Source organism: Pantoea sp. X-Soil-TKNS-1211 (assembly GCF_059730495.1).
The window spans coordinates 576,002-631,667 of the sequence record NZ_AP035954.1 but is presented as its reverse complement, the minus strand read 5'-3'; the positions used below and the strand labels follow the sequence as shown (position 1 = coordinate 631,667).

59 protein-coding genes (2 of these 59 cut by a window edge) are annotated in these 55,666 nt (G+C 54.6%); 30 read left to right on the top strand and 29 right to left on the bottom strand.

The features are described 5' to 3' along the window. The 4 genes from AC6I8W_RS23355 to AC6I8W_RS23340 form a co-directional block, all read right to left on the bottom strand. A protein-coding gene (locus tag AC6I8W_RS23355) for a tautomerase family protein (RefSeq protein ID WP_497838498.1) crosses the window boundary here: on the bottom strand, positions 1 to 123 show its 5' portion. It extends 63 nt beyond the left edge of the window; the window shows 123 of its 186 coding nt (coding positions 1-123); its start codon is at positions 121 to 123; its stop codon lies beyond the left edge, outside the window. An 89-nt stretch (positions 124 to 212) separates the two neighbouring features. Next, complete coding sequence (gene zigA / locus AC6I8W_RS23350) at positions 213 to 1,436, bottom strand: zinc metallochaperone GTPase ZigA (protein ID WP_497838497.1); 1,224 nt, start codon at positions 1,434 to 1,436, stop codon at positions 213 to 215. A 120-nt stretch (positions 1,437 to 1,556) separates the two neighbouring features. Further along, positions 1,557 to 2,192 (bottom strand): GntR family transcriptional regulator, encoded by a 636-nt coding sequence (locus AC6I8W_RS23345; protein ID WP_208726029.1) that lies wholly within the window; start codon positions 2,190 to 2,192, stop codon positions 1,557 to 1,559. Between the two features lie 122 nt (positions 2,193 to 2,314). Continuing rightward, positions 2,315 to 3,082, bottom strand: coding sequence for an SGNH/GDSL hydrolase family protein (locus AC6I8W_RS23340; protein WP_497838496.1), 768 nt, complete (start codon positions 3,080 to 3,082; stop codon positions 2,315 to 2,317). Between the two features lie 568 nt (positions 3,083 to 3,650). Between AC6I8W_RS23340 and AC6I8W_RS23335 the strand changes: the two genes are divergently transcribed. Next, positions 3,651 to 4,778, top strand: coding sequence for an acyltransferase family protein (locus AC6I8W_RS23335; protein WP_497838495.1), 1,128 nt, complete (start codon positions 3,651 to 3,653; stop codon positions 4,776 to 4,778). Positions 4,779 to 4,812: 34 nt separating this feature from the next. Here the strand turns inward: AC6I8W_RS23335 and AC6I8W_RS23330 are convergent, their stop codons facing one another. The 4 genes from AC6I8W_RS23330 to AC6I8W_RS23315 form a co-directional block, all read right to left on the bottom strand. Further along, on the bottom strand, positions 4,813 to 5,745 hold the full coding sequence (locus tag AC6I8W_RS23330) for a sugar kinase (RefSeq protein ID WP_497838494.1): 933 nt from the start codon (positions 5,743 to 5,745) through the stop codon (positions 4,813 to 4,815). Between the two features lie 52 nt (positions 5,746 to 5,797). Further along, a complete protein-coding gene (locus AC6I8W_RS23325) occupies positions 5,798 to 6,454 on the bottom strand; it encodes an RraA family protein (RefSeq protein ID WP_497838493.1) in 657 nt (218 codons plus the stop codon). A gap of 28 nt (positions 6,455 to 6,482) precedes the next feature. Continuing rightward, the gene (locus AC6I8W_RS23320) at positions 6,483 to 7,442 is read right to left on the bottom strand and encodes a C-terminal binding protein (RefSeq protein WP_497838492.1); all 960 of its coding nucleotides are present in this window, start codon (positions 7,440 to 7,442) and stop codon (positions 6,483 to 6,485) included. Between the two features lie 127 nt (positions 7,443 to 7,569). Further along, positions 7,570 to 8,913: an MFS transporter gene (locus AC6I8W_RS23315; RefSeq protein WP_497838491.1), complete on the bottom strand. Its 1,344-nt coding sequence runs from the start codon at positions 8,911 to 8,913 to the stop codon at positions 7,570 to 7,572. A gap of 637 nt (positions 8,914 to 9,550) precedes the next feature. Here AC6I8W_RS23315 and AC6I8W_RS23310 point away from each other — a divergent pair. Beyond that, complete coding sequence (locus tag AC6I8W_RS23310; RefSeq protein ID WP_497838490.1) at positions 9,551 to 10,789, top strand: L-dopachrome tautomerase-related protein; 1,239 nt, start codon at positions 9,551 to 9,553, stop codon at positions 10,787 to 10,789. A gap of 12 nt (positions 10,790 to 10,801) precedes the next feature. On the opposite strand, the gene AC6I8W_RS23305 is transcribed toward AC6I8W_RS23310, so the two are convergent. After that, positions 10,802 to 11,350, bottom strand: coding sequence for a helix-turn-helix domain-containing protein (locus AC6I8W_RS23305; RefSeq protein ID WP_497838489.1), 549 nt, complete (start codon positions 11,348 to 11,350; stop codon positions 10,802 to 10,804). A 102-nt stretch (positions 11,351 to 11,452) separates the two neighbouring features. Between AC6I8W_RS23305 and AC6I8W_RS23300 the strand changes: the two genes are divergently transcribed. Beyond that, a complete protein-coding gene (locus tag AC6I8W_RS23300) occupies positions 11,453 to 12,118 on the top strand; it encodes an AzlC family ABC transporter permease (protein WP_497838488.1) in 666 nt (221 codons plus the stop codon). Next, positions 12,118 to 12,438 carry an AzlD domain-containing protein gene (locus tag AC6I8W_RS23295; RefSeq protein ID WP_497838487.1) on the top strand — a complete coding sequence of 107 codons (321 nt, stop codon included), beginning with the start codon at positions 12,118 to 12,120 and terminating at the stop codon, positions 12,436 to 12,438. Before AC6I8W_RS23300 ends, AC6I8W_RS23295 begins: the two co-directional genes overlap by 1 nt. Here AC6I8W_RS23295 and AC6I8W_RS23290 read toward each other — a convergent pair. Next, positions 12,420 to 12,962 carry a GNAT family N-acetyltransferase gene (locus tag AC6I8W_RS23290; protein ID WP_497838486.1) on the bottom strand — a complete coding sequence of 181 codons (543 nt, stop codon included), beginning with the start codon at positions 12,960 to 12,962 and terminating at the stop codon, positions 12,420 to 12,422. The two genes, AC6I8W_RS23295 and AC6I8W_RS23290, sit on opposite strands and share 19 nt — an antisense overlap. Before the next feature lie 62 nt (positions 12,963 to 13,024). Here AC6I8W_RS23290 and AC6I8W_RS23285 point away from each other — a divergent pair, with 62 nt between their 5' ends. The 9 genes from AC6I8W_RS23285 to AC6I8W_RS23245 all read left to right on the top strand — a co-directional run bounded on the left by AC6I8W_RS23285 (position 13,025) and on the right by AC6I8W_RS23245 (position 22,123). Next, a complete protein-coding gene (locus tag AC6I8W_RS23285; protein WP_497838485.1) occupies positions 13,025 to 13,495 on the top strand; it encodes a GNAT family N-acetyltransferase in 471 nt (156 codons plus the stop codon). A gap of 43 nt (positions 13,496 to 13,538) precedes the next feature. Further along, a complete protein-coding gene (gene corA, locus AC6I8W_RS23280) occupies positions 13,539 to 14,507 on the top strand; it encodes a magnesium/cobalt transporter CorA (protein ID WP_497838774.1) in 969 nt (322 codons plus the stop codon). Positions 14,508 to 14,845: 338 nt separating this feature from the next. Beyond that, complete coding sequence (locus AC6I8W_RS23275; protein WP_497838484.1) at positions 14,846 to 16,240, top strand: amidase; 1,395 nt, start codon at positions 14,846 to 14,848, stop codon at positions 16,238 to 16,240. A 111-nt stretch (positions 16,241 to 16,351) separates the two neighbouring features. Beyond that, positions 16,352 to 17,149 (top strand): DeoR/GlpR family DNA-binding transcription regulator, encoded by a 798-nt coding sequence (locus AC6I8W_RS23270; protein ID WP_480372752.1) that lies wholly within the window; start codon positions 16,352 to 16,354, stop codon positions 17,147 to 17,149. After that, the gene (locus AC6I8W_RS23265; RefSeq protein ID WP_497838483.1) at positions 17,088 to 18,362 is read left to right on the top strand and encodes a Zn-dependent hydrolase; all 1,275 of its coding nucleotides are present in this window, start codon (positions 17,088 to 17,090) and stop codon (positions 18,360 to 18,362) included. Before AC6I8W_RS23270 ends, AC6I8W_RS23265 begins: the two co-directional genes overlap by 62 nt. Next, positions 18,359 to 19,291, top strand: coding sequence for a phosphotransferase (locus AC6I8W_RS23260; protein WP_497838482.1), 933 nt, complete (start codon positions 18,359 to 18,361; stop codon positions 19,289 to 19,291). Before AC6I8W_RS23265 ends, AC6I8W_RS23260 begins: the two co-directional genes overlap by 4 nt. After that, on the top strand, positions 19,291 to 20,229 hold the full coding sequence (locus AC6I8W_RS23255; protein ID WP_497838773.1) for a phosphotransferase: 939 nt from the start codon (positions 19,291 to 19,293) through the stop codon (positions 20,227 to 20,229). Before AC6I8W_RS23260 ends, AC6I8W_RS23255 begins: the two co-directional genes overlap by 1 nt. Before the next feature lie 101 nt (positions 20,230 to 20,330). Further along, a complete protein-coding gene (locus tag AC6I8W_RS23250) occupies positions 20,331 to 20,600 on the top strand; it encodes a hypothetical protein (protein WP_497838481.1) in 270 nt (89 codons plus the stop codon). After that, positions 20,597 to 22,123, top strand: coding sequence for a sodium:solute symporter family protein (locus AC6I8W_RS23245; protein ID WP_497838480.1), 1,527 nt, complete (start codon positions 20,597 to 20,599; stop codon positions 22,121 to 22,123). Before AC6I8W_RS23250 ends, AC6I8W_RS23245 begins: the two co-directional genes overlap by 4 nt. A gap of 80 nt (positions 22,124 to 22,203) precedes the next feature. Here AC6I8W_RS23245 and AC6I8W_RS23240 read toward each other — a convergent pair whose 3' ends face one another. Together AC6I8W_RS23240 and AC6I8W_RS23235 are read right to left on the bottom strand one after the other, a co-directional pair. Beyond that, positions 22,204 to 22,533, bottom strand: coding sequence for a helix-turn-helix domain-containing protein (locus AC6I8W_RS23240; protein WP_497838479.1), 330 nt, complete (start codon positions 22,531 to 22,533; stop codon positions 22,204 to 22,206). 104 nt (positions 22,534 to 22,637) lie between these two features. Further along, the gene (locus AC6I8W_RS23235) at positions 22,638 to 22,883 is read right to left on the bottom strand and encodes a type II toxin-antitoxin system RelE/ParE family toxin (RefSeq protein WP_497838478.1); all 246 of its coding nucleotides are present in this window, start codon (positions 22,881 to 22,883) and stop codon (positions 22,638 to 22,640) included. Between the two features lie 176 nt (positions 22,884 to 23,059). Between AC6I8W_RS23235 and AC6I8W_RS23230 the strand changes: the two genes are divergently transcribed. Continuing rightward, entirely contained in the window at positions 23,060 to 23,749 is a 690-nt protein-coding gene (locus AC6I8W_RS23230) for a DJ-1/PfpI family protein (RefSeq protein WP_497838772.1), read from the top strand. Here AC6I8W_RS23230 and AC6I8W_RS23225 read toward each other — a convergent pair. Genes AC6I8W_RS23225 through AC6I8W_RS23210 form a run of 4 tightly spaced genes read right to left on the bottom strand, consistent with a single transcriptional unit; the run spans position 23,739 to position 30,311 of the window. Next, positions 23,739 to 25,331 (bottom strand): cyclic peptide export ABC transporter, encoded by a 1,593-nt coding sequence (locus tag AC6I8W_RS23225; protein WP_497838477.1) that lies wholly within the window; start codon positions 25,329 to 25,331, stop codon positions 23,739 to 23,741. The genes AC6I8W_RS23230 and AC6I8W_RS23225 overlap by 11 nt on opposite strands. Before the next feature lie 8 nt (positions 25,332 to 25,339). Beyond that, complete coding sequence (gene fhuB, locus AC6I8W_RS23220; RefSeq protein WP_497838476.1) at positions 25,340 to 27,322, bottom strand: Fe(3+)-hydroxamate ABC transporter permease FhuB; 1,983 nt, start codon at positions 27,320 to 27,322, stop codon at positions 25,340 to 25,342. Next, positions 27,319 to 28,188 (bottom strand): ABC transporter substrate-binding protein, encoded by an 870-nt coding sequence (locus AC6I8W_RS23215; protein ID WP_497838475.1) that lies wholly within the window; start codon positions 28,186 to 28,188, stop codon positions 27,319 to 27,321. Before AC6I8W_RS23215 ends, fhuB begins: the two co-directional genes overlap by 4 nt. Beyond that, entirely contained in the window at positions 28,182 to 30,311 is a 2,130-nt protein-coding gene (locus AC6I8W_RS23210) for a TonB-dependent siderophore receptor (RefSeq protein ID WP_497838474.1), read from the bottom strand. Before AC6I8W_RS23210 ends, AC6I8W_RS23215 begins: the two co-directional genes overlap by 7 nt. A gap of 158 nt (positions 30,312 to 30,469) precedes the next feature. On the opposite strand from AC6I8W_RS23210, the gene AC6I8W_RS23205 reads away from it, so the two are divergent. After that, the gene (locus tag AC6I8W_RS23205; RefSeq protein ID WP_497838473.1) at positions 30,470 to 31,255 is read left to right on the top strand and encodes an AraC family transcriptional regulator; all 786 of its coding nucleotides are present in this window, start codon (positions 30,470 to 30,472) and stop codon (positions 31,253 to 31,255) included. Positions 31,256 to 31,347: 92 nt separating this feature from the next. Here AC6I8W_RS23205 and AC6I8W_RS23200 read toward each other — a convergent pair whose 3' ends face one another. Then, positions 31,348 to 32,052 carry an SDR family oxidoreductase gene (locus AC6I8W_RS23200; RefSeq protein WP_497838472.1) on the bottom strand — a complete coding sequence of 235 codons (705 nt, stop codon included), beginning with the start codon at positions 32,050 to 32,052 and terminating at the stop codon, positions 31,348 to 31,350. A 105-nt stretch (positions 32,053 to 32,157) separates the two neighbouring features. Between AC6I8W_RS23200 and AC6I8W_RS23195 the strand changes: the two genes are divergently transcribed. The 7 genes from AC6I8W_RS23195 to AC6I8W_RS23165 all read left to right on the top strand — a co-directional run bounded on the left by AC6I8W_RS23195 (position 32,158) and on the right by AC6I8W_RS23165 (position 38,320). Then, entirely contained in the window at positions 32,158 to 33,039 is an 882-nt protein-coding gene (locus AC6I8W_RS23195) for a LysR substrate-binding domain-containing protein (protein WP_497838471.1), read from the top strand. A gap of 274 nt (positions 33,040 to 33,313) precedes the next feature. After that, entirely contained in the window at positions 33,314 to 34,510 is a 1,197-nt protein-coding gene (locus tag AC6I8W_RS23190; protein ID WP_497838470.1) for a M20 metallopeptidase family protein, read from the top strand. A gap of 16 nt (positions 34,511 to 34,526) precedes the next feature. Next, a complete protein-coding gene (locus AC6I8W_RS23185) occupies positions 34,527 to 35,372 on the top strand; it encodes a transporter substrate-binding domain-containing protein (protein ID WP_497838469.1) in 846 nt (281 codons plus the stop codon). Positions 35,373 to 35,384: 12 nt separating this feature from the next. Continuing rightward, the gene (locus AC6I8W_RS23180) at positions 35,385 to 36,104 is read left to right on the top strand and encodes an ABC transporter permease (RefSeq protein ID WP_497833035.1); all 720 of its coding nucleotides are present in this window, start codon (positions 35,385 to 35,387) and stop codon (positions 36,102 to 36,104) included. A 9-nt stretch (positions 36,105 to 36,113) separates the two neighbouring features. Continuing rightward, positions 36,114 to 36,797 (top strand): ABC transporter permease, encoded by a 684-nt coding sequence (locus AC6I8W_RS23175; RefSeq protein WP_013511215.1) that lies wholly within the window; start codon positions 36,114 to 36,116, stop codon positions 36,795 to 36,797. Beyond that, positions 36,797 to 37,573 (top strand): ABC transporter ATP-binding protein, encoded by a 777-nt coding sequence (locus AC6I8W_RS23170; protein WP_013511216.1) that lies wholly within the window; start codon positions 36,797 to 36,799, stop codon positions 37,571 to 37,573. The genes AC6I8W_RS23175 and AC6I8W_RS23170 overlap by 1 nt, the downstream gene beginning before the upstream one ends. 351 nt (positions 37,574 to 37,924) lie before the next feature. Beyond that, entirely contained in the window at positions 37,925 to 38,320 is a 396-nt protein-coding gene (locus AC6I8W_RS23165) for a response regulator transcription factor (RefSeq protein WP_497838468.1), read from the top strand. Positions 38,321 to 38,322: 2 nt separating this feature from the next. Here the strand turns inward: AC6I8W_RS23165 and AC6I8W_RS23160 are convergent, their stop codons facing one another. The 3 genes from AC6I8W_RS23160 to AC6I8W_RS23150 all read right to left on the bottom strand — a co-directional run bounded on the left by AC6I8W_RS23160 (position 38,323) and on the right by AC6I8W_RS23150 (position 40,699). Next, positions 38,323 to 39,102 carry a molybdate ABC transporter permease subunit gene (locus AC6I8W_RS23160; RefSeq protein ID WP_497838467.1) on the bottom strand — a complete coding sequence of 260 codons (780 nt, stop codon included), beginning with the start codon at positions 39,100 to 39,102 and terminating at the stop codon, positions 38,323 to 38,325. Then, positions 39,099 to 40,025 carry an extracellular solute-binding protein gene (locus AC6I8W_RS23155; RefSeq protein WP_497838466.1) on the bottom strand — a complete coding sequence of 309 codons (927 nt, stop codon included), beginning with the start codon at positions 40,023 to 40,025 and terminating at the stop codon, positions 39,099 to 39,101. The genes AC6I8W_RS23160 and AC6I8W_RS23155 overlap by 4 nt, the downstream gene beginning before the upstream one ends. 113 nt (positions 40,026 to 40,138) lie before the next feature. Continuing rightward, entirely contained in the window at positions 40,139 to 40,699 is a 561-nt protein-coding gene (locus AC6I8W_RS23150) for a DsbA family protein (protein ID WP_497838465.1), read from the bottom strand. Positions 40,700 to 40,986: 287 nt separating this feature from the next. Between AC6I8W_RS23150 and AC6I8W_RS23145 the strand changes: the two genes are divergently transcribed. Beyond that, a complete protein-coding gene (locus AC6I8W_RS23145) occupies positions 40,987 to 41,256 on the top strand; it encodes a hypothetical protein (RefSeq protein ID WP_497838464.1) in 270 nt (89 codons plus the stop codon). Positions 41,257 to 41,377: 121 nt separating this feature from the next. Then, positions 41,378 to 42,394, top strand: a complete 1,017-nt coding sequence (ahr, locus tag AC6I8W_RS23140; protein ID WP_497838463.1) for an NADPH-dependent aldehyde reductase Ahr — start codon at positions 41,378 to 41,380, stop codon at positions 42,392 to 42,394. A 439-nt stretch (positions 42,395 to 42,833) separates the two neighbouring features. On the opposite strand, the gene AC6I8W_RS23135 is transcribed toward ahr, so the two are convergent. From AC6I8W_RS23135 to AC6I8W_RS23115, 5 genes are all read right to left on the bottom strand, one after another. Further along, positions 42,834 to 43,673, bottom strand: coding sequence for an RHS repeat domain-containing protein (locus tag AC6I8W_RS23135; protein WP_497838462.1), 840 nt, complete (start codon positions 43,671 to 43,673; stop codon positions 42,834 to 42,836). Positions 43,674 to 43,823: 150 nt separating this feature from the next. Next, positions 43,824 to 44,057 (bottom strand): DUF2534 family protein, encoded by a 234-nt coding sequence (locus AC6I8W_RS23130; RefSeq protein WP_497838461.1) that lies wholly within the window; start codon positions 44,055 to 44,057, stop codon positions 43,824 to 43,826. Beyond that, the gene (locus tag AC6I8W_RS23125; protein WP_497838460.1) at positions 44,012 to 45,295 is read right to left on the bottom strand and encodes an RHS repeat domain-containing protein; all 1,284 of its coding nucleotides are present in this window, start codon (positions 45,293 to 45,295) and stop codon (positions 44,012 to 44,014) included. The genes AC6I8W_RS23130 and AC6I8W_RS23125 overlap by 46 nt, the downstream gene beginning before the upstream one ends. 151 nt (positions 45,296 to 45,446) lie before the next feature. Continuing rightward, a complete protein-coding gene (locus AC6I8W_RS23120; RefSeq protein ID WP_497838459.1) occupies positions 45,447 to 47,165 on the bottom strand; it encodes a DUF2534 family protein in 1,719 nt (572 codons plus the stop codon). Positions 47,166 to 47,230: 65 nt separating this feature from the next. Then, positions 47,231 to 47,629, bottom strand: a complete 399-nt coding sequence (locus AC6I8W_RS23115) for a DUF2946 domain-containing protein (RefSeq protein WP_497838458.1) — start codon at positions 47,627 to 47,629, stop codon at positions 47,231 to 47,233. A gap of 179 nt (positions 47,630 to 47,808) precedes the next feature. On the opposite strand from AC6I8W_RS23115, the gene AC6I8W_RS23110 reads away from it, so the two are divergent. After that, complete coding sequence (locus AC6I8W_RS23110; RefSeq protein WP_497838457.1) at positions 47,809 to 48,750, top strand: D-2-hydroxyacid dehydrogenase; 942 nt, start codon at positions 47,809 to 47,811, stop codon at positions 48,748 to 48,750. Between the two features lie 9 nt (positions 48,751 to 48,759). Here the strand turns inward: AC6I8W_RS23110 and glsB are convergent, their stop codons facing one another. After that, positions 48,760 to 49,683 (bottom strand): glutaminase B, encoded by a 924-nt coding sequence (gene glsB / locus AC6I8W_RS23105; protein ID WP_497838456.1) that lies wholly within the window; start codon positions 49,681 to 49,683, stop codon positions 48,760 to 48,762. 146 nt (positions 49,684 to 49,829) lie between these two features. Between glsB and AC6I8W_RS23100 the strand changes: the two genes are divergently transcribed. Both AC6I8W_RS23100 and clcA read left to right on the top strand, forming a co-directional pair. Then, on the top strand, positions 49,830 to 50,183 hold the full coding sequence (locus tag AC6I8W_RS23100; RefSeq protein ID WP_497838455.1) for a cupin domain-containing protein: 354 nt from the start codon (positions 49,830 to 49,832) through the stop codon (positions 50,181 to 50,183). 8 nt (positions 50,184 to 50,191) lie between these two features. After that, on the top strand, positions 50,192 to 51,592 hold the full coding sequence (gene clcA, locus AC6I8W_RS23095) for a H(+)/Cl(-) exchange transporter ClcA (RefSeq protein ID WP_497838454.1): 1,401 nt from the start codon (positions 50,192 to 50,194) through the stop codon (positions 51,590 to 51,592). 89 nt (positions 51,593 to 51,681) lie between these two features. Here clcA and AC6I8W_RS23090 read toward each other — a convergent pair whose 3' ends face one another. Beyond that, entirely contained in the window at positions 51,682 to 52,875 is a 1,194-nt protein-coding gene (locus AC6I8W_RS23090) for an L-talarate/galactarate dehydratase (RefSeq protein ID WP_497838453.1), read from the bottom strand. Between the two features lie 191 nt (positions 52,876 to 53,066). Here AC6I8W_RS23090 and AC6I8W_RS23085 point away from each other — a divergent pair, with 191 nt between their 5' ends. The 3 genes from AC6I8W_RS23085 (at position 53,067) to AC6I8W_RS23075 (ending at position 54,961) form a co-directional block, all read left to right on the top strand. Continuing rightward, positions 53,067 to 54,080 carry a LacI family DNA-binding transcriptional regulator gene (locus AC6I8W_RS23085; RefSeq protein ID WP_497838452.1) on the top strand — a complete coding sequence of 338 codons (1,014 nt, stop codon included), beginning with the start codon at positions 53,067 to 53,069 and terminating at the stop codon, positions 54,078 to 54,080. 84 nt (positions 54,081 to 54,164) lie between these two features. Then, positions 54,165 to 54,626 carry a heme-degrading domain-containing protein gene (locus AC6I8W_RS23080; RefSeq protein ID WP_497838451.1) on the top strand — a complete coding sequence of 154 codons (462 nt, stop codon included), beginning with the start codon at positions 54,165 to 54,167 and terminating at the stop codon, positions 54,624 to 54,626. A 65-nt stretch (positions 54,627 to 54,691) separates the two neighbouring features. Further along, entirely contained in the window at positions 54,692 to 54,961 is a 270-nt protein-coding gene (locus AC6I8W_RS23075; protein ID WP_497838450.1) for a hypothetical protein, read from the top strand. On the opposite strand, the gene AC6I8W_RS23070 is transcribed toward AC6I8W_RS23075, so the two are convergent. Both AC6I8W_RS23070 and AC6I8W_RS23065 read right to left on the bottom strand, forming a co-directional pair. Next, positions 54,962 to 55,318: a hypothetical protein gene (locus tag AC6I8W_RS23070; RefSeq protein ID WP_497838449.1), complete on the bottom strand. Its 357-nt coding sequence runs from the start codon at positions 55,316 to 55,318 to the stop codon at positions 54,962 to 54,964. Between the two features lie 15 nt (positions 55,319 to 55,333). Next, a protein-coding gene (locus AC6I8W_RS23065; protein WP_497838448.1) for a substrate-binding domain-containing protein crosses the window boundary here: on the bottom strand, positions 55,334 to 55,666 show its end. It continues 597 nt past the right edge of the window; the window shows 333 of its 930 coding nt (coding positions 598-930); its start codon lies beyond the right edge, outside the window; the stop codon is at positions 55,334 to 55,336.

The window sequence follows — 55,666 nt, the reverse complement described above, 5'->3', positions numbered from 1 at the left end:
GACCACCACGGAGTGCGCATCAATTTCAAACGAATCTGACACGGCCGCAGTGATGGCTTTCAGCAGTTTCTTTTTCTGTTCAGTGGTGCGGCCTTCCGCGGCATAAACAACAACTTCTGGCATAACGTCTTCTCCTGTAAGGGTAAATACTGGGAATCAGCATACTCCTCACTTCCAGGGAAAAACGTAGCCATTTGTTGCTATCTGTGCGATCAGGCGTCCACGGCATCACGCTCGAACCATTCCGGCAGCGGGTCGGGCAGTTGCACCCAGCTTGCCGGACCTGCCGCCATCTCTGCGGGTGTCAGCAGAGCGTGATCCAGCGCATTCCGCACCATGTCTTCATCCATTTCGATGCCGATAAACACCAGTTCCTGACGGGCATCACCGATGCCTTCCTGCCAGTGTCGGGCAATAAACGCCAGTGATTCTTCATCCTGCGGCCAGCGTTCACGCGGGATACTCGCCCACCAATGCCCGGCATACCCCTGGCGCGCCACTGCTCCCGCCTGCGACCACATCGCCGCATACTCCGGGCGGCTCGCCAGCCAGAAATAACCTTTCGAGCGGATTACCCCCTCCAGTTGGTGATTGACTGCATGCCAGAATCGCTGCGGATGGAACGGACGACGCGCGCGATAGACAAAACTGCGGATACCGTATTCCTCCGTTTCCGGCTGATGTTCACCGCGTAGTTCCTGCAACCAACCGGGAGCCTGGGCGGCAGCGTCGAAGTCAAAACGTCCGGTTTCCAGCACCTCATCTAAGTGCACCTCGCCAAAGCGTGAAAAGACAATTCTGGCGCGTGGGTTGAGTGAACGCAGCATGGCGTATAGCGTTTGCTGATCGTCTTCGTTAATCAGGTCGGTTTTATTCACCACCAGCACATCGCAAAACTCGATCTGATCGACCAACAAATCCACCACCGAACGGGCATCGGCTTCGCCCAGCGACTCGCCTCGCGCTTGCAGGGAATCGGTTGAGCGATAGTCGCGCAAGAAGTTATAACCATCTACCACGGTCACCATGGTATCCAGCCGGGCGAAGCGTGACAGACTCTGGCCATCTTCGTCCTCGAAAGTAAAGGTTTCCGCGACCGGCAGCGGTTCGGAAATGCCGGTGGATTCGATAACTAACTGGTCAAAGCGTTCTGCCTCGGCCAGACGGCGCACCTCCAGCAATAAATCCTCGCGCAGGGTGCAGCAAATGCAGCCGTTGCTCATCTCCACCAACTTTTCATCGGTACGTGAAAGTTCTGCGCCACCATTGCGTACCAGCGCGGCGTCTATGTTCACTTCCGACATATCATTGACGATCACCGCGACCCTGCGGCCTTCTCGGTTGTTAAGAATATGATTGAGCAACGTGGTTTTCCCGGCACCAAGAAAACCAGAAAGAACGGTGACGGGAAGACGTGAATCCTGAATGAGCGACATAGCATAACCTCTGAATCATTTATTGTTATGTTATAACATAACAATAATAACCCAGGGATGACAAGGGAGATTATGGGTCAATCTACGCCTGCGCCAGACGCGAGTCCGGCGCAGGCCGAATTAAAGCAGACCCCAGTAGGCACCGAACTCCGGCAGGATATGACCTTGTAACGCCACCAGCGCGCTGTCGTAGTCGTTGTTACGTAGCGCGGTCACGATAGTGACGTGCTGATCCCATGAACGATGCATATGTTCGTCGTTGCTGCCGAGATAATTACGAATGGTCGCCATGCGCGATGAGATCAGGGTGTAGGCTTGTTCGAGATAAGGGTTCTGGCACCAGGTAAACAACGCCTGATGGAACAGGTTATCCAGCCGGATATATTCCACGCTGGAACCGTTGTTGATGCAGAACTCCATATTATCGAGAATTGCCGAAATTTCCTGCACCAACTGTTTCGGGTTCTTCTTCAGCGCCAGTTCCATCGCCTTCGATTCGACATAGAAGCGAAACTCCAGCAGATCTTTAAATTCCAGATCATTGAGACTAAACACAAAGGTGCCGCTTTTCGGTTTGATTTGTACCAAACCTTCGCTTTGCAAACGGCGTAAGGCATCACGCACCGGGGCTTTACTGGCGGCTAAACGGGTAGCGAGGGCAGATTCTGAAAGCTTACCGCCCATCGGCAGCGAGCCATTAACGATCATGTCCTTGATTCGTTTGTACACCACATCTTTCAGAAGATCCTGCGCCATAGTTTTGCTGTCTGCTCCACACTGATTGGAGGAATATGTATACCAGAAATGTAGCCATTCGGACATGGAGGAAATCGCGCTATGTGCAGGCAGATTATGTAGCGGCGCGATTTATCGCGCTATTACGGATGTGTCCCTGCCGCAGCTAACTGCGCGCCGTAATGCGTCACCAACACCGAGAACGTCTCTTCCGCTTTAATACGATAGAGTGCTTCTGAAGGATGTACACAATCCGGTGATAACAATGACTGCCAGTTATTCATCTTCAGGATGCGTTGATATTGCTTTGACAGAGGCACGGATTCGCTGCGCGCCAGCTTATCCAGTTGTATGACATAAGGGGCGATATTCCACTTGGCGGCTCCGCCGCAAATAGGGTGGGGTTCCTGTAAAATCACCTCCTTACCAGCGGCACGGGCAATGTTGACCAGTTGCGCCATGACCTTATTGTATTGCACCGGACTCACGCGATAGTCAGGTTCAATATCCTGATAATGAAAATGTCTGGCATCGTTAGTGGCAAAATTCAACAGGATGATTCGGGCCGGAGATTTTTTCATCTCCTCGCTCCAGCTTTTATTGTTTTTATAAAAGTATTTGCCGTGCAGCAGATCCATCGCTTGTGAAGACGAAGCTCCTTTATTGACAACCTGAATCCCATCACCATATTTCTCTTTGATGAATTGGTTAATCAGACCTATTTCATTATTTTTTATAAAAATGGGATGCACCTTGCCATTTTCTCGCACTGCCATCGCGCCTTGAGTGCTGGAGCCACCGTAAGCTTCAATAATAAACTTATGCTCGGCATTGCTTGCTGCATGAATAGATGGACTTAACGTTATGATTGCTGGTGGTAAAGCACTAAGGAAATAAAAAGTTGCTTTCATCTCTATTCTGCCTTTGCAATTGCAGTGTGAATTTCTTTGGCTAAAAAGAGTATATATGCCATGCTCTGGCCTTATAAACACCATAAGAGCATTCCTAAACTTCATCTTATTGCAAATATATCGTTAATTACGGATGTTGATTTCTTTCAATGTCATTAAATATCATGATGATATGGCTTTTTTTCTTTCGCATCACAATTTTTAGGTTAGCTGGATTAATTTTTACTGTTTTATTTTAACCTGAACAGATTATATATTCTTTACATTGTTATTATATGAAAATCATTGTAAAGATATCCAATTGTGAACGAAAGGATTCTGTCATATCAGATAAATCAATCATTTATTGAGTTTTATCTTAACCTTTCCAATATCTCACCAATTCATCATGTTACGCTTCGCTTTGTAAGCTTATTCTTATCAGGATTAATTTTTCTTGAGAGTCTGTTTGGTTTTGCAATAGCGATTTTCCTAAAAGATGTAAACGAACGGTAAACGACCATTCGAAGTGTTAGCATCAATTTAATCAGTGTCGCTTCTTTAAATAATTCATCTTTGAGGTGCGAGAATGAATACGCCATCGTTTTTATCTGGCCGTAATATCGGCCTGGATTTACTGCGCGCCGGATTAATTCTTGAGGGGGTGCTTTTACATGCGTCGAGAAGTCTTCCGGGTGAAAATGGCTGGTATTATGTCGCGCAGCGCGACCCCTCGGAGTTATTTACTGCCTTTATTAGCATGATTCATACATTCAGAATGGAGGTGTTCTTCTTTCTCTCGGGGATGTTTTCCGCGCTGGTGGTATTACGTAAAGGGCAACAGGTATTTCGAGACAACCGCTTAAAGCGGGTGCTGGCTCCGCTTATTACGGCGTATTTGTTCCTGCCACCGCTGATGTATGTGATTGCCTGGCAAATGAAAGGAACGCCCTTATCGTTGGCGGGTTGGATGCACAGTTATTCAATGATGCATCACCTGTGGTTCCTGGTCTCATTGTCCGTCATGTCGTTAGTTATTCCGCCCGGATTCTATCAATTTGCAGCCAGGCAGCTCGACCGTTTTTCGCTGCCGTGGTTACTGGTAACCCTGATTGCGCTTGCCAACGTCTGTTTCTTTCTTAAGTTTTTGGTCAAAGGGCAGGGGGAGTTTATCGAGTTAATCCCGGTTACCGCCCGTTTTGTGGTTTATTATGCGGCCGGATATGCGTTATATGTTAATCGCGAAAAAATAGCCACTTATGTTGATTCCTGGGCGATTAATAAGTGGTTGATTGCGGCAATGGCGCTGCTTACCTGGCTGGGATTTTACGTGGTCGCCCATCATCACATTGCCAGCGCGTTGAAATATCTGCCGGTGCTGACGGGTAGCGTCCTCTCGTTCCAGTTGGCTTACTGGCTGGTATTTGTCTTTGAACGCCTGCCGGTGAAGGAGAATCCGTTACTTACCGGGGTGATCGATTCTGCGCTGATTATTTATCTGCTGCATTATCCAGTGGTGATCACCTTCTCCTGGCTGATGGATATCTGGCTACCGGCCAATCTGTCGATTATCTATGTCCTGATCAACTGTTTCATTGGTATCGCGTTCAGTACCCTGTGCTATGTGCTGATTAAACGTTCGCGCATCGCATCGGTACTGTTTGGTTTGAAGGTCAAAACGAAAAAAGCGGTGTTACCCGTCGCAGCGAGGCTGTAAATCATGGCCCGCCCTTCAGGGCGGGCAGGTGTGATTAACCAGCATGGTGCAGAAAGGCGTCAACCTGAGTACGGGAAGGGATCGGAGCCACCGCGCCGTAGCCGGTGGTGGTGAGCGCCGCTGCCGCGTTAGCGTAGCGCAACGCATTTTGTGGGGCATCACCCGCCAGTAGACGGGTAAGAAAAGCACCAGAGAAACAGTCTCCTGCACCGGTCGCATCCACAGTCGCGACTTTATGACCTGCGGCAACAACACGTTCCTCCGAGCTGGCATACATCGCGCCTTCGCTGCCCATCTTCAACACCACCTGCTTCACGCCGAGATGCAGATAAAAATCGGCGATCGCATCGGCGTCTTGTAAACCGGTCAGCAAACGTGCCTCATCAAGGCTTGGCATGCAAATATCCACCCAACGAGCAACCTCATGGATCACCGCGCGGGCGCGCGCCAGCGGCCAAAGTTTCAGGCGTAGATTGGTATCGAATGAAGTTAGCGTTTGATGGTTACGCGCCAGTTCCAGCGCGGCAAACACACTGTCACAGGCGCTGTCACTGATTGCCAGAGTAATGGCTGAGGTGTGCAGCAGCCGTGCGGTGGCAATCGCAGCTTCCGGTAAGTCCTTCGGACGCAGGCGGGAAGCGGCGGATCCTTTGCGATAAAAGGTGAAGTGGTGGCCGCTGGCGTCGTGGCTAATAAAGTAGATACCGGTCGGGGCATCTTCATGACGCAACACCCAGTCACAACGGACATTTTCCTGCTGCCATAACGCAACAAATTGATCACCAAACACATCGGTGCCGAGCTGTGTGAACATCGCCACTTTCGCGCCCTGTCGTGCCGCGCTGATGGCAAAGTTCGAAGTGTCGCCGCCATAGCCGCTGAGATAGCTAACCGGTTGTTGTGCCTGTGGTAACTGGCTGAATTCGTACAGCGGTTCACCAAAGGAGAGAATATCCAGATCTTTCATTGTGTTGTCCTGTCAGGCGGCCACGGCAAGGTGCCGGGGCCGCTTATCACGGTTAAATGCGGCCGTATTTGGCCAGACCTTCACGCAGCGATCCTGACTGGATAATCAGTTTGGCCTGTTCCAGCTCGCGCTGGTCGATCGATTTGGACAGTTCCAGTACTGCGTCAACGTGAGCTTTCGGCACACAAACCACGCCATCAACATCGCCCACGATCAGGTCACCCGGGTTAATGGTCACTTCACCCAGCGTCAGCGCGACATTGGCATCAAGGGTTTTAAAACGTCCCAGCGTGGTGCCTGGCGTCACGGTTTTGGCGTAAACCGGGAAATCATAATCACGGCGGATCTCGGTCAGGTCACGCACGCCGCCCATCAGCACCGCACCTTCGTGTTTATTCGCGACCGCGCCTGCGGTCATCAATCCGCCCCAGACGGCAACGTTTTCCAGCGCCGGGCTGCCGCCGATCACAATCACTGAACCTGCTTCTGATTCATCAATTGCATCCAGCGCGTGCTGCGGCGGCAATTTTTCCTCGGTGACATCTTCCAGGATGGTGACGGCCGGGCCGACGATTTTCTTGTCATTGATGCGATTCTTCACTTCGAATGGCAGGAACATGGTTTTGCCCACAATCTGGTCACAGGCATCGGCAATCGATGCGGTAGAAAAAATAGCGCGATAACCGTCAATAATCTCTTTGCTATACATCTTGTTTTCCTCTTGGCAGGGCGGGTGATTAGCGATTCACCCAATTCAGGGGTTTGTTGCCTTCAAACACGCGCAGCACTTCCTGCGCGGCTTTGCGTTGCAGTTCAATCACCGATTCTTCGGTGAACCAGGCGGTATGATCGGTACAGATCACGTTGGATAAGGTCAGCAGCGGGTGGTCGGCACGGATCGGTTCCTGTTCGAATACGTCGAGACCGGCGGCAAATAACTGACGATTTTGCAGCGCATGGAACAGGGCGGTTTCATCGATCAGACCGCCGCGTGAGGTGTTGACCAGCACGCTGGTAGGTTTCATCAGGGCCAGTTGTTCAGCGCCAATCAGATGGCGGGTTTTCTCTGACAGTGGGACATGCAGAGAGATGAAATCAGCTTCGCGGCACAGGGTTTCCAGCGAGACGCGCACCACACCGGCATCTTCTGCGGCCTGCGCATCCAGCAGGGGATCGCACACCAACAGGGAGCGGAAACCGATACCCCGCGCTTTGGCGGCGAGACAACGGGCGATGCGGCCAAAGCCAACAATGCCCAGCACTTTGCCGCTCATGCGAAACATCGGTTCGGCCTGGCCGATATTCCACTGGCCGTGATGGACTTGATGATCGCGTGAGGTAATGCGGCGTGTGGCGGCCAGCAACAGCGCCAGCGCGTGTTCAGCCACATCTTCAGAACCGTAATCTGGCACGTTAGCGACATAGATGCCTTTCTCTTTGGCCGCGACGAGGTCGACGTTATCGACCCCTACGCCGTAACGTACGATCGCCTGACATTTATCGAGCGCGGCAATCAGGCTGCCGTCGAGGCGAGCCTCACGCAGCATCACTGCATCGGCGTCACGTAACTGCTCCAGTTTTGTTTCCTCGGAGGCACTGGCAGGGACGACCACAAATTCAGGATGAAAAGCGGCGAGGATGGCTTCTTCTTCGCGGTAATGCTCGTAACCCGGCTCAAGAACCACAATCTTTTTCATGACGACCTTCTTGAAAACTGACATGTTAGATTTAATTGATGTTGCCGATAGAAATGGCTATCAGCAACGTTTATTCCTGATAATGGTGATTTGAATCACATTTATTTTTTATATCTGAAATGTCAGATTAATGACCTGGCATCGGAGCGGCATTGGCGGGTTCACGCTGGCGTTGCAGCCATTTGATGATCATCATGGTGCTGATGCCGCCTACCAGCATGACGATGCTGAGATAGACCATCGGTGCGGTGGGGCTTTGCATTTGATCGCGCACCAGCGGGATGGTGTTCTGGGCGAAGAAGCCACCGAGGTTAGCCAGTGAGTTGATAATCGCGATCCCCGCCGCCGCCGATGCGCCAGAGAGGAACTTGGTCAGATTCCAGAAGCAGGGCTGGATGGCAAACACCGACAGCACCACTCCGCAGATAAAGGCGAAACTGATCACTGGCTGGCTGGCGAACCACACCGAACCGATCAGACAGGCGGCGGAGGTGAACATCGGCAGGGCCACGTTAACGAACGGGTTATTGGTGCGTTCTGGCTTTTGCGTCAGCCAACGCAGCATGATCATCACCAGCGCCCAAGGGATCATATTGACGAAGCCGTTGGTCATGTCGGAGACCCCGAAGGATTTCACGATGGTTGGCATCCAGTAGCTGATGCCATAGGCACCAAAGCAGATAAAGCCATACACCAGTGCCAGCGCCAGCACGCGTTTGTCGGTCAGCGATTTGAACAGCGTATCGACAGACTTATCGGTTTCCTGGCGGCGTTCTTCCTCCAGGCGCTGCGACAGCCATTGCTTCTGCTCACGTGACAGGAAAGTGGCGTGTTCCGGGCTAATGGGAAACCAGCTCATCACCGGAATGATCAGCACAATCGCCAGCAAACCGGTCATCAGGAACAGCCACTGCCAGCCTTCATAGCCCATAATGCCGTGCATACTAAGCAGCGCGCCGTTCAGCGGTGCGCCAATCATATTGGCGAACATACTGGCGGTGACCAGAAAACCCACCACGCGCGGGCGATATTTGGTCGGGAACCACTGAGTTGAGTAATAAATCAGGCCGGGATAGAAACTGGCTTCAGCCAGACCCAGCACAAAACGCAGGCTGTAAAACATGGTCAGACTTTGCGTAAAGGCGAGGGCGACGGTGATGATGCCCCAGGCGGCGAGGCTGAGTGCAAACCAGCGTTTTGCTCCGACCCTCGACAGGATCAGGTTGCCCGGTACGCTGAAAATCAGGTAGCCGATAAAAAACAGCGACGACCCGAGACCAAAAGCCGATTCACTCCAGCCAAGACTACTGACCATCTGCAATTTGGCGAAACTGATATTTTGCCGATCGATATAAGCCACCACATACATCGCCACCATCAGGGGGACCAGCATAGTGATGATTTTACGGATGGTGCTGTGCTCGAGGTCGCTTGCGACGCCGTGCGTTTTACTCTCTGTCAAAGTACTCATAGCTGCTTTCCTGATTCTTATACGATTGAATGACAGCGTGAGAAGCCGCGAAAAGCGCACGTCTGCTCCCTGGTGGGTTGCGGTGCAAAGTCAGGTTGAGGTAATCCCTTGCTTTGCGCAGACGCTAACTTCGCGCTGAATGTCACTGGGTTAAAACTGACATGTCACAAATCTATCAGGTGGCGGATATAAAGTTAGCTACATGTTAGTCATTTGCTAAATTGATCACAAAAAAGACAGCATCTGGTGCCTTAGTGTGACGATAGTCACGAATGGAATAGTATTGAGCATGATTTTTGCAGCATCAGGAAAATTTCATAAAAAAATTCGTAACATGTTAGTTTAAATTATTAAAAATATATTTTTATTTCAACAAGATGTGAGATTTGTCTTTTCTATGAATGTGCCGGGATGCTGAGGGAAGTCTGCACCTGGACTAAGCCTAAAATCAGCGGATGATCACATATCATCTTCGCTGATACCCGCTATCAGCAGTGCTGATGTCTGAAATGCATTTTGTGATGCTGCATGCAAAATCATCAGATGGCCCCTTTACCTGCTGCAAGGTGATGCTAGATTCTGACATGTCAGAATTTGACGTATAACCACAATAAAACCATCATTCAGGGGTAAAATCATGTTCTATGCATCTCCCTCACATCCGGTAAAAAAACTGTCTGCCTCGATCCTGCTGCTGGCAACGGTCGGCATTGGACTACCCGCGTTGGCGGCGACACAGCCTAAACTGGACGTGGTCGCCGAATGGAATCGCCTGCCGTATGACCTGAAAGACCCGGCGGCTGCGGCAGCCTGGAAAAAAAATGACACCAAAGCGATGCTACACGGCGTAAAAGTTGATGCGCATGGCAACCTGTACGTCAGTACCGCCCGCTGGGGCGGCCCGGAAGTCCCGGCAACACTGTCAAAACTGGTGAAAAAGGACGGGCAATGGATGCTGCAGCCGTTTCCCAGCGAGGCGATGAACGATGTGCATAATCCGCAGGGTTTAAAAGCGGTGCTGGGTTTTGAGATCGATCGCAACAATGTGATGTGGATTCTCGATCAGGGGCATATCGCGGGTGCGCCCAATAAAGCGGGAGATGAAAAACTGGTCGCCTGGGATTTGAATAAAAACAAAGAAGTCGCGCGCTATACCTTTACTAACGATCAAGTCGACTTTACCTGTTCGTTCCTCAACGACGTGGCGGTGGATAACGACGCGGGCGTGGTATACATCACGGACTCCGGCATCATGTGTCACCCGTTGAAAGGCGGTTTGCTGGTGTACAAAATGAAGACCGGTGAGGCAAAACGGGTGCTATCCGCACCTGAATGGGTCAATGACCAACCGGGTTTCACCTTCAGCATTCATGGCGAGAAGGTGCTGAAGGACAAAGACGGCAAAGCCAATCCGATGCTGACGGGTGCTGACGGCATTGCGCTGTCCGGCGATAAGAAAACCCTTTACTGGACTAACCTCACCGGCAACCGGTTGTTGAAAGTGCCGACTTCCGTGCTGCGTAATTTCAGCAACAGCGAGACGCAAATCGAAAAGGCGATCAAGGTGGACACGGTGCTGCCGTCAAATACCGATGGCATTACAGCCGATCGCCAGGGCAATCTTTACCTGACGGCTCTGACGCTGAATGGTCTGATGAAGCGTGATGGCAAAACCGGCAAAGTCACGCCTTTAGTCACCAGCGACGCGATTGCCTGGCCTGACACCATTGGTTGGGGACCGCACGGCGATCTCTATTTTGTCAGCAACCATCTCAACAGCTGGGTAGGTGGCGAGATGAATTTTGATAATCCGCCAGTGCCGAATTTCCGCATCTATAAAGTACACGTGGGCGGCACGCCATACACCGCGAAATAATCGTGTAATCCGTTAATTTTGCTCCGACAGCTGCACTGCCATGGTATTCGGCTCCAGCGCTTCAAACAGGTGCGGTTCATCCGCGGGATAGCAAATATAGTCGCCGGGGCCAAGCACTACCGGCGCATCGCTGGGGCCGACCAGCGCGCGGCCCTGCGCGATAATCACATGCTCCACCGAACCTGGCGGGTGTGGTTTTGACGCACGTGGTGCGCCCGGTTGGCTGGTGACCAGATAGAGATCGCGACGACCACCCGGTGGACAAGTTGCCAGCAGCGCGGCCTGATAATCCGCCAGCTCCGCAGAAACCACCATCCCTTCACCTTTGCGGATCACCTGCAAACGCTTCACTTCCGGCTCCATCAGGCGGGCGAACGGAATATTCAGCGCCACACACAACGACCACAGCGTTTCGATGCTGGGATTGCCATTGCCTGCTTCCAGCTGCGAGAGGGTGGATTTAGCGATACCGGCGCGGCGCGCCACTTCGGTCAGGGAGAGTCCGGCGCGCTGGCGTTCACGCGTTAATCCGGCGGCAATGATGTCAATCGGCGGGGTCACAGCTACTCCTGTTCGTTATAACGAACAAAATGTTCATCTTGTAAAACGGTGTCGGGCCGTTCATTATAACGTCTTTCTTGTTCGATATGAGATGAATTTGTTATGCGTCTGGGTGCAGTGCCTCTGGATAAAGGGGTATTAAAAGCGATTTTCCTCGTCTGTCTGGCCGACGGTATCGTCGGACTTTCTTATGGTTCGCTAGCCGCAGCGGACGGTTTCCCCTTGTGGGTGCCGATTGCGCTGTCCACGCTGGTACTGGCCGGTGCATCCGAATTCTTGTTTATCGGTATTGTCGCCGGTGGCGGCAGTCCGTTGACAGCAGCCGCAGCGGGTTTATTGGTCAATGCGCGCCATCTGCCGTTTGGTATCGCGGTAAAAGATCTGGTCGGGCAGGGTGGTCGCGCGTTGTTTGGTTGTCACATTATGAATGATGAAAGCGTCGTCTTTGGTATCTCCCAGCCCAAACTGGCACAACGTCGGGCAGCTTACTGGATTTGTGGCCTGGGCATTTTTGCCATCTGGCCGCTCAGCGTGATCAGTGGGGCGGTGATTGGGCGTTTTATCCCCGATGTCTCAGCGATTGGTCTGGATGCCGTTTTTCCCGCCATTCTGATTGCGTTGATTTTCCCGGCACTGCGCCAGCGTCGTACCCGTATCCCGGCATCGTTCGGGGCATTGCTGTCGGTCGTTGCCACACCGTTTGTCCCCGCCGGGATGCCGGTACTGTTTTCGTTGTTAGGTCTGTTGAGCTGGCGGGAGCGTAAATAATGGAAAACGGATTAGTCATTGCCGGGATCGCGCTGCTGGCGAGTGGGACTTACCTGATCCGCTTTGCCGGTTTCCGTCTGGGTAGCCGGATGCAGATGTCAGAGCGGGTGCGCAGCATGCTGTCCGATGCCGCCACCGTGTTACTGCTGGCGGTGGCGGTGACCACCGCGTTGTTTGAGGGCACACATTTTGCTGGGGTCGCACGTATCGCCGGGGTGTTGTTTGCGGTGTTCCTCGCCTGGCGCAAAGCCCCGCTGATTGTGGTGATCATTGGGGCAGCCTTGATGACGGCCATCCTGCGCTATCTTGGTGTGCCCTGATCGCGCCAGTTCTGCGCGCGTAATTCATACACCAGACTGGCGGGTGCGCCGGGGATGTCTTCAACCCGGTCATAACAGCGTAAACCCGCCTTCTCCAACACCTGCTGCGAGGCGAGATGATCTTCCCGCACCGCCGCATCAATCACCGGTAGCTGGCAGTGAGCAAAGCCATAGGCAATCACGATGCGGGCAAACTCGGTGGCATAACCTTTACCCCATGCTTTTTTTGCCAGCCGGTAGCCCAGATTGTTTACCGGCCTGCCAGCAAACTCGCGCACCGTTAAGCCACCAAACCCTATCACCTCCTCGGATCGCTCGCGCAGACAAATCGCCCAGTTACCAAACGGATAGGATTGCCAGTGCGCCAGCCAGCGTGTTAACACTTCTTCGGTAAAAGTGAGATCAGGAAATGGCCCGGCAGGATTAAACATTTGCGTGCTGGGATCGCCATAGATGGCGAACAACGTATGCAGATCCCGTGTTTCAACCGGGCGTAAAAAGAGTCGCGATGAAAACAGTTGCATATCAATAGCCTCATTCATCTTCCTGACAGGGTTTTTGGATTATAAACATACCAGGAGACAGCATGACACCGCGTTTAGCTCGCACCGATGAAACCGCCGCGTTATGGCGTATTCGTAATCTTGCCATCCGTCACGGTTGCCAGTCGGTTTATCCCGCAGAGGTGATCACTGCCTGGACGCCCGATACCCTTCCTGAGGGGTACTTCGAGGCGGTGCGTGGCAATCCTTTCTTTGTGGTGGATGATCCTGACCACGGCGTAGCCGCTACTGGTTTTCTCGATTTGAGCTGCGGCAGTGTGGAGGCGATTTTCACCCTGCCGGCGTGCTGCGGGAAAGGCTATGCCAGTGCAATTATGCATACTCTTGTGGCAGAGGCGCGGCAGCGCGGGTTCACGCAATTGACACTGGCGGCCACTCCCAATGCCAGTAGCTTTTATCAGCGCCACGGATTCAGCATTGTGAAGCACAGCCTTTATCATTCGGCGTTGGCGGGGGCGGCATTGCCCTGTGTTGAGATGGTACGGGAGCTTTAAGACTATGATTACAGGACGTCAGCCCAAGAAGGATCTGAATAAGATGGTGATTAACTGCGTGGTCTACCGCCACGGTCAGCGTGAAGAACATGTCGACATCGATGACATCAGTGAAGTGCTGAAAGAAGACAATACCTTCGTCTGGCTGGGTTTATACCAGCCCGATGCGCGTTTTATGCAGACCCTGCAACAGGAGTTCAGCCTGCATGAACTGGCGATTGAAGATGCACTGGTGGCGCATCAGCGTCCGAAAATTGAGCAGTACGGTGAATCGGTGTTTGTGGTGGTCAAAACGGCCCACCTCGATGATCAGCAGCGCATCACGTTTGGTGAAACCCACTTCTTCCTGGGCAAAAACTTCCTGATTACTGTACGTCACGGGTCGACCGATGGTTACGGTGGCATTCGTGCGCGTGCTGAAAAAAATCAGGCAATGATGAGCGAAGGCCCGGCATACGCGATGTACTGCATCCTCGATTGTATTGTAGATAACTACAGCAAAATCACCGCCAGTCTGAGTAAGCGCATTAGTGACATGGAAGATGAAATGTTCAGCACCCGTTTCCATCGCGATACGCTGGAGGAGGTGTACCACTTGCGGCGTGAACTGTTGTCGCTGCGCAACGCGGCGATGCCTGTGACCGAAATTTGCCCGCAGCTGGTGCGCTTCCATGAAGATCTGGTGCCCAAAAATCTGCGCGCCTACCTGCGAGATGTGCAAGACCATGCCCACCACGTGATGATCGATGCTGAAGACATGCGTGAAATGCTCACCAGCGCTATGCAGGTGAACCTGGCGTTGGTGTCGGTGCAGCAAAGCGAAGTGAATAAAAAGCTGGCGGGATGGGGCGCGGTATTAATCGTACCCACCATCATTTTCAGTATGTATGGCATGAACTTCGCCGATATGCCGGAATTACACACCCATTTTGGTTATCCGGTTGCCCTGGGCGTCACCGCGATGATTTGTGGTTTTATGTGGTGGCGACTGAAGCGTTCGGGTTGGTTGTAATCGGGCACGGCGTTTTTCCGTCAAACGATTTTGTTATTACTGCGCACGGTAAAGCGGCGATTTGTTTGTCGCCGCACATTCCGCGCAATTATCCACCAGGCAACATGCCAACTGCCATCTCTACCTGCCTCTGTGCGTCAGGCAGCGAAACATTCACCAGATTGTCACTGGGCTGACATTTCCTGCTGCTTCTCATCATCACGCTTTCCTATTACGCGCCCGAAGTAAATACAACATATCCCACATTAACAACATTATTCGGTCTTGCATCCTGCTGCGACTATGCCACTATCTGCTCAACAGTTAGTCAGCCGGATAGAGTGTGAAATATGCAGGAGATGCCGGATTTATTAACCGCTTCGGCGCAAATTCGTCAGGGTGAAAGCAGCAGTGTGGCATTGGTTGAATTTTGTCTGCGACAGATAAAAACCCACAATCCCACATTGAATGCCTTTGGCGATGTGTATGACCAGCAGGCGCTGGCAGAAGCGGAAATCTGCGACCGCGAACGTCAGCAGGGCAAACTGCGCGGTCCGTTGCACGGTGTACCGTTCGGCATTAAAGACCTGTTTGCCACTGCCGGATTACGCACCACCAAAGGCTCGCTGACTGCACTGGATAACGTACCGAACAGCGATGCGCCGATTATTGCGCGTTTAAAAGCCGCCGGGGCGATCATTATCGGCAAAACCGCCACCACCGAGTTCGGCTGGACCGGCTCCAGTTTTTCACGCGTGTTTGGTCATGGCCGTAATCCGTGGAATCCCACCCTGACCAGCGGCGGCTCCAGTTCCGGGTCGGCGATCAGCGTGGCGGCACGGATGGTGCCTGCCGCGTTGGGATCGGATGGCGGGGGATCGGTGCGCATTCCGGGTGCATTTTGTGGCATTTTTGCCCTGAAAGCCTCGTTGGGGCGCATTCCCACCTGGCCGTGGTCAGCCACCGAGATGCTGAGCCATGCCGGGCCGATGACCCGCACGGTGCGCGACAGCGCGTTATTGTTTGATCTGCTTTCCGGCCCGGATGCCCGTGATCACCAGGCGCTACCCGCGAAAACCGAAAGTTGGCTGACACGATGCGATGCACCACTGCCACGTTTGCGCGTGCATTACAGCCCGACCTTATTTAATACGCCGGTGGATGATCGCATCGCGGCCTGTGTTGAGCAGGCGGTTGAACAGATGGCACATGCGCTGCCAGTGACGCTGACGGCCAAACCACTCAGCTGGCAAAGTCCGTTCGAGACGTTTGACACGTTGTGGAGCGGTGGACGAGGTATTGCCTACGGTGCCGCCTTACAGCAGCAGCTTGATCAACTGGACCCCGGCTTCGCCACGCTGATCAATCGTGCCCAACGCATTGATTTGGCAGATTACCTGCATGCGCAAAAACAACGTGCCGCCTTTGCCGGTCAGGTACATGCCCTGTTCGATGAGGTGGATTTGCTGATCACCCCAACGCTGCCGGTGCTGCCATTTGCTGCCGATCGTCACGCTCCTGAAGGTCAACCTGATGGCGACAGCGGTGTTGAGTGGGCGCGCTGGACGCCTTTTACCTGGCCGTTCAACCTGAGTGGCAACCCGGCCGCCACGGTGCCGTGCGGATTTACCCCGGAAGGTCTGCCGGTGGGGTTACAGGTGATCGGTCGTCGTTATGCCGAAGGAGATGTGTTGCAGTTCTGTGCCGCACTGGAAGCGTTAATGCCGTGGGATCAACACCGGCCCATGTTGTAAACGCCGCGCGATAAATGATCGCACTTCAGCGTAGCGGCGCGATTTATCGCGCAAGGCCGGGGCAGGGGACAGGTATACTGCGGTTTTCGCCGCAGAAACAGAAGGGTAAGTATGATCAACCAGCCGCGACTCGATGAGATCAAACGGGTATTGAGCCACGACAAACGGGTGCGCGTCACCGAACTGGCGCAGAAGTTTGTGGTATCGGAAGAAACCATCCGCCGCGATTTGAAGTATCTGGAGGAGCAGGGCGTGCTGCGCCGGGTACATGGTGGGGCGATTTTACCGGTGCCCAGCGAGGAGCAGCCGCTGCAAATTCGCAGCCGCATCAAACCACGCGCCAAACTGCGCATGGGGCAACTGGCGAGTGAGTTGGTGGAGGAAGGCATGGCGCTGTTCCTTGATACCGGCACCTCAACGCTGGCGCTGGCACAGCAGTTGACGCGCTTCTCACGGCTGAAGATTGTCACCAATTCACTGGATATCGCCACGCTGCTGACGCAGCAGAGCGAGAACGCTGTGACGCTAACACCAGGGCGCGTCAGGCGAAACGATAACGCACTTATCGGTCCCCATACGTTGGATTTTGCCCGGCAGTTCCACTACGACATCGCCTTTATGGGTATTGGCGCGGTGGATCGGGATAACGGTTTTATGGACTACGAAGAACCGGAGGCGTTATTACGGCGCGTGCTGAGCACGCACTGCCGCCAGAGCGTGATTCTGGCGGATGAAGGCAAATTTGGACTGCGTACTTTTATCAACACGCTGCCGTTTAGCGCGGTCGACACCTTAGTGACCAACGCGCCGCCACCGGCCGCTTTTGTAGCAAGTCTGGAGAACGCACATGTCAACATCCTCCATCCCGGCAACGCTGCGGATGACGCCACGCGACTATCAGGCATTTGATGCGCTGTTTGAACTCAGCAGCCGCATCGGTGCCACGGCGGCGGGTGGGCTGCACCGCCTGACCGCCAGTGCCGAAGACCAACAGGTGCGAGATGCCTTTTGTACCTGGCTGACCCGGCAGGGTTTTGACGTAAAAATTGATGAAATCGGTAATATTTTTGGCCTGATGTCGTTGCGTCCTGGCGCACCCTGGTTGTTGTGCGGATCGCATCTCGATAGCCAGCCGCTTGGTGGGCGCTTTGATGGTGCGTACGGTGTCACTGCGGCGGCAGCCACCCTGGCGGCGCTGGCGCGACAACTGCGCGAGCAACCCACATTAGCGCAATACAATCTGGCGGTGGTCAACTGGACCAATGAAGAGGGGGCGCGCTTTCAACCCAGCCTGATTGGTAGTTCATATTTCACCGGTGCGGTGACGCTGGAGGAGGCGCTGGCCTGCACCGATGTCGATGGCATTACGCTGGAGAGCGCGTTGCAGGCGATTGGTTATCGCGGTGCAGCCTTACCTCCGCTGCCGTTGCGTGCTTATCTTGAGCTGCATGTGGAGCAAGGCCCGCACCTTGAGCAGCAACGTAAACAGATTGGTGTGGTAACCGAAACCTGGGCAGCGCTGAAATGGCAGGTGACGTTTCGCGGCGAACAGAACCACACCGGTCCTGCGCTGATGAGTCGTCGTCGCGATGCGCTGCTGGCGGCGGCCCAAACTATCGTCGCGGTGCGTGCCGCAGCGGATCGTCACGGCGAGGTTTTGCATACTTCAGTGGGACGTCTCGACACCACCCCCAATTCGCCCAACGTGGTGACCTCCGAAGCCACGGTGTACATCGAATTTCGCTCCGCCGACGAGGCGTTATTGCATCAGCTGCGTGCCAGCTTCAGCCAACAGATGCAATCGATTGCTCAGGCCACGGCGACTGACGTCAGCCTGGATCGGGCGCAGTTTCGTCCCTGCCAGCAGCTGGATGCTGAATTGGCACAACGTGCGTTGCAACAGGCGGAACGCATTGATCTGAGCGCCATGCCAATGCGCAGTGTGGCCGGGCATGATGCCATCAGCCTGAGTTATCACTGCCCCAGTGCCTTGCTGTTTGTGCCGAGCGCGGGTGGTTTATCGCATAACGAGCGTGAATTCACCGCCACCGAGGATCTTCATCGTGGCCTGGATTTGTTGATGGCGCTGTTGAGTGATCTGGTTGTGGAGGAGACGGCATGAACGCGCGTTTAGAACAGGTGTTGCAGCAATGGCAGCCTGGCCATCGCTTCATTATCCAGCCGGGCACTGCCGGAGTGGCGTCACCGCATCGCCTGGCGACCGAGTGGGCGGGCTTCTGGCTGGAAAGTGCCGGCCAGCGCTTTTACGCCAAGGTGTTATGTGATGATCAGCGCGCGTTGCTTGACGTGCGTCGTAGTGCCGAAATCAGCCGTCAGGCCGGTGAACTGGGCATTGCCCCGGTGTTGTGCCATGCCGATGAAGCGGAGGGGGTATTGATTTTTGCTGCGCTGGATGAGGATTTCCGCTGGGCGAAACTGGCGCATTTCAGCGATCCGACGCAGTTTGCCGCACTGACCCACACGCTGGATCGCCTGCACGACGCCGCCCTGCCGTTACCGCAACATTCGCGTCAACAGGACATGCTAACCCTGCGCCAGCAACTGCATCAGGTAAATGTTACGTTGCCGGAGGAGATGCTGTGGCTGGGCGAGTGCGTGGATCTCGCCTGGCAAGCGCTAAATGCGGCACCTTTCACTCCGGTATTGATTCACGGCGATCCGATTGCCAGCAACTGGATGGTGAACAACCAGGGGGAGTGGCGTCTGCTGGACTTCGATTACGCGGCGCAGGGCGATGCCTGGCACGATATCGCCACCTTAATTCATGAACAGTTGCCGACCGATGACCGCTGGCGTGATGCGATTCGCGCCTGGCGTGGCGAATGCCACGAAGCCGATGTGGCACGCTGTCGCCTGTATGCGCTGGTGGATGATTACCACTGGACGTTGTGGGGCATGTTGAACGGCCACATCAGCCCGCGTGGACTGGAATTCGCCAAGCTGGGTCAGTGGATGTTGTTGCGCTGCCGTCAGAGCGCACGCGATCCCCGCTTTGAACGTTGGTTAACCCTGACAGCGGAGCAGAAATGATGAGTAAACAACCGGGACAGGCCGTGAGTTGGCAGGAGCAGCGTCTGGAGCAGGCGATCGCGGCGATGTCAGATTGGCAGAATAAAACCATCCACTATCGTCCGGTGAGCGGCGGAATTTCTAACGCCAACTGGCATGTGGCGGTAGAAGGTGCGCCCAGCGCTTACTTCGTGAAAATTCCCGGCGAAGGTACAGAACGTTTTATCAACCGCGATACCGCACACGAAGCCAGCCTGAAAGCGGCGCAAACCGGCTACGGCGTGCCGGTGGTGGCCTATTTGCGGGAGCTGGGGGTGGAAGTGTTTGAATTTATCGATGGCTGGCGTGCGTCGTCAAATCTCGACTTTCAACAGCAAACCATCCGTCATCGCGCGCTGCATGCACTGAAAAGTTTTAACGATCAGTCACTGCTCACCGAGGACAAAACGGTGTTTGATATGCTGAATGAACATATCGAACAGGTGCAGTCACTGAACGCACCATTCTCTGCCGATGCCGTTTGGCTGCATAAACAGGCGCAGCGTGCACAGCAGGCGCTGGAAGCTGCGGGCCTTGATCGCGTGCCCTGTATGAATGACACCCTGGCGGGCAATTTTATGCTCAATACCAGCAACGATATTCGGCTGGTTGATTTTGAATATGCCTCAAATAATGATCGTTGTTATGAACTGGCATTATGGTTTGGCGAAATGTTTTTTACGCCACAAATCGAACTGGAATTACTGGAAGATTATTTCGGTAAGGTGGATGCCGCGATATTTGCTCGCGTGCAAATCCATAAGTATCTTGCCGATATGAAGTGGTCAACCTGGGCAATTATTCAGCATCAGGTAGCCGATATCGATTTTGATTTTTCTAAATATGGCCGTTGGAAAGAATTGCGCGCGCGCAGCATATTAAACCATCCCGACTGGGAGAACTGGTTGCGCGCGCTGTAATCGTTGTTTTAATTATTTTATTTTTATACACCACAGGGGAAGGCTGTCTGACAGCAGGTAAAGGAGTGCGCACACCGTCATTGTAAATTTCGGAGGGGATTATGAGTACCATGATCATGGCACAACAGTTGCGTGCCCGCATAAGCATTAAAAATAAAATCTTTGCCATCTATCTGCTGGCGTTATTACTTCTGGCGCTTTGCCCACCGTTATATTTAAGCGTCAGTGGAAGTGGTGCGTTATTTATGGGTGTTCCGTTGCCGATTATTTACTGGCTCTCTATAGCCGTATTTCTTGGTATCGGATTATGGGTGATGTATCTCGCTGAATGTGCTTTTGGCGAAATTCCCGCGGATGAGGAAGTATCATGAAAATTAGCACCGCAGAGCCACATTATTTCATTACCTTTGGCATGATCGGTTTATTTCTGGCGGTCATGATCGCCGTCCTCTACGCCACTAACCGCAAAAGTACCTCGTTCTCTGATTATGCGGTAGGTGGGCGGTCTTATGGTCCCTGGTATATCGCCATGAGTTACACCAATTCCTGGTGGCCGGGCGCGACCTTTACCGCGTTTTTCGCGCTGTCGGTGAGCGGCGTGATTGGCTTCTATGGCGCGGTCTACTCGACGCTCGGCGTCACCGCCATGTATCTGATGGCGCGCCGTGCCTGGAAATGGGGGCAGCACTTTAATTTGACCACCCAACCCGATCTGCTGGGTATGCGTTACAACAGCCCGGCAGTGAAGCGCGTGGCGTCGATCATCGGCATCATCTGCGTCTTCCCGTGGGTGGTGATGGGGATTCAGGCGCTGGCGCTGCTGGTGGAGTTCGCCAGTTTTGGACGCTGGGGCGTGACCACCTGCCTGATCGCTGGTGTACTGCTGATTCTTGTTCGCCAGTACTGGACGGTCAGCATGGGCATGCGTGGTCTGATTATGACCGACATGTATCAGGGGATCATCGCCTACGGCCTCGGTGCGTTGGTGTGCGTGGTGCTGCTGTTTAGCGGCGATCACAGCTTTGGTCAGCTCTCGTCGCTGCCTCCTGCCATGTTGCAGATTCCGGGTGCGGAAGGCTCCCATTATGGTTCGTGGTATATGTTCAGCCTGATTTTTACCGGTGTGGTCGGTTCGATGTGCTGGCCGATGAGTTTCCAGCGTATTTATACCGCCAGCGGTATCCGCGCGGTGAAAAAGGGGACGTTGCTGACCATCCTGCTGGTGGGCGGTTTCTACGCCATCCTGATGCTGTTCGCCACGGCGGTGAGCCAGGACCCGAACGTGCAAGCCAATCCGCAGAACGGTTTCTTCACAGCTTTGTTTGATCAGGGCGGCCCATGGTTGCTGGCACTGGCGCTGGTGATTGTGCTGGCGGCGAGTATCGGCCATGTCGATGGCTGTGTGCAGGTGTGTGGTACGCAGTTTGCCAACGATCTTGCCACCTGGAACAAACCGCGCAGCGATCGTCAACTGACGGTACTGGCGAAGTCCGGCATGGTGGTGTTTATCGTGGCGGCGGCGCTGTTGGCTTACTTCACCTTTAACTACTCACGTTTGCAGTTGCTGGCACAGATCTCCTATCAGGGGATTATCCAACTGGCGGTGCCGCTGTTCTTTGGTATCTTCAGCCGCTTCGGCAACAAGCAGGGCGCGCTGCTGGGCATGATGACCGGCATTATTATCGCCATCGTGCTGACGGTATTTTTCCCGGATGACATCCCGGCACTCGGTTCGCTGACCAGCGGCATTGTCGGCCTGGCGGGCAACCTGCTGGTGTTTGTCGCCTGTGGAGTGCTGGTGCCGGTGGGTGCTAAAGAGAAAGCGCGGGTTGATGAACTGTTTGCGCTGGCAGAACGCCCGGCCCAGCCAATGGCAAAACCGGTGTTGAACTAATGCGTATTTCGTAGCGGCGCGATTTATCGCGCTGTTTAAACAACGCGCGATAAATCGCGCCGCTACGAATCAATACAAACTCAGATCGCGAATACGTCAGGACCTTTAATCGCCATCGTATTTAACACTCGTAGCGCGGCACCATTTGGCTTTTTCTCTCCGCGTTCCCATTTTGATATCGTGACAACCGACATATTCACATACAGCGCCAGCATGGCCTGACTGAGATGAAAGCGAGCGCGCAAAGAACGTATGGCTTCGCCGTTCATCTCTTCAATCACTGGCAGACTGGCGCGTAGCTCACGCAACTGCACGCGGGCATCAATATGTTTCACCAGATCATCGGAAATCACACCAATCTCATTGAAGTCGTGAGCAATTTCCTGCAAGTCTTTAAGATGATCAACCATCACACTTAACCTCTCTCATTTTCCCTGCCTTTAAGGCTATTTGTGCCTGTTCTGGCGTCATGCTTATCATTTGTATCGCAACGGCTTTATAAAGCAGAAGGACATCATCCGGGATCTTTAACCCAACCATTTATGAAAAATAAATCATTGTCTGACTTAAAGGCCATGACAGCACGCAAACCACAACTTTTGCCACGCGTCAGCGGTATCCGTTTTTTGTAGAGATTACCGCCCAGATTTGCTTCAAATTGACCGGCTCTGAGTTCCCGAGCCTCGTCGCATAACTTATCGTCGTCGATTTCAACACCCTTAAGACTTCTGTCAAACGTACGTAGAACGTAATTTCCCATAACGCTTCCTTGTTGACATTTGATGAGAGCTTCCTTGCTCGAAAAAACATCACATATGGTACTTAGGATGATACAAGTGATCAAGAGTTTGAACTTTACCACTTAATCCGGATGCAACTTTCCCCAAACAAGTCCATGATAAATCGTTAATTCCCTGACAGGAGTCGCTCATGGCAATGTCCACCCCCTTCAATATTGGTCTGCTGCTTTTCCCGAACTTGACGCAACTTGATCTGACTGGCCCGTGGGAGGTGTTTGCCCGAATGCCGGGCGTCAGTAACTACCTGGTATGGAAAGACCGCCAGCCAGTGATGTCTGACCGTGGCCTGGCCATCGTGCCGACCACCACCTTTGCGGATTGCCCGCCGCTGGATCTGATTTGTATCCCCGGCGGACCGGGTCAGATTGCCTTAATGGATGATGAAGAAACGCTGGCCTTTGTACGCCGCATGGCGGAAAACGCGCAGTGGGTCACCTCGGTCTGTACCGGGTCGCTGGTGTTAGGGGCGGCAGGGTTATTACAGGGGTATCGCGCCACCTCACATTGGGGATCGCTCGACCAATTAAGCCTGCTGGGGGCGACGCCGGTGGCGGAACGGGTGGTGCGTGACCGCAACCGGATCACTGGCGCAGGGGTAACTTCGGGGATTGATTTTGCGCTTACGGTGGCGGAGGAATTACTGGGGCGCGGCGTGGCAGAGAATATCCAGTTGCAGATGGAGTACGACCCCGCACCGCCTTTCCACAGTGGTTCCCCGCGCAGCGCTTCAGCGGAAAGGCTGGCCCAGGCTAAACAGCAGATGACAGAGTTTATCGCCCGCCGTCGTGCGGCGAGCGAAAGGGCAGGGGAGCGGCTTAAGTGTTAAGCAACTGGCCCAGCTCCAGTTTCAGGCAGCGATCGGCGAGGTGAAAATAGCGATCGTCATGGGTGATCACCAGCACCGTCTTACCCCGTGCTTTCAGCGCAGGCAACAATTGATGGTAAAACACCTCGCGGAACGCCGGGTCCTGATCGGCGGCCCATTCGTCGAATAGATAGAACGGACGGTCTTCCAGCCATGCCACCAGCAGCGCCAGCCGTTTACGCTGCCCGGTGGATAGCGCCAGTGTCGAGAACACGCCATTTTCCAGCGTGACTTTATGCTTGAGTTGCAACGCTTCCAGCAGTTGCTGTGCCTCGTCATTCCAGCGCGTGGCATCAATCCCCTGTAAATCATCAAACAGATGAAAATCGTTGAATACCGCAGAAAACAGCTGGCGATAACGTGCGCGGTTGGCGTTGGTGACGGCGGTATTGTCCAGCAGCAACTCGCCGCCATCAGGTTGGTACAGACCGGTGATCAGACGGGCAAGGGTGGTTTTGCCGCTGCCGTTACCTCCGGTGAGATACACCAACTCGCCGGGGGTGAATTGCAGTGAGATTGGCCCAACCTGAAAGCCGTTAACCGCGCCATGATGATAAACCAGGTCATGCAGTTCCAGCGTTTGAAAGGTCAAGGGAGGGATGTCGATGTGGGTTTGCTCCGGCGGCAGTTGTTGCTGCATGACACTGATGCGCCTCAGGGCAACCTGGGTCAGCGTCAGGCTCGGCAGGGTGGAGAGGGCGTTCTCAATCGGCACAATCATATAGAGAAACACCATCGCGAAGCCCGAAAGCACCGCACCACGCAGATCCAGCACCTGCGCCAGCAAAAACATCACTACCCCAATAAAGGAAAAAAAGAACACGCTGGCCCAGATGTTCGCCAGTGAATACAGCACATAACCGCGTGTGCGCTCGACGCGTACTTGTTCAATGGTGGTAAACAAGCGGTTTTGCAGGAACGACTGTTTACGAGCGGCGTGCAGACGCAGCTCTTTAGCACCGCTAAACAGCGCGTTAACATCACCAGTCAGAGTTTCTTCGCGCTGGCGTGACTGACGCATCAGTTGTAATGCGCGGCGATGCACCCAGCTGTATCCCAGCGAACCGATAAACACCGTTGCGATGGCAATCATCATCACCGTCAGCGACAGATAGCCGAGATAGACCATGCAGCCAACGATTACCGCCAGCGACATGATGAATGCGGGTAGGGAGACAAAAAACACCACTACCTGATCAAGATCCTGCGTCAGGATACTGAGCGCGCGCGGCATACCGTGTGTTTCCAGATCGGCGTAGCGCGCATCGGCCACCTGCTGCACCAACATGCGGCGTAGTTGCGCTTTGCTGCGTTGGCCCATCGCCATAAACAGCGACTGGCTCAGGGTGCGGGTGCCGAGCATCAGCAACGCCAGCAGGCCAAATTGCCACGCCAGTTGTAAACGTTGCGCATCGCTGGCGTTGAGTCCCTGGTTGATCAACGCCAGCAGCCCGGCATTGCTTAAACCGCCTACCACGCTACAACCGAGCGCGAGAAAAAACAGCGCACCGGTGGTGCGCAGTAACATCAGGTAAATCGCCACCTCATCTCCTATGAGTTTGTGCTAGCCAGCGGACGCCACAGCAGCAGCGCCAGCCACGGACCGCCGATCAGCGTTGCCATCAGTCCGGCCGGAATTTGTCGTGGATACAACAGATTGCTGCCTGCCCAGTCAGCCAGCATCATTAACACTGCCGCGATCAGCACCGCCAGCGCCAGTTGTCCGAGCGGCCTGCGCGCGCCCAGTTGTCGTGCCAGCTGTGGACCCAGCAGGCCAATAAACGACAGCGGACCGACGATCAGCGTTGCGACGCCGGTCATGGCCGCCGCCAGCACCATCAGCAGTAAGCGCGCTCGTGTCACATCGAGCCCCAGCGAGGATGACACGGTGTTCATGGGTAACAACAGCAAAGCTCGGCGCAGTAACGGCGTCAGTGCCAGCAACAGCAGCGCCAGCACCAGGGCAATAGCTGCCGTGCTGACATTGACGTAATAGGTTGAACCGGTCATCAACTGGCGCAGCATTGCCGCCGCCATGCCGTTATTGCTCATCACCACCGCCGCCACTGACTGAAATAATGCGGTGATTGCCAGCCCGCTTAACAACATCCGTTGCGGATTTAACGCGTAGTGACGCGCCTGCCACAAGGTCAGCATCAGCGTCAGTAGCGCACCGGTCGCACTGCTCACCAGCATGGCGACGATGCCGCCTAACGGCCACACCAGCAGTTGTACCGTGATGCCAAGCGATGCGCCCGCGCCAATACCCAGCAGTTCCGGGCTGGCCATCGGATTGCGGCTGACCCGCTGAATAATCACGCCCGCCGCAGCCAGCAAGGCACCCGCCGAGAGTGCTGCCAACAGGCGCGGCAGACGGAACGGCAGCAGCATCTGGAGTTCGCTGAGGGAATTCCAGCGCCAGCCATGAATACCTCGAGCGAAATCGAGTGACACCGCCAGCATCAAAAAAAAGATCACGACAATCGGTAACAGCGCATGGCGACCTGTAGGGAAGGGGGGCTGGTGCGGTTCATTAATATCGGGTTGGAAAATATGGCGCAGACGGGGTAAAAACCACAGCAGCAGCGGGCCACCGGCTAGCGCTGTCATCATGCCAGTGGGCAGCAGCAGACCGCCGATGCCGTTAAGACGGCTCACGCCCTGATCAGTCAGCCACAGCAGACCGGCGGCCAGCAGCGGCGACCAAATTAGTTTCTGGCGCAGGGTTTTGGCCCCGGCCAGCGCGGCAAGATGGGGCGCAGCCAGAGCAATAAAACCAATCACGCCCACCACGCTGATCACCAGGCTGCTGATGACCAACGCGGACAACAACGCGATACCGCGCACCATGCCAGCGGGCATGCCGATTGATCGCGTAACTTGTTCATTTAATGCCAGCAGTCGCAGCGGGCGCAGAATAAATAACACCGGCAGTGCAGCAATTATCACCCTGGGCAGCAACCACCACAGCGGGCTGGCGTTTTCCTGGATCAGCGTCCCGCCACCCCAGATAAACACCGCAGCCAGCGATCGGTCATATATCACCGACAGCAGCAGATTGACCGATCCGCAATAGAGATTAACCAGCATGCCCGCCAGCGTCAGCGCCAGAGGCGTAAACCCCTGACGCAAACTCAACAGAAACACAGCGGCAAAGGCGACCAGTGCACCGCTTAGCGCCACCCATTCGCGTCCGGCCAGTAATCCTGCCGGGCCGACCAGCGCCGCCAGCGACAGCGCCAGGGTGGCACCGGAAGCGATACCGAGCGTCATGGGTTCGGCCAGTGGATTACGCAGCGCCTGCTGCATCACCACGCCGGTAAAACCAAGCGCCAGGCCACACAGCAACGCCATACCCTGACGTGGCAGCCACATCTGGCGAAAGATTTGTTGTGTGATGTCTGGTGGTGAGTTGCCCTGCAATGCCTGCCAGGCAGCAAACCACGTCAATTGTTGGTGGATTTGGTGCAGGCTGAGGATCAACGCCACGGCAAACAGCAAACCACAGAGCCAGCCAGGATGTCGTGTGATCATGGGTGGGCTTCCTGTAACCCGTTCATCAGCGATTCGGCAAAACGCACTGCCGTCAGCACACCGCCCTCGGTGGATAAACCATCCGGCAGCACCACTATTCGATGCCCTCCACGCGTCAGGGTATGCCACAGCGGAGAGGTGAGCATGGGGTTAAGATTCACTTCCGGCCAGGAAGGCAGCAGCACCAGCCAGCCGGGCGGCATTTGTGCCAGTTGTTCCAGTTCCAGTGTCGCGGTGCCTTGCGCACCCACGGCAAACGGGGTGTGGTGATCCAGGCCCAACAGCGCCAGCATGTCATTAAACAAACTGCCCTGACCGAGCGCCAGTACGTGCAGGGTATCCAGCGGATGCAGCAGGTAGATGGGGCTGAGTTGAAAACGTGTGGCACGCTGACGTGCTTGATCAAGACGCGCCAGCAGGCTTCTCATCACCGGTTCAGCGCGACGCGCATCGCCCGCCAGTTCGGCCAGCGCGTGCAAATTTTGCTGCGCCTGCTGCCAGGGATGTGGGCTGTAAGTGGGAAAGTAGTGTAGCGGAGCAATACGTGACAGCTGCGCTTCGGCCATGTGGTGTGCGGGTGTTACCAGCAACTGGGTGGGATGAAGTTCAAACAGGGTTTCATAGTTCGGCTGAAACAACAGGCCGACGTCGACCACCTGTGGTGGCAATGGTGGCTGGTTGAACAGGCGGCGATACCAGTCAGTCGCCGCCACACCCACCGGCGTGACGCCGAGGAGCAGTGCCATTTCGGTTAATCCCCAGTCGAGGATCACCCAGCGGGGCGCACTGGCGGCCAGCAGTGGAAATGAAAACAGGGCAGCGCTTGCCAGCGCGCCCTGGATCAGTTGCCGACGACGGATTACCACTGATAACTCACCGTGGCGATCAATTGACGGCGCAGACCGAAGTGGCAACCGAGATCGTTGCAGTTGCTGATGTACTGTTTATCGGTCAGGTTTTGCAGATTCAGCGCCAGCTGCCACTCCTGCCAGCGATAACGCATCATCGCATCATAGATGGTCCTTGCCGGAACCTTCAGGCTATTGTCGGTGGTGGCATAGTTGGTGCCGACGTAACGTGCCCCCCCGCCAATGGTGATGCCATCGAAGATGCCAGGTAAGGCGTACTCGCTCCACAGGCTGGCGGTCTGTCGTGCAATCGCCACCGGCTGTTTGCCTTCGGTATCATCGTTGGCCGAGATCACTTTCGGGTTAGTCAGAGCATACGAAGCATTTACCAGCCAGCGCGAGGTGATATTGGCTTTGCCTTCCAGCTCGAAGCCCTGCGAACGAATCTCACCGGTCTGCACTGAATAGTTGACGTGATCCGGGTCAGCGGTCAGCACATTGGTCTGACGCAGATCGTAAAGTGCGGCGGTGAACAACGCGTTAAAGCCATTCGGTTGATACTTGATACCCACTTCCGACTGCTTGCCTTTGGTCGGTTTGAAGGGATCGCCAGCGTAGGTGGTGCCAGACTGCGGCTGGAATGACGTACCGTAGCTGATATAGGGTGCGATACCGTTATCAAAGTGGTACATCAGTCCGGCACGACCGGTGGTCGCATAGTCGTTCAACTCGGTGCGGGTAGCGGTGTTCCAGTTCTGCGCACGACTCTGCGCTTTGTCGTAACGGCCACCGAGATTCAGGATCCAGTGGTTCCACTTCATGCTGTCCTGCAAGTAAAAACCGAGCTGGGTCATAAAGGAACGGTTGTGGTAATCAATCGATGGGCTTGCCACCGGGGTGCTGTAATCCGGGTTGAGATAGCTGATATCAGACGCCGTACCGTAACCGCTATTCTGCCGTAAATCGTCATGTACATAATCCATGCCCACGGTCACGGCATGATTAATCGGGCCGGTATACAGATTGCCCTGCACATTGGTATCGACATCAAAGGCGTTAAATGACTCGATGACGCGCATACTGTCGCGGCTCACGGTGGCAGAGCCATCAACGTTGGTCCCCGTTGGATAGACCATCTGATAATCGCTGCTGGTATGCAGATAACGCAGATTCTGATGCACGCTCCAGGTCTCATCGAACTTATGCATAAAGTCGTAGCCAACACTGGCTTGCTCGCGGCGATAGTAATCAAAACCGGGTTGACCGCCGTAGAAATTGTCGGAGAAATTCCCCTGTGCCAGGTGGATCAGGCTACCTTCCAATGGCATTTGGTTGTAAAAACCCGAGTATGGATCTTTGCGGAACTGGGAAAGCAGCGTTAGCCGTGTGTCCTCATTGGGCTGCCAGGTCAATGCCGGAGCGATGTCATAGTGCTTGTATTTGGTGTAATCGACTTGAGTATCGCTGCGTGACCAGGTGCCGGTAATACGCCCTAACCAATGTTCATCATTGTCCAGTGCGCCTGAGAGATCCAACCCGGTTTCAAACAGATTATGGCTGCCCGTACTGACAAAAATCTGGTGGATCGGTTCGGCGGTCGGGCGTTTACTCACCAGGTTTACCACGCCACCGGGGCTGGCCTGACCGAAGGTTACAGAGTCAGGGCCTTTGACCACTTCGACGCGATCCAGCAGGAAAGTATCGAAATTCGGACGCGACCAGTAAGTCACCGTTGGCAAGCGCAGACCGTCGAGGTACTCATCTGCGGAAAAACCGCGGATATAGATATCATCGAAACGATAATCCGCACCGCCACCTTCTGAGCCGATACCGCTGTTGTAGCGTAACGCCTGCGCCACATTCAGTGCGCCTTGTGAGGCCATCTGCGCCTGGGTAATCACCGAGATACTTTGTGGTGTTTCGATTAACGGACGGCTGCTTTTGGTGGCAGAATCGGCTTTCTTCGCCACCTGGTTCCAACTGTCGGCATCCCCGCCATCGCTATCGACATTATTATTGGCGGTGACGGTCAGCGTGCTGTCGTGAGCATTATTGTTATCCGCCGCCCATGCAGGTGCGCTGCTAAACAGAATCAGCAGCAGTGCGCTCAGCGGTGTGCGCTGAAAAGTGCGATGACGCATTAAATTTATCCCCGGTATAGTCCAACGCCCTAAAATAGTGATACAAATGATAATCATTCCTATTTTATTTCATAGCGCCTCGCTGGCGGCTTTGCGAGATCACTCACCGGAATGACGCAGAGCAGACAGCAATCGGCAATCTGACAGGATTGGGTGAGATGGTATTGAACAAACCACGGTTAGCTGACGATTCTCCGGTGTTGCCGTTATTAACCACACGGGAAATGCATTATCACGCGGGACGCGAGGAGCGCTGGCATGCGCATGAAGTGGCACAGCTGGTGTTATGTTTACAGGGTGTGATGCGGGTACAAACGCACACGGCATCCTGGACCTTAACGCCGGGTAGGGCGTTATGGCTACCGGGTACTGTCCCTCATGCGCTCACGGCGTTAAGCGATATTCGCAGTCTGAGTTTGTATCTGGAACCGGTGGTGGCGCGCGCCTTCTGGCCGGAAGCGCGTAGCATGATGATTTCGCCGCTGCTTCAGGCGTTGATGCAGACGCTGGTGGAAATCGGCCTGCAACCGCATCCTGACCCATTGCGTGTGGGGCTGATCACGCCATTGCTGCTGGATGAATTGCGTCGCGCCCAGGATGGCCCGGTTTGCGTATTACCGCTACCTGCCGATCGCCGCTTGATGAATATCTGCCAGCAGCTGCTGCAAAGCCCGGCCAGCAGTGACACGCTGGAGGAGTGGGGCAGCCGCGTGGGAGCCAGTTCGCGCACCCTCGCACGGCTATTCCGCGATCAAACCGGTATCACCTTTACCCAATGGCGACAGCAGTTGCGGCTGTCGGAAGCATTGGTTCAACTGGCGCAAGGACAACCGGTGTTACGCATTGCCAGCCAGCTTGGTTACCAAAGCCCCAGCGCGTTTATCTCAATGTTCCGCCGTTTGCTGGGCGAGACACCGCAGCGTTTTTTGCGGATTTCAGGCTGAAATCGCCAGCCTGAAAGCCATCAACACCCGCGAACCGCGCGGTCGAACCCGAGGCGGATGGCCTCTGACTCGCCAACTCTGTGGCATGGATTTTACACGCTGCGCGTCACGCCGCCGTCGATACGAAGATTCTGCCCGGTGATATAGGCCGCGCCCGGGGAGGCGAGAAACGCGATAGTGGCGGCCACTTCTGCCGAAGTACCATAGCGTTTAAGCGGTACGCTATCACGACGCTGCTCGGTGGTGGGCAGGCTGTCAATCCAACCTGGCAGGACGTTGTTGATGCGGATGTTATCGGCAGCGTAACTATCGGCAAAGATTTTGGTGAAGGATGCCAGTCCGGCGCGAAATACCACCGAGGTCGGGAACATATCCGTTGGCTCAAATGTCCAGGCGGAAGAAATGTTGATAATGCTGCCGCCGCCTTGCTGCTGCATGACCGGCGTCACCAGCCGCACGGCACGGATGACGTTCAACAGATAGGTCTCCATTCCGCGCTGCCAGTCCTCATCGCTCAATGCAAGAATGGGCGAGCGTGGACCATGACCGGCGCTGTTCACCAGCACATCAATCCGTCCCCAGCGTGCAATGGTGCGATCCACCAGCGTTTGCAGGTCCACAATCGACTGGTTCGAACCGGTGACACCTAAGCCGCCAAGGCGCTCGGCCAGTGCTTCTCCTTTGCCAGAAGAGGAGAGGATCGCCACTTTGTAGCCTTCATCGGCCAGTTTTTCTGCGGCCGCGGCACCCATTCCACTACCCCCGGCGACAATAATTGCAACTTTTTCTACAGTCATTATTTAACTTCTTCCTCAAAGTGAGATGATGAAAGCCAGTATAATCACCATTATCTTGATCAGAGAGTCAGTCTGCTTCGCATCTGACGATAGGAAAACTACAGGATGAGCAAGGGGTTTCACGACCTGCCGCCCTTAAACGCGCTGCGGGTATTTGAAGCGGTGACGCGTCATCTCAATTTTCGCCTGGCGGCCGAAGAACTGGAGGTGACCCAGGGCGCGGTGGCGCAACAGATACGCGGGCTGGAGGCCAGTCTTGGTCTGAAACTGTTTGAACGTCATCCGCGCACCCTGGCGCTGACCGGTGCCGGACGAGGCTATGCGCAAAGTATCCGTCAGGCATTTGAATTGATTGATGAAGCCACGCGTACCTTGCGACCCGAGCCGCATCACCTGACGCTCAGTGTCACACCTACCTTTGCCAGTCGCTGGATGTTGCCACGCTTACCCGCGTTTACCGCTGCCTGGCCGGATATCGATCTGCGGGTACTGGCTTCGGAGCGCCTGGTGCAGTTCCATCAGGAAGGGGTAGATCTGGCGGTGCGTTATGGCCGCCCGCCGTTTGGAACGGGAGTGGAGGCTACGCTACTGTTCGGTTACTCAGCAATGGCGGTGGTCAGCCCTGGATTACTTGCCCAACTGGGTGACCCGGCACAACCGGAAAATTGCCTGCGCTATGCGTTATTGCACGATGGGCATCATCTGTGGCCTGCTTTTCTGGCGCAACAGTTTCCCGCTATGACGCTTAGCCATCAGCATCATCTGCGTTTTAATCAGACGGCGCTGTCGCTGGAAGCGGCGATCAGCGGGCAGGGCATCGCGCTGACCAGTCCACACTTTATCGCGAACGATCTTGCCAACGGCAGGCTGGTGCAGGTCTTTGCGCAACAACTGGAGGTGGATGCGGGCTGGTATCTGGTCGCGCCCTCTCGCCCTCGACAGCATGCGCCGATTAAAGCGGTACGTGACTGGATACTGGACCAGTAGCGGCGTGATTTATCGCGCCATATTTTGTTCAGTAACAAAATCAGAAATGCTGATGATTCCGGGCCAGTTATGAATGTTATAACTGGTTCATTTCCCTCACGTGGGTTTTTATCCTGCGTTCGCAGGGTATTAGCAAAATATCACGAAAATTCAGCAAGTAACCTGCGAGATTGCGCGTTGCATTCTGCCAGGGGCTGTGAATAAATACAGAGACTTTCTTCATAAAAATGCCATAAAGGCCGGGCGTAAGCCTGAAAAATAGATCACCGCAATCATGACAGACCATAAAGCCACCTTGGCCCGGGAAATCAACGCCAAAAGCGAAAGCCTCGAAGCGCATCTCATCGCTATCCGCCGTGACATTCATGCCCACCCAGAATTGGGTTTCGATACCCACCGCACCGCAAAAATTGTTGAGCAGGAACTGCTGGCGCTGGGCCTGACGCCGCAAACTGGCGTGGGGAAAACCGGAGTGGTGGTGGATATCAAAGGCGATTATCCTGGCAAGACCCTGCTACTGCGTGCAGACATGGACGCGCTGCCGATTCATGAGCAGACCGGGCTGCCATTCAGCAGCAACTATCCCGGAAAAATGCACGCCTGCGGGCACGATATCCATACCGCCACTCTGCTCGGTGTGGCGGCGATCCTGCCACATTACCGTGACCAGTTACATGGCACCGTACGCCTGATTTTTCAGCCTGCGGAAGAGACGCCGGAAAGTGGTGCTGAAGCGATGATCGCTGACGGTGCTGCCGACGGCGTTGATTTGGCGGTAACGTTGCATAACAAACCTGAGCTGGCGGTCGGTGAAATCGGGCTGACGCGCGGAGCCAGTACCGCGTCCAGCGATGAGTTCGATTTGGTGGTGCATGGCGTCTCGACCCATGCGGCGCGCCCGCATATGGGCACCGATCCGATTATCGCCGCTGTGCATTTGATTACTCAGTTGCAGACCATCATCTCGCGTGAGGTGGATCCGGCTAACTCAGCGGTACTCACCGTCGGCCATATCCACGGTGGCACCACGCACAATATCGTTCCCGATAGCTGCCTGATACAGGGCACTGTCCGCGCCAAGTCTCCGGCCACGCGCGCCCATATCGAGACGGCGTTTAGACGTATTTGTGCCGGGGTGGCGTTAGCGTTGAACACCCGAATCGAGGTGAATTATCAGCGCGGCGTACCGCCTCTGATGAATGACGATGCGTTAATTGATCAGCTGGAAACCATTCTGTCGCACCAGTTTGGTAAAGCGATTGTGGCGAAACCCAGCGCCAGCTTTGGTGCCGAGGATTTCTCACTGTTTACCGAACGTGCGCCGGGTTGCCAGATCCATATCGGCTCCGGCACACCGGGTCGCGACGATCACCTGCACAACTCGGACTACCAGCCCGACGAGCGCAGCATCCATGCAGGCACTCAGGCTCTGGCCCGTTTAGCCATTGATTTACTCTCCAACAATCAATAACAAACTTTGAGGTTTTATGATGCGTAAAGGGCTTTTTACTGCTTCCGTTGGCATGCTGCTGCTTGCTACTTCTGCTCTGGTCCAGGCGAAAGATTTTGGCACCCTGAAATTTGCTACCGAGGCAGCTTATCCTCCGTTTAACCAGTCCACGCCGAGCGGCAAAATTGTCGGTTATGAGCCGGATATGGTGGCGGAACTGGCAAAACGCGTTGGCTTTAAATATGAGCTGGTGGCCCAAAAATGGTCAGGCATGATTCCAGGCCTGGTGGATGGTAAATATGACGCGGTGGTGGATGCCGTTACCGTCACGCCGAAGCGTGAAGAGGTAGTGGATTTCACTCATCAGTACACCGTCAGTGTTTCTGGTTTTGTTACGCTGAAGGGCAGTGCGCTGGATACGCTGCCGGGTAACAACGAAGTGGTTACGGCGGGCGATGAAGCGGGTATGACCAAAGCCATTGACGCGCTGCGAGCGAAGTTCAAAGGTAAAACCATTGCCGTGCAGGTTGCCACCATTCAGGCTGACTTCCTGAATAAATATCTGGCCGATGTTGCCACCATCCGTACTTATCAGGGTGGCCCGGAAACCTTCGCGGACCTGCTGAATGGTCGTGTTGATGCGGTGATGGCGTCACGTACTAACCTCAATGCCTACGTGAAAAAACACGCGGATACCGTGAACAGCACCGGTTACGGTTTTGTCGGTGGCGTGTTGGGTCAGGGTTCTGCGATTGCCCTGCGTAAAAACAACCCGGAACTGAAAGCGGCGCTGGATGCTGCGCTGGTTTCGATGATCAAAGACGGCACCCTGAAACAGCTTTCTATCAAGTGGTTCGGCGAGAACGTCGCGCCTGCGGAGTAATGCCTGACGCTTATGACTATCGACTGGCAACTGTTAGGGTTTGGTGACGAAGGCTGGGGCGGCGTGCTGCTCAATGCCGCCACTGTCACCGTGACCGTTTCTCTCTGCGCCTGGCTGCTGGGCGCAATTCTTGGCAGCCTGTTGTGCTGGATGCAGATTGGTGGATCGCGCTGGCAGCAAAAGCTGGCGGGTGGTTACATCACGCTGTTTCGCGGTGTGCCGGAACTGTTGGTGATTTACCTGTTTTACTTTGGTGGCCGCCAGGTGGTGGCTTTCTTTGGTGAAATACTGGATATTGCCGGTCCATACGATGTGAACGGCTTTGTCGCCGGGGCCATCGCCATCGGTCTGATCTCCGGTGCCTATCAAAGCGGCGTGTTTCGCGGTGCGTATCACGCCATCCCGAAAGGAACACTGGAAGCGGCCACCGTCACCGGTATGGGGCGTTTGATGATGTTTCGCCGTATGATCGTGCCGCAGGCGCTGAAAACGGCGCTACCCGGCATGGGCAACCAGTGGCAATCCGTAATTAAAGAGTCGGCTCTGGTCTCGGTCACCGGTCTGGTGGAAACCATGAACCAGATTTCGACGGCCTCCAATTCCACCCAAATGCCGTTCTTCTTCTACAGCGTGGGTGCGGTGATTTACCTGATCATCACTACCTGTTCCGATTTTGTCTTCCGCTATGTGGAAAAAGTGGCCATGCGCGGGCAACAACGCGCCCGGTTGTAAGGAGGCCCGATGGATTTTTCCTTTTTGCAGCACACCCTGGTGGCGCTGCTGCGCGGATTACCGCTCACACTGAATCTTGCCGTACTGTCGCTGGTGGGGGGCGGTATGCTGGCGCTGCTGTTAAATCTGCTGCGCCAGAACCGGGCGGGTAGTTATGTGGCACGCTTTTACGTCTGGCTGTTTCGCGGTACGCCGTTGCTGATCCAGATTTTTATGATCTACTACGGACTCGGTAGCTTACCGGCGGTGCGTGAAAGTATTTTTTGGCCGCTGCTACGTGATCCTTACTGGTGCGGCCTGATCGCGCTGATTCTCAATGATGCGGCTTATACCTCGGAAATCCTGCGTGGTGGTCTGAATGCGGTGAGCGTGCAATCGCTGGAGGCGGCGAAGGTGTGTGGCATGTCGCGCTTCACCACCCTGCGGCGTATCACGTTGCCGATTGCCATCCGTCAGGCACTGCCGGCGTATAGCAATGAAATCATTTCGATGATCAAATCGACTTCACTGGTCAGTACCATCAGCCTGATGGAGATGACCGGGATTGCCGATTCGATTGTTTCCGAGACCTTCCGTGCGCTGGAGGTGTTTCTCAGCGCGGCGATTATTTACCTGCTGCTGACCGTGCTGGTGAGCAAAGGTGTGGCGCTGCTGGAGCGCCGTTTGTCCCCTTACTACGCTGGAGCACGTTAATGAGCAAACCGACTATCGCCCTGAGCCATCTCAGAAAAAGTTACGGTGGCCATGAAGTGCTGCACGACATCAGCCTGACAGCGCAGGACGGCGACGTGATTTCGCTGATTGGTGCCAGCGGCTCGGGCAAAAGTACCTTGTTGCGCTGTATCCCGTTCCTCGAAGTGCCACAAGGTGGCGAGATTGCGGTGGGTGATGAGTTGGTCACCATCGATAACCCGCATGAAAAGCTGAATCGCGAGCAGCGCCGAAGCATCAAGCTGATGCGCATGCAGCTCGGTTTTGTCTTCCAGAGCTTCAACCTGTGGCCGCATAAAACCGTGTTGCAGAACATCATGGAAGCGCCGGTCCATGTGCAGAAGCGCAGCCACAAAGAGGCGCTGGAGGAGGCCGAAGCGTTGTTGCATAAGGTCGGCTTGTACGAGAAACGCAACGCCTGGCCGTCGCAGCTTTCAGGTGGTCAGCAGCAGCGTGTGGCGATTGCCCGTGCGCTGGCGCAACAGCCCAAGGCGATTCTGTTCGATGAACCCACTTCAGCACTGGATCCGGAACTGGTGGGCGAAGTGCTGCGCGTGATCCGTGGTCTGGCAGAAGAGGGGCGTACGATGATTATCGTGACCCATGAAATGGGTTTTGCCCGCGATGTCTCCAACAAAGCGGTATTTCTGCATCAGGGCAAAATCGAGGAATCTGGCTCACCGCAGCAGGTTTTCAGCGATCCGATCTCGCCGCGTTGCAAAGCCTTTGTCAGCAGCCATCTGCACCGCAACAGTTAAATCCGTTGATGATGCCCTCAGTGCAGGGAGGGCATTTTTCCCCGCACCTGACCTTCCTGTTGTCTGAAAAATTTCGTTATAAAAAAAAGCGACACTTATCTCATCAGCGCAGCGCTGAAATAACGCGACCACTGTAGTACTGGAGTCTGCGGTCAACATGTCCATTATTGTTGGCGCAAGGCGAAGTCACTGTTTTTTATGGTGGAACTATTATTCCGTCATGTGATGGTCACGACAAAAAACTAAGCGTGACGGCAGGTTGTTTATCAGGTGGAGATGCGGCTACGCGCAGACTATTATCAGCCCTCGCGGCGCGAGATTAGGCTGATATTTCAACTGCGGGGTAGTTTGATGAGTTCAATAATCTGGCTGGTGGATGACGATACGCCGTTACGCGAATCCATCGCGTTTCTGTTAAAAACGCTCGGTTACGATGTGGTGGATTTTGCTGAACTCGGCGGATTTGAAGCCTGTACACCGGAACCTGATGCAGAACCTTTTTCGGGTTGTCTGCTACTTGATGTGCCGCTCGCAGATTTTAATGGCCCCGGCTGGCTGGAAGAGAATAAGCAACGGCATCCGTTGCTGCCGGTTATCATGATGGCCGATCATGCTATCCCGGAAGCTTATCGACAGGACGCTTTTGCGGCCTTTACCAAACCTTTGGATGTTGAGCAGTTGCTGGAAAGTATCAAACAGGCGATGGCGGAGAGCGCCCGGCGTGTTGAGTGTTGGCGCTCGGGGTGAAGTTACACCAGCACGTTTTTTCCGTGTTGCAAACGCCGCGAAGTGACAAAACACAACAGCGGCACCGGCAAAGTAAAAAACAGCAACAACCACAACAGCACATATACCGCGTCGACGCCGTCATTTTGCAGGTTGTTATACAACTGCACCGGCATTCCCTGGGGGAAGTAGGCAAATATCATCACAATGCCAAATTCGCCCATCGCTCGCACCCAGGCGAGGGCGGTGGCAGAGGCCAGGCCCGGCGCAGCGATGGGGACAGAAAGCCGCCAGAAACGCTGCCAGGGGCGTGCGCCGAGGGTGCGTCCCGCTTCCAGAATCTCTTTTGGCACGCCCGCGAAGGCGGAACGCGCGGCGGTGACAAAGTAGGGAAGAGCGCCATACCATTGCGCCAGCACAAAGGCAGCTGGGTTATTCACCAGCGTCATGCCAAAGCGTCCCAGCAGTTCGCCTGGAAGGCTATATGGCCCGTAAGCGCTGACCAGTAAAATCCCCATTGCCAGTGGAGGCGTCAGTAGCGGGATCAACACCAATAACTCCACCAGCAGGCGCGCTTTGCCACGCGCCTGTGACAGCCACCAGGCCACCGGCAAACCGCTGATAAAAATCAGCAGCAGAGCTACCGCGCCAAGGCTGAGCGAGGTGGCGATAGCATGGCTATCACCCCATGCCAGCCGCAGATGTTGCCAGTGTGTCACACCAATCAGTGTGACGAATGGCACTGCCAGCAGCAGCAAGGCAGGGAGTGAGAGCCACAGTGCGGTGGGCTGGCGTTTTCTCATTGCTGGTACAAGGCTCCACCTTTCGGTGCGGCATAGCCGTTCTGTTTGAACAGCGCCTGGCCTGGTTGGCTCAGCATAAAGTTGACAAAGGCTTTACCGGCTGCGGTCCCATTCGGAGCATTTTTCAATACGGCAGCGTAGTACACCATCGGCTGGGTATGCAGCGTTTTATCGTTGCCCTGGCTGTCTTTTACCTGGAAGCTGACGGTGTCATACCATTGTTTGGCCTGGTCAGGATTACTCAGGTTGATCTCATCCGGCAGCGCAATGTAAGGCAGATGGGCAGAGATCACCTCGCTTTCGTAACCGGCTGCGGCATCCACCTGGCCGCTTTCCAGACGCGCCAGCAGGCCGCCTTCCAGATGGGTTTGTGCCGGATTCTGGACACCACCCATGATTTTTTCTGCCATGCCGGGCTGATGGTAATACTTCTCGGCCAGCAGCAGGGTAAACACGATGTTCTGGCCTTTTGGATCGTTAATCGGATCGGTACGGCCAAACTTCAGACCCGGTGTCGCCAACACTTTCAGCCAGCTGGCATCGCTGCCTTTGGCCTGCGCAAACTGCTGAGCATATTTCCCTTTCGGGCTATAGGCGATCACCATGCTGGTACTGGCGACCGGTACGGCGGTATCAATCAGTCCGGCATCTTTCAGGATCTGCATGGGTCCTGGGGTGATAGAAACAAACACATCGGCGGTGATTTTTTTACTCGCCAACAAGCGCGCCATGCCGTAAGCACCCTGGCCTTGTCCCTGATAGTTGCCGTTGTTCTCTTTAGCAAAGGCTGGACCTAAAGCCTGGTCCATCACTTTACCCATCGACCCGGCGTAGGTGACACGAATGTCGGTATTCGCCAGAGCATTGAGACTAAGACTCGCGCCTGCGGTGAGCAGTAACGCGCTGAGTAGTTTATGTTGCATTCCATTTCTCGCTATATAATTAGGTAAATAACGATTAACAGGATAACCTTTTCAGGGCAAGGGATAAACTATTGCGAAATATAGCGAAAGGCCCGATGACACGGGCCTCGGAGTCAAGCAAGGATGCGTTTTGCCCAGGATTCGATCTCATCACCACTGCCAATATCCGCCTGTACCAATCCGTTGACGATAAAGGTCGGGGAAACGTGGATGCCGTTCTGGCGCGAATACTTGCTATGCCATTTGATTTCATTCTGCAATTCGGCACGGTCAAAGGGGACGCGGGCATTTACGCCGCTGTACTGCTCCAGACGATCGATGATCTGATTCGGCGTGGCGTCCATATTCGGCCCGCGCGCATGATCGGTGAACTCAAACTCTTCACGGTGGTCGGCCACTGCTTTCAGCACCGCTTTGGCGGCGGCTTTTCCTTCCGGTAACGTCGATGCCGCCAGGATGTAGCGTACAATCAGGCCCGAGTACATATGCCAGGGTTGTGATTGCAAACGGATTTTCAACGTCATCCGATCTTCGCCGACCAGACTGAGCAAGGCATCGAATTTATTGAATGCGCGAACGGAATACGGGCAGGTGGGTTCGAGAAACACTTCAAACACCTTCGGGCCGTGGCCCCACACCAGTGGATCGGCATGTAATGCGGTTGACTGACTCATCGTAACTCCCTTGGGTTAGAAAAAGTTTTCCTACTTTGACAAAGCGTTGCGGTGGCGACCAGCACAAGCTAAGGCTTTTTTGTTACAAAGCCATTCGCTTACGGCATAATCCGTACCAAAGAAAAATCAGGTTACAGATCCGAGAGCTATAAAATTGTCAGGCACTGCGCCGTCTGCGAGTGAAATAACCAACTATAGTTATTTTACTTTTTGCTGTCTTCAGACGCCGCGTTCGCCGCGCCTTTTTACTCACTTGCCCGGAGCCGATAGATAAAAAGAGGTTTACTGTGTTTGCCGAAATTTCCTGGAAAAACATCCATCAGGTCATCAGTCAAACGATCGCGGAGATGGTGGATGAGCAGCAAACGCTGGATGTGTTAACCCTGCGTGGGCGGTTAAGGGAAATGGCCGAAAATGAAAGCGATGAAGAGATGGTGCTGTGTTACTGGCAGGCGATGAAGGTGCTGACGCAGTTGCCACCTACGGTGACGGCCAGTCAGTTGATCGAGGCAGCGCGTCACGCTTTCCGCAGTCCGATCAACCATGACCCGCTTTAACCCTACGTGCTTTTCGCAACAGCAGCAGCAGGTGCTGGCGTAATCGCATGATTATTCGGCATAAAAATGGGTGCGGGTTTGATAGACTCCTGTCATCAGAGACCAACCACTGAGGACAGCGATGAAAATTACGAGCTATGCCGCCATGCAGGCGGGTGAGGCACTGGTGCCGTACGAATACGATGCCGGCTCACTGGCTGCGGAAGATGTGCAGGTAGAGGTAGATTATTGCGGCGTCTGCCATTCTGATCTGTCGATGATTGATAACGAGTGGGGTGGTTCGACCTATCCGTTGATTGCCGGTCACGAAGTGATTGGCCGCGTGGTGGCGATGGGAGAGTCTGCGCAGCATAAAGGTCTGCGTCTCGGGCAGCGTGTCGGCATCGGCTGGACGGCGAAAAGCTGCCAGCACTGCGATGCCTGTATCAATGGCGATCAGGTTAACTGCGAGAATGGGAAAGTCTCCACCATCAATAACCACGGCGGTTTCGCCAGCCATCTGCGTGCCAACTGGCAATGGGTGATCCCGCTGCCGGATGCGCTGGACATCGCCACCGCCGGTCCGTTGCTGTGCGGCGGCATCACCGTGTTCAAACCGTTGCTGATGAATAACATCACCGCCACCAGCCGTGTCGGCGTGATTGGTATTGGTGGCCTTGGCCATATGGCGATCAAATTGCTGCGCGCGATGGGTGCCGAAGTCACCGCCTTCAGTTCCTCTGCCGCGAAAACCGAATCTATTCTGGCGATGGGTGCTGACCGTGTGGTCAACAGCCGTGATCCCGACGCACTGAAAGCGCTGGCGGGGCAGTTCGATCTGATTATCAGCACTGTCGCGGTGGATCTGGATTGGGCACCGTATTTCCAGGCGCTGGCGCGTCAGGGCAAGTTCCACACCGTGGGCGCAGTGATGAAGCCGTTCGAAGTCCCGGCGTTCAGCCTGATTGTCGGCGACCGTGCGGTCACCGGTTCATCTACCGGTTCGCCGGGACAGCTGCGTGCGCTGCTGAAGCTGGCATCGCGCGCTGATATCGCGCCAACCGTGGAAGAATTCCCGATGTCGCAGGTGAATCAGGCGCTCGATCACGTTCGCGCTGGTAAGGCAAATTATCGCGTGGTGTTGAAGGCGGATTTTTAACGATTAATGCATAACGCAAGCAGCGCGATTTTTCGCGTTGCTTGCGTTATATAAGGTTATGGATGCGCCTTAATTTGATGTCGTTTCAAGGAACGATTGTCAAAATATGTATTACCACAATTCAGGCAGAGCAATTTTTTTCGCTCTTGATGTATTTTCTCGTGACGGTGCAAATTATTAACTGTTCTGAAAAATTTTCCGCATCCTACAAATGAACAAGGCAATTCACATTGAGTTGTGTGAGTGAGTTTATGTCGAGTTAACAGGTAATTTTCAGCAAATCGCTTATTACAATTTTTCCAGTCACAGCGAAAGTTCTTATCACCATGAACTCTTCTTTGATGCTCTCTAAGCGTCTGCTTTAAATGGTATTTTTTGTTGCACCCAGTTTCTGTACACGTATACAGGAGTCTCCCATGTTCAACACTTTCATGACAATTCAGTGCATGTTGAGATGGAAAAGAGGCTGTACATTTCCTGCAATTGTAATTAGCCTTTTTTCGATGATCGCATTTCCGGAAATACCTGACAAAGATGTTGTGGCAAGGAGGGTGCTCAGGTCTGATACTTCTTGCAGCTGCAATTGCGCATTTGATGTTTCTGGATGCATTGCGTCGGTAGATGAGACGGTTGGCCTAAATTCCATCGGTTCAGATGCGAATACCTGTTGCTGCTGCATGTTTTGCAATCTTACGAACATATCTTCATGTTCTGAAGCATTAAGTGCCTTAGTTAGCCACCTGCCCATCCTCCCATCCCGATCAAATAAGGTCACAGGATTATTGCTCACCATGCGGAACAGATTCAGCCCGTCAATGGTTCCCGCCGGGTCGCTATTTAGCCAACGTATCTGCCACGGGGCGTAGTAGCGCCAGCCATAAGCAATCAACCCGGTCGCATCACGTTCTTTACCTGCGTAGCGCTGGAATTTTATCTCTGCGCCCGCCGCACTCCCGGTTAACCAACTGGCGGTGCCGCCAAAGGGATACCAGGTTTCCTGGCTGATCCGAGCACCCTGTGCATCCGTTACCATGCTGATATTGCCGAGGCGATCGCACAGGTTAAAATGCGCCCGTGCATCACGTCCTTCCTGATAAATACGGTAGTTCCCGGCCATCAGCACCTGTAGCCGTGGTGCCTTTCTGGTGCCGGTGGTGGACATGCGGATCTCCAGACCTTGCAGATAACGTACCTGCTGCTGTAAATGGCGGGTGTGGTGACGTTTTAAACTGCGCTCGCCGGGTGCGGCATAGCGGTAACATTCCTGATTCTGTGACATACATTTTCTCCTGGTGAAAAAGCCGCAAACGTAAATCATCAGGAGTCTGTTAAATATCCGGGGGTGCGTTTGGCACACTCGGTAGCGGCGCGATTTATTGCGCTTGTTTTTAAACCCGCGCGAAAATCACGCCGCTATGTCTGTTTCAGCTTATCTCTGCGAATCGTCCTTCTCGCCGAGGAACCAATACCACAACGGAATTGACATCAGCGCGGTAAACACCGTGGTGTACAGCGCAATCATAAAGCCCTGCGTCAGATACATCGCCACCGACCAGCGTCCGAACGGGATGCCGTATTGGTCAATCACGCCGCTGTGCCTAAGAGTACAGGCGTAAATCACCTGGGTTGCCCGAGCCCGGACGAGGAAGGACGAAAAGGACAATTTCTGTGTTGATGGCGTGTAAGATTACCTTTGTTCTTGAAGACAGCATTACACTCCAGGCAGAGCAATTTTTCCTGCTCCTGATGTGTTTTAGCGTGAATTTTTAAACTAACAGGTGTGGTGTAATACTTATTGCATCCAGGATGTGAACAAAGAAGCTTTTCACGGGCAGCGTGTATTTTTTTATGGTTTGTTAAATAAGCTTGATTGGTAAACCGACTGTCGCATGATGGCCAGTCGCAGGCAAACGCCTTTTCTCCATGTACAATTATTTTATGTTTATTCAATTTAGATTTGGTGTCGAATTTCTTACCGCATCCAGCCTGTGAGCACAGGTGACCTTCCGTCGGGTGTTCCATTCTTCCATGATTACGTAAGGCACTTAGTGCTGAAAAAGATTCGGCACAGTGGCTACAAACATACTTGTTCTTAACCACCGTGGCTGTCTGTTCTGAAGACGTTGACTGGGACGTGTCGTCAGTGAGATCGATCACAGCGGGTAATTCTGCTTGAGGTGGCTCTATGGTTAAGGCATTTCTAAGGATCGGGTAATGTAGGGCATTGTCGACAGTGACAGCATTGGTTCCTGACGTTGGTGGTCCCGGCTCTGGTGCTGTTTCAATTAGTGGTTCGAGAGTTTGCTGTCTGGCAGGCATATCTTCAAAGAATGATTGTTTTATATCTTTTAATAACAAATCATCTTCCATCCTTCCGTCCCGATCAAACATGGTAATGGGATTATTGCTCACCATACGGAACAGATTCAGCCCATCAATAGTTCCCCCAGGATCGCTATTCAGCCAACGCATCTGCCACGGGGCGTAGTAGCGCCAGCCATAAGCAATCAACCCGGTCGCATCACGTTCTTTACCTGCGTAGCGCTGGAATTTTATCTCTGCGCCCGCCGCACTCCCGGTTAACCAACTGGCGGTGCCGCCAAAGGGATACCAGGTTTCCTGGCTGATCCGAGCACCCTGTGCATCCGTTACCATGCTGATATTGCCGAGGCGATCGCACAGGTTAAAATGCGCCCGTGCATCACGTCCTTCCTGATAAATACGGTAGTTCCCGGCCATCAGCACCTGTAGTCGTGGTGCCTTTCTGGTGCCGGTGGTGGATGTGCGGATTTCCAGACTTTGCAGATAGCGTACCTGTAGCTGTTGGTGACGAGTGTGGTGGATTTTTATACTGCGTTGGCCGGGCGTGGCGTAGTGATAACATTCCTGACTCTGCGACATAGGTTTTCTCCTGATAAAAAAGCAGGAAATGTAAATCAACAGGAGTCTGTTAAATAGATTGAGAGCGCTTTAGTACATTCGGTAGCGACGCGATTTATCGCGCTTGTTTTCAAACCTACGCGATAAATCGTGCCGCGACCTCAGGTTCTGGTTATCCCTGGGAATCGTCCTTCTCGCCAAGGAACCAATACCACAATGGGATCGACATCAGCGCGGTAAACACCGTGGTGTACAGCGCAATCATAAAGCCCTGGGTCAGATACATCGCCAGCGACCAATGCCCAAACGGAATGCCGTATTGATCAATCACCCCGCCGATAATGGCATTGCTGATCACTGTCCCCACGATCAGCGCCAGCACGCACAGCCCACACAGGAAATGGCGCATCTCCTTGCGCTTCACCGCAAATCGCGCACGAATGATGCCCAGCGGTGATTGTTGCGAAGCCAGCAACGCTGATTGATCAACCGGTAACCGCTGTTGTTTACGCCAGCGCAGAATATCGACCAGCAAAAAGGCCAGCAGGCTTAACCCCATCACCGGCAACGCATAACCGAGCGACAGCGCCAGCAGCAGGCAGGCACCTTTTACATAATGCGGCAACACCAGCCAGGCGGCGGTGAGGGTTTGGGCCGGGCTGGCATCCGCCTGCTGTGGGCGGCGCAGCCACCACATGCGATAACCCAGCACAATCATGGTGCACAACCCCAGGCCAAACGCCGCTAACAGCAGCTGATTCGCCAGACCAAACAGCACACCCATATGCGCATCCACGCCCCAGCGCGTCAGTTTGGCGACCAGTGGGAAACGATCAAACCAGACATGATCGACAATGGTGAAGTTCTCTGGATTCACCGACACCGCATCTACCTGGGTCGGCCAGCTGCGATCGATTTCACTCACCGTCCAGGCTTTACCGGCGCTTTTCGGCTGACGCAGTTCAACTTTGGCCGCCGAGATACCGTCAGCACGTGCGGCGTTCAGCACTCGGTCCCAGTCAGCATCAGCCGGGTTTACCGGCCCCTGTTTTGCGGGCATGGTCATGCTCGACATATCCATCCCCGGCATACTTTGATGGTCTGCATGGGGATCGGCGGGCATCACGGGTTCATCGCTATTCAGTGCGGTATTCACCTGCGGCGTTAGCCAGTTCAGTTCTGTACGCCAGCGATCGATATTGCCACCCGCCCATTGTGACCAGGTCAGCCCGGTTATCGAGAAAAACACCAAACCCAGCAGCAATGTCAGGCCGAGAGTGATATGCCAGTGGCGGCTGAAGGCAAAACGACCTCGCGGCGCTTTCGCCTTGCGACGCGGTCGTGTACCCAGCCACAACAGCACGCCGCCTACTGCGGCGACCCACAACCAAGATGCAGCCAGCTCGCTGTAGTTGCGCCCGAAATCGCCCAATAACAGGCTGCTGTGCAGCAGATCAAGGGTGGTACGTAGCGGCAATACGCCACTGGTGCCGTACACCGTCATATCGCCGGTCACTTTCAGGGTGTAGGGATCGATAAACACCGAACGCGACTGCGAAGCACCCAACGCAGGATCGCTGAACTGTACCCGCGTCGTGTCGCTGGCACCCGGTGCCGGGCGTACCGCATAGATACGTATATTCTCCCCGGCATAAGCACGGGCAGCCGCAATTTGCGCCGACAATGGCTGGGCTGTGCCGTCAGCTTGCACATTGAGCGCATCCTTATACAGCAAGTTTTCCAGTTGCGGTGTCAGCACATATAAGGTGCCGCTCAGGGCGGCAACAAAGATAAACGGGGCGACAAACAGGCCAATGTAAAAATGTAAGCGGCGTAGCAGATTAAGCACCGCGCCGCGCGGTGCCGCAGAGTGAACAGCAGACAAAGCCATCTTCCTTCCGATAAAAAAGAATGCTTAAGCGTCATCCTCGCGGATGCGCTGCGGATCAAATCGTATCAGCAGAAAAGAGATACTGGCGGTGCCCGTGCTCGGTGGATGCTCGTTTGGCGGCGGATTACCGGGGTGATAAGGCAGGGGAGAGGAGGCGCGCGGGAGATTACCAGCATCAACCAGATGAAGGGGATAAATACCCACATCATCAGCGGCACATGCACCAGCAGGTCACAATAGCCGCAGGCGAATTCACCGTCGTCCATCATGTGGTGATCCATACCCGGCATCGCCATATCCGGCATGGCAGCATGGTCCATCGGCATATCAGCCATCATGCTGTGCATATGGTTTTGTCGTTCCAGCAGCGTTTTCGACACCACCGGCGCGACAAACAGCAGCAACACCGCCACGATGGCGATGCAGGCGGTCAGGCGCTGACGAAGTGTGGCTGAAAACATCATGGCTAAAACGGAGGTGACTGATTAAATTGGGCAGAAGTGTAACGCGATTACCCAGGAAGGGTTAAAAAAACTGGGGTCATTTAAGGAAAAATTCGCACCTTTTGAAAATAGTCACTTAACAGGCAGCTTTTGTTAACCTGAATGCAACTTCAACAGATCACTACGGAAACAATAAAGCGATGAAGATAGTAACCCTTGACGGCGATACTCTGCCGCATGCGCCACAACGCCCGCAATGGTGCACTGACTGGCATTATCGTGGCACCACCTCGCTGGCGGAGATTGTTCACGTGTTAAAGGATGCGGAGATGGTGATCACCAACAAGGTGCCGCTACGACAGGATACACTGCGCCAGCTGCCGGCGTTGCGTTACGTTTGCGTCGCGGCAACCGGCTATGACTGCATCGATCTGGCGGCGTGTCGCGAGCGTGGCGTGGTGGTGAGCAATGTGCCCGGTTACTCGACGCGCAGCGTGGCGGAAGGGGTGATGGCATTTTTGTTTGCTCTGCGGCGTCATCTGGTGGACTACGTCACCAGCACGCGCAGCGCCTGGCCTGTCTCACAGCATTTTTGTGTGCATCGTCAGCCGATTCAGGATATCTATGGCGCGACGCTCGGCATCATCGGCAAGGGTGATATTGGCCGAGCAGTGGGGGAGATGGCACAGGCGTTGGGGATGAAGGTGCTGTACGCCGATCGGCAGGGGAGTCGTGAAATCCGTCCCGGATATACCCCATTCGAGCAGGTGCTGGCCCAGAGTGATGTCCTGACGCTGCACTGCCCACTCACGCCAGAGACAAAGCAGCTTATCAACCTGGCGGCGCTGGCGCAGATGAAGCCATCTGCATGGCTGATCAATACCGCGCGTGGCGCGCTGATTAACGAAACTGATCTGGCCCACGCGTTGCGTCAGGGGGTGATAGCGGGTGCGGCACTGGATGTATTGAGCTGTGAGCCACCGGCCGCTGACCATCCCTTGTTGCAAGCGGATGTGCCGAACTTGCTGCTGACCCCGCATATCGCCTGGGCCAGCCAACAGGGCGTCGCCAACCTGCTGCGCGGCATTGAAAGCAATCTTGACAGTTTCTGGAGTGGGACGGCGCGGAATGTGGTGAGTTAAGGGCCTGATCTAAAAAATCGATCGCCCCAGCCGCTCCGTCAGTTTCTCCAGCATCACCGTTCCGGCCAGTGAGTTGCCCGAGCTATCCAGCGCGGGTGACCACACGGCGATACACATTTCGCCGGGGATCACCGCCACGATGCCGCCACCCACACCTGACTTAGCAGGCATCCCAACGCGCCAGGCAAACTCACCGGCACCGTCATACATGCCGCTGGTCATCATCAGGGCATTCACCTGGCGGGCATGGCGCGGGGAAATCACCGTGACATCATCCCCCAGACTCTGCCCATGATTGGCCAGATAGAAAAAGGTGCGCGCCAGCTCGTTGCAACTCATCGCCAGTGAGCAGTAGTGGAAATAGGTCTCCATCACTTTGCTGACATCATTGTGGAAATTGCCGAAGGATTTCATCAACCAGGCAATCGCCGCATTGCGCGCCGAATGTTCATACTCGGAACGTGCCACCACCCGGTCATAGTTGATGTCATTTTGCTGTGCCAGACGGCGCACAATCTCCAGCATGCGCAGGCGCGGCGCGGTCAGACGGCTCTCCAGCAGGTCACACATCACCAGCGCCCCGGCATTAATAAATGGGTTACGCGGTTTGCCCTGTTCCAGCTCCAGCTGTACCAGCGAGTTAAATGCCTGGCCCGAGGGTTCTTTGCCGACGCGCTGCCAGATCTCCGGTTCGTCATACAATGTCAGCGCTACCGTCAGTGACAGCACCTTTGAGATCGACTGAATGGAAAAACGGGTATCAGCATCCCCGGCCAGATAATGGCTGCCATCGGCGGCATAAATAGCCATCCCCAGTTGATCGGGCGAGATGTCAGCCAGCGCGGGAATATAGTCCGCAACTTTTCCCTGGCGGGTAAGTGGCCGTACTTCTTCAATAATTTCTTCCAGCAATGCGTTACTGAGTTCTGACACCGTGATGCTCCGTGCATAGCCATTCTGGGCGGGGATGATCGGGATTTATGTGCTGAACGTCAATTGGTGCAACAAAAAACTGTGAGCAATCAGGGTGTAGCCTGCGTTACAGTGCAGCATATTTGCAGCCATGATGAGACCCCAGCATGCTAACCAACCTGTTGACGGCATTTCCGGCAGATGCACAGACCGGCAGAGCCGAAACATTTGAACAACTTCTTTCCAGACCCAATTTACTTATTGAGCGTATTGTCTCCACCGGCCAGGCCAGCCCACCGAACTTCTGGTACTGCCAGACGCAGGGTGAGTGGGTATTGATGATGCAGGGAGAAGCCGGGCTACAGCTGGAAGGTGAGATGCAGGAGCGGCATCTGCGTGTGGGTGACTTTGTTGAGATTCCACCTGGCTGTCGCCATCGCGTTAACTGGACGTCAGTTGAAGGGCCAACCGTATGGCTGGCGGTACATTACGGAGAGTTGCCCGACGTGGCGGCGCAATAACATTGGGGATGGCTATGTCTGCTTCACAAAAATCTGCGCAACCGGTTATGCGCGCAGGCCGTTTTTTGCTGCTGCAACAGCTGATGCGTCGCGATAAAACACCGGTGGCATTGTTGCTGTTGGCGGCGCTGGTCGGGGTGCTGACCGGTCTGGTGGCGGTGGCGTTTGATAAAGCGGTGAACTTTATTTTTGTTTCACGCGTGAACTGGTTGGCCGATCAGGCGGATAATCCGCTGTTGAATGTCTTGTGTGCATTTTTTGCCGCCGCGCTGCTCGGGGCGGTGGGTTACTGGCTGGTGCGGCGCTTTGCGCCGGAAGCGGGAGGCTCCGGTATCCCTGAGATTGAAGGTGCGCTGGAGGAGTTAAGGCCAGTGCGCTGGTGGCGCGTACTGCCGGTTAAATTTATCGGCGGCATGGGGGCACTGGGTTCCGGTATGGTGCTGGGACGTGAAGGGCCGACGGTGCAACTGGGTGGCAATATTGGCCGCATGTGTCTGGACATGTTCCGGGTGAAATCCTCTGAATCGCGTCATACCCTGCTGGCTACCGGTGCGGCAGCGGGACTCTCGGCGGCCTTTAATGCACCGCTGGCTGGTATTCTGTTTATCATTGAAGAGATGCGTCCGCAGTTCCGCTACAGCCTGATTTCCATCAAAGCGGTGTTTGTCGGCGTGATTATGTCGAGCATCGTGTTTCGCCTATTTAACGGCAATGAAGCGATTATCAATATCGGCCAGCTGAAAGATGCGCCGATTCAGACGCTATGGCTGTATTTGCTGCTTGGCGTGTTGTTTGGTGGCTGCGGCGTGGCGTTTAACCGCCTGATTTTCTGGACCCAGGATCAGTTTCAGCGTCTGCATCAGGGCCGCACCACCCCCTGGGTGTTGTGGGGAAGTGCACTGGCGGGTATTTGTGGTGTGCTGGGGCTGGTGCTGCCCGAGGCGATCAGTGGCGGTATCACGCTGATACCGGATTTCTCCGCTGGTCACTTTACTGCCCTTGGTTTGTTTGCGTTGTTTGCCCTGCGCGTGGTGATCACCATCTGCTGTTTTGCTTCTGGTGCACCCGGCGGAATTTTTGCGCCAATGCTGACGTTAGGCACCTTGCTGGGCACCTGCTTTGGTCAGCTGTGCGCTCACTGGTTTCCCGGTTATCAGTTGGAGGCGGCGACCTTTGCCGTTGCTGGAATGGGCGCGTTGTTTGCCGCTTCGGTACGTGCACCACTGACCGGTATCGTGCTGGTGCTGGAGATGACCAATAACTATCAGCTGATTTTACCAATGATCATCACCTGCCTCGGGGCAACGCTGGCGGCACAATTCTTTGGCGGAAATCCCCTGTACTCCTCGCTGCTGGCCCGCACGTTGGCGAAAGCACAACGCAGAGAAAATACGCCTGATAAGGTGTGATTTGGCACGTTTTGTAGCGGCGCGATTTATCGCGCTGTTAAATTCGCGCGATAAATCGCGCCGCTACATATGCGTGCCGACATGTGGGGTCAGGGGTGTTTACCCACGCTGTGCGTCAGGGTGGTCCAGCGACGCGCCTGTTCGCTCAGGCTAAAACCGAGGCCGTGGCGGTCCGAGATCCACATCCGCCCGTCACGCAGTTCCAGCTGTTCATTAAACAGCGGATTCAGCCACTCGAAATGCTCCAGCCAGGGTTCAATTGGGTAAGTGGCGGCCAGATGGATATGGATTTCCATGGCGAAATGCGGTGCCAGTTTGCGCCCGTGGCGGGCGGCCAGGTCCATAATCTTCAGAAAAGGCGTGATACCACCAACGCGTGGTGCATCCGGTTGCACAAAATCACTGGCGTTCCCGAGGATCAACTGCTCATGTTCACGGAAGCTGGTGAGCATCTCACCGGTGGCGATGGGGGTATCCAGCGCGGCAGTCAGGGCAGCGTGGCCCTCCACATCGTAAGCGTCCAGCGGTTCTTCAATCCATACCAGATTGAATTGTTCCATTTTGCGGCCCATACGAATGGCGGTTTCACGATCCCACTGCTGATTGGCATCCACCATCAGCGGAAAATCGTCGCCCAACGTCTGGCGCACCGCCGTCAGGCGACGCAGATCCTCGGCAGTGTTGGGTTGCCCGACTTTGATCTTGATGCCGCCAATACCATTTTCTCGTGAAATCGCCACGTTTTTGATCACCTGATCCAGTGGGGTATGCAGGAAACCGCCGGAGGTGTTGTAGCACTGCACCGAATCACGATGCGCACCGAGCAACTTCGCCAGCGGGAGCTGGGCGCGCCGTGCTTTCATGTCCCATAGCGCGATATCGAAGGGGGAAATCGCCTGCACCGCCATGCCACTGCGTCCGACAGAGGCACCGGCCCACAGCAGTTTGGTGTAAATCTTGTCGATATCATTGGGATCTTCCCCCAGCAGGGCATCTGCAATTTCACAGGCGTGGGCATAAATACCCTGACCCCCGGCACGTTTGGAATAGCTAAAGCCAATCCCTTCGAAGCCATCGCGTGTGGCGATCTCCGCCACGATAATCGCCACTTCGGTTAGCGGTTTTTGCCGCCCGGTCAGCACCTTGGCATCGCTTACCGGCGTTGCCAGTGGCAGGAAGGCCAGCGACAAATTGACCCAGACAATACGATCGCCAGTTTCAGCGGCAGTGCCTGAACCCTGTACTTTCGCGTAACTTACGGCAGCGGAATTGACACCTGACATAGGATTTCCTCATTAAATGATTGCGCTAACATTTATTCGTTGGGAGGACTATGCGCCATAAATGCAATTGATTAATGCCGCCATGATCACACTTTCACCATTGTAGTGATTTAAATGATAGCCCTAACATTAACCGGGTTTCCCGATTTTGCATTATGATGAACACCTTTATTGATTCGAATTGAGCTGCCATGAAACAACGCAACCCGGCGCGCAAAGGTGCGCCTACGCTGGAGGATGTGGCGCGTGTCGCCGGGATTTCACCGATGACCGTCAGCCGTGCGCTGAATTCGCCCCAGCAGGTGCGTCCCGCTACGGTGGAGAAAGTGCTGGCGGCAGTGAGTGCCACCGGGTATATCCCTAATGCGCAGGCAGGCAGCCTCGCCAGCAATCGCAGTCGCCTGATTGCCGTGGTGGTGCCGCAAATCAACAACAATATGTTTGTCGATACCATCCAGAGCCTGAACGATACCCTGAGTGCGAGCGGCTACCATATGCTGCTGTGCGTCACCGGTTATGAGACAGAAACCGAAGCGGAAACCGTTGCCACTTTGCTGTCCAGACGGCCTGATGGCATCGTCCTGACAGGTATCCATCACAGCAGCCAGCTGAAGAAGGTGTTGCTTCAGGCTGATGTGCCGGTGGTGGAGATTTGGGACATGACGCCGACGCCGATTGATATGCTGGTAGGGTTTTCGCACGAAAAAGTTGGCGCGCGCGTTGCGGCTTATCTCGCCGAGCGTGGTTATCAACGTCCGGCGTTGATCTGGACCGATGACCGCCGTGCGCTGCAACGTAAGCAAGGTTTACTGGAGGCGCTTCAGGGGCAGGGAATGACCCCGCTGGCGGATGCGGCGGTCGCGCTGCCGGCATTGATGGTGCGGGGACGGGAAGCCTGTGCCGAGGTGCTGACCGCACAGCCGACGGTGGATGTGTTGGTGTGCAGTTCCGACACACTGGCACAAGGGGCGCTGATGGAGGCCCAGGCACGCGGTTTGGCTGTGCCGCAGCAACTGGCGGTGATTGGTTTTGGCGATCTCGATTTTGCTGCTGCAAACTTTCCGGCGATCTCAACAGTAAAAATTGACCGTCAGGCAATGGGGAGACTGGCGGCACAGCAGCTCTTGACGCGTTTGCAAGGTGAAGCTGTAGCTAGCCCGATTATCGATATGGGATTTGAGATGATTTCCCGTGCCTCCGGTTGAGAGCTGTGATCTTCCTCACGAGTGAAAAATATTTTCCATGTTATAAAATGTGGAAATTTTATTTCATATGGAGAGGAAGTCGCTATGTCATCATCGCCAGGTCTGGAAACCCTGTTACAGCAAGAAGCGGAACATCGTCTGCCGCAGTTTGATTTTGATCTCGCATGGCAAATCGGCCAGAGCATTCAACAACGTGCACGTGAAGCGCAGGCTCCGGTGTCGATTGAAGTTTATGGATTTGGTCAGGTGTTGTTTCTGGCGGCATTGCCGGGTTCTTGCGCGGAAAATCTGGAGTGGATGCGCCGTAAGCGTAATACCGTACTGCGCAGCGGCCACTCTTCCCTGTACGTCGGGCTGCTGAATGAGCAGAAGGGTGAACGGATGGATAAACAGGCGTTTATCAATCAGGCGGATTACACCGATCACGGCGGTTCTTTCCCGCTGCTCAATCCCCAGGGCGCGGTTTTCGGCGCAGTGACCGTCAGCGGTTTACCTTCAGAAGATGATCACGCATTAGCGTTGTGGGGCATTGCCCAGTTGCTGTGATATAAATTTATCGCGCCGCTACGCAATGCATCTTAATTGTTGGTTACTGAAAGGAGTCATTGATCATGCCTTATGTTGGACGTTCTATAGTTTCTTCTCTGGAAATTATTCAGCATGAATTTCTAGACGTTTCAAAGTCTTTTTCAAGTGAAATCATAGCGATAAGAAACAATAATCTACAGACACTGCAATCCTGGCAACCGAAGGTCAATCATCCGAAGGTCAATCCCAGCGATCTGCTGAAAGCCCAGATGACGATGGCAGAGAAAGACCTTATTGCATCCCTGATGCAGCAAAAGGCCGACCGCGTTAATTATGATCAGCCCGGTGCGTGATTACTTCATTGTGGGGGTTTTGAGTTTGTCTCCCGCTGCGGTGGCTTGACGCAGCGTGGTGATCCCGCTGGCCTTCACCTCCGCCGCCTGACAGATTTTTTCCGCTTCGCTCAGCAGCTCAGCGCGAGCTTCCGGTTGGTAGCGGCCAATCCGCTTTAACGCGTTGATGCAGGTAATGTCGATGCGATGTTGCGCCATCAATTGACGGAAAGCGGCGTAACTGCCGCCATTGTCCAGATAGCGATACAGATGTTCCGGCAGAATCTCCAGGCCACTGAAACCTGTTTCCTGCGCGATGCGCAGCTGAGTGACGGCATTGCTGTACCAGACAGAAACGCCATGTAACGACAACTTCATCTCTCCTCCTTTAGCCTACGGCTTCAGGTGAGAGCGTCGAACACGCAATTCTCCCTGAGACCAGACGCCACCTGGTGTGGCATGTTCATCAATCAGCCGGTTAAGGGCTTCTTCAATCAACAGATCAATCCGCTGGCTCCAGGTGGTCAGTTGCCAGCCGGGCAGGGCGGCTTCGTCAATACCATCGAAACCGACCACCGCCATATGTTTGTTACCTGCCCCTTCGCGCAGTGCTTCCAGCGCGCCCAACGCCAGCGCATCGTTCTCGCAAAACAACGCATCAATGCGGTCGGCAGGCGCATGCGCGTTGAGATACTCCGTCAGGGCCGTATAACTGCGTTCCTGGGC

Bases quoted from the DNA above. Each gene is read 5' to 3' on its own strand.
- AC6I8W_RS23345 (WP_208726029.1), bottom strand. From the start codon at position 2,192: ATGGCGCAGGATCTTCTGAAAGATGTGGTGTACAAACGAATCAAGGAC.
- AC6I8W_RS23235 (WP_497838478.1), bottom strand. From the start codon at position 22,883: ATGGGAAATTACGTTCTACGTACGTTTGACAGAAGTCTTAAGGGTGTT.
- AC6I8W_RS23335 (WP_497838495.1), top strand. From the start codon at position 3,651: ATGAATACGCCATCGTTTTTATCTGGCCGTAATATCGGCCTGGATTTA.
- AC6I8W_RS23135 (WP_497838462.1), bottom strand. From the start codon at position 43,673: ATGTCACAGAATCAGGAATGTTACCGCTATGCCGCACCCGGCGAGCGC.
- AC6I8W_RS23210 (WP_497838474.1), bottom strand. From the start codon at position 30,311: ATGCGTCATCGCACTTTTCAGCGCACACCGCTGAGCGCACTGCTGCTG.
- AC6I8W_RS23170 (WP_013511216.1), top strand. From the start codon at position 36,797: ATGAGCAAACCGACTATCGCCCTGAGCCATCTCAGAAAAAGTTACGGT.
- AC6I8W_RS23075 (WP_497838450.1), top strand. From the start codon at position 54,692: ATGCCTTATGTTGGACGTTCTATAGTTTCTTCTCTGGAAATTATTCAG.
- AC6I8W_RS23270 (WP_480372752.1), top strand. From the start codon at position 16,352: ATGATCAACCAGCCGCGACTCGATGAGATCAAACGGGTATTGAGCCAC.
- AC6I8W_RS23250 (WP_497838481.1), top strand. From the start codon at position 20,331: ATGAGTACCATGATCATGGCACAACAGTTGCGTGCCCGCATAAGCATT.
- AC6I8W_RS23340 (WP_497838496.1), bottom strand. From the start codon at position 3,082: ATGAAAGCAACTTTTTATTTCCTTAGTGCTTTACCACCAGCAATCATA.
- AC6I8W_RS23110 (WP_497838457.1), top strand. From the start codon at position 47,809: ATGAAGATAGTAACCCTTGACGGCGATACTCTGCCGCATGCGCCACAA.
- clcA (WP_497838454.1), top strand. From the start codon at position 50,192: ATGGCTATGTCTGCTTCACAAAAATCTGCGCAACCGGTTATGCGCGCA.
- AC6I8W_RS23085 (WP_497838452.1), top strand. From the start codon at position 53,067: ATGAAACAACGCAACCCGGCGCGCAAAGGTGCGCCTACGCTGGAGGAT.
- AC6I8W_RS23180 (WP_497833035.1), top strand. From the start codon at position 35,385: ATGACTATCGACTGGCAACTGTTAGGGTTTGGTGACGAAGGCTGGGGC.
- AC6I8W_RS23175 (WP_013511215.1), top strand. From the start codon at position 36,114: ATGGATTTTTCCTTTTTGCAGCACACCCTGGTGGCGCTGCTGCGCGGA.
- AC6I8W_RS23320 (WP_497838492.1), bottom strand. From the start codon at position 7,442: ATGAAAAAGATTGTGGTTCTTGAGCCGGGTTACGAGCATTACCGCGAA.
- ahr (WP_497838463.1), top strand. From the start codon at position 41,378: ATGAAAATTACGAGCTATGCCGCCATGCAGGCGGGTGAGGCACTGGTG.
- fhuB (WP_497838476.1), bottom strand. From the start codon at position 27,322: ATGATCACACGACATCCTGGCTGGCTCTGTGGTTTGCTGTTTGCCGTG.
- AC6I8W_RS23070 (WP_497838449.1), bottom strand. From the start codon at position 55,318: ATGAAGTTGTCGTTACATGGCGTTTCTGTCTGGTACAGCAATGCCGTC.
- AC6I8W_RS23200 (WP_497838472.1), bottom strand. From the start codon at position 32,052: ATGACTGTAGAAAAAGTTGCAATTATTGTCGCCGGGGGTAGTGGAATG.
- AC6I8W_RS23090 (WP_497838453.1), bottom strand. From the start codon at position 52,875: ATGTCAGGTGTCAATTCCGCTGCCGTAAGTTACGCGAAAGTACAGGGT.
- AC6I8W_RS23190 (WP_497838470.1), top strand. From the start codon at position 33,314: ATGACAGACCATAAAGCCACCTTGGCCCGGGAAATCAACGCCAAAAGC.
- AC6I8W_RS23125 (WP_497838460.1), bottom strand. From the start codon at position 45,295: ATGTCGCAGAGTCAGGAATGTTATCACTACGCCACGCCCGGCCAACGC.
- AC6I8W_RS23265 (WP_497838483.1), top strand. From the start codon at position 17,088: ATGTCAACATCCTCCATCCCGGCAACGCTGCGGATGACGCCACGCGAC.
- AC6I8W_RS23185 (WP_497838469.1), top strand. From the start codon at position 34,527: ATGATGCGTAAAGGGCTTTTTACTGCTTCCGTTGGCATGCTGCTGCTT.
- AC6I8W_RS23295 (WP_497838487.1), top strand. From the start codon at position 12,118: ATGGAAAACGGATTAGTCATTGCCGGGATCGCGCTGCTGGCGAGTGGG.
- AC6I8W_RS23230 (WP_497838772.1), top strand. From the start codon at position 23,060: ATGTCCACCCCCTTCAATATTGGTCTGCTGCTTTTCCCGAACTTGACG.
- AC6I8W_RS23115 (WP_497838458.1), bottom strand. From the start codon at position 47,629: ATGATGTTTTCAGCCACACTTCGTCAGCGCCTGACCGCCTGCATCGCC.
- AC6I8W_RS23275 (WP_497838484.1), top strand. From the start codon at position 14,846: ATGCCGGATTTATTAACCGCTTCGGCGCAAATTCGTCAGGGTGAAAGC.
- AC6I8W_RS23260 (WP_497838482.1), top strand. From the start codon at position 18,359: ATGAACGCGCGTTTAGAACAGGTGTTGCAGCAATGGCAGCCTGGCCAT.
- AC6I8W_RS23150 (WP_497838465.1), bottom strand. From the start codon at position 40,699: ATGAGTCAGTCAACCGCATTACATGCCGATCCACTGGTGTGGGGCCAC.
- AC6I8W_RS23205 (WP_497838473.1), top strand. From the start codon at position 30,470: ATGGTATTGAACAAACCACGGTTAGCTGACGATTCTCCGGTGTTGCCG.
- corA (WP_497838774.1), top strand. From the start codon at position 13,539: ATGGTGATTAACTGCGTGGTCTACCGCCACGGTCAGCGTGAAGAACAT.
- AC6I8W_RS23290 (WP_497838486.1), bottom strand. From the start codon at position 12,962: ATGCAACTGTTTTCATCGCGACTCTTTTTACGCCCGGTTGAAACACGG.
- AC6I8W_RS23255 (WP_497838773.1), top strand. From the start codon at position 19,291: ATGAGTAAACAACCGGGACAGGCCGTGAGTTGGCAGGAGCAGCGTCTG.
- zigA (WP_497838497.1), bottom strand. From the start codon at position 1,436: ATGTCGCTCATTCAGGATTCACGTCTTCCCGTCACCGTTCTTTCTGGT.
- AC6I8W_RS23245 (WP_497838480.1), top strand. From the start codon at position 20,597: ATGAAAATTAGCACCGCAGAGCCACATTATTTCATTACCTTTGGCATG.
- AC6I8W_RS23080 (WP_497838451.1), top strand. From the start codon at position 54,165: ATGTCATCATCGCCAGGTCTGGAAACCCTGTTACAGCAAGAAGCGGAA.
- AC6I8W_RS23120 (WP_497838459.1), bottom strand. From the start codon at position 47,165: ATGGCTTTGTCTGCTGTTCACTCTGCGGCACCGCGCGGCGCGGTGCTT.
- AC6I8W_RS23330 (WP_497838494.1), bottom strand. From the start codon at position 5,745: ATGAAAGATCTGGATATTCTCTCCTTTGGTGAACCGCTGTACGAATTC.
- AC6I8W_RS23240 (WP_497838479.1), bottom strand. From the start codon at position 22,533: ATGGTTGATCATCTTAAAGACTTGCAGGAAATTGCTCACGACTTCAAT.
- AC6I8W_RS23100 (WP_497838455.1), top strand. From the start codon at position 49,830: ATGCTAACCAACCTGTTGACGGCATTTCCGGCAGATGCACAGACCGGC.
- AC6I8W_RS23300 (WP_497838488.1), top strand. From the start codon at position 11,453: ATGCGTCTGGGTGCAGTGCCTCTGGATAAAGGGGTATTAAAAGCGATT.
- AC6I8W_RS23165 (WP_497838468.1), top strand. From the start codon at position 37,925: ATGAGTTCAATAATCTGGCTGGTGGATGACGATACGCCGTTACGCGAA.
- AC6I8W_RS23155 (WP_497838466.1), bottom strand. From the start codon at position 40,025: ATGCAACATAAACTACTCAGCGCGTTACTGCTCACCGCAGGCGCGAGT.
- AC6I8W_RS23315 (WP_497838491.1), bottom strand. From the start codon at position 8,913: ATGAGTACTTTGACAGAGAGTAAAACGCACGGCGTCGCAAGCGACCTC.
- AC6I8W_RS23285 (WP_497838485.1), top strand. From the start codon at position 13,025: ATGACACCGCGTTTAGCTCGCACCGATGAAACCGCCGCGTTATGGCGT.
- AC6I8W_RS23195 (WP_497838471.1), top strand. From the start codon at position 32,158: ATGAGCAAGGGGTTTCACGACCTGCCGCCCTTAAACGCGCTGCGGGTA.
- AC6I8W_RS23160 (WP_497838467.1), bottom strand. From the start codon at position 39,102: ATGAGAAAACGCCAGCCCACCGCACTGTGGCTCTCACTCCCTGCCTTG.
- AC6I8W_RS23325 (WP_497838493.1), bottom strand. From the start codon at position 6,454: ATGTATAGCAAAGAGATTATTGACGGTTATCGCGCTATTTTTTCTACC.
- AC6I8W_RS23310 (WP_497838490.1), top strand. From the start codon at position 9,551: ATGTTCTATGCATCTCCCTCACATCCGGTAAAAAAACTGTCTGCCTCG.